Origin of the sequence: Pseudomonas sp. SED1, from assembly GCF_034044025.1 — a bacterium.
In the GTDB taxonomy this organism is placed as follows: Bacteria; Pseudomonadota; Gammaproteobacteria; order Pseudomonadales; family Pseudomonadaceae; genus Aquipseudomonas.
In genome coordinates this window covers 1-55573 of record NZ_JAXCIS010000183.1, presented here as the reverse complement: position 1 = coordinate 55573, position 55573 = coordinate 1, and the positions used below count along the sequence as shown (strand labels likewise).

57 protein-coding genes and 1 pseudogene (1 of these 58 cut by a window edge) are annotated in these 55573 nt (G+C 59.6%); 35 read left to right on the top strand and 23 right to left on the bottom strand.

Annotated elements, in window-relative coordinates; translation table 11 throughout:
* From wecB to SNL23_RS23795, 6 genes are all read left to right on the top strand, one after another.
* Window positions 1–681, top strand: the 3' portion of a protein-coding gene (wecB, locus tag SNL23_RS23820) for a non-hydrolyzing UDP-N-acetylglucosamine 2-epimerase (RefSeq protein ID WP_318303770.1). 450 nt of this gene lie to the left of the window's left edge; the window shows 681 of its 1131 coding nt (coding positions 451–1131); its start codon lies beyond the left edge, outside the window; it ends in the stop codon at window positions 679–681.
* 12 nt (window positions 682–693) lie between these two features.
* A complete protein-coding gene (locus SNL23_RS23815; RefSeq protein WP_318303767.1) occupies window positions 694–1947 on the top strand; it encodes a glycosyltransferase family 4 protein in 1254 nt (417 codons plus the stop codon).
* Entirely contained in the window at window positions 1947–2906 is a 960-nt protein-coding gene (locus SNL23_RS23810) for a UDP-glucose 4-epimerase family protein (RefSeq protein ID WP_318303766.1), read from the top strand. The genes SNL23_RS23815 and SNL23_RS23810 overlap by 1 nt, the downstream gene beginning before the upstream one ends.
* Window positions 2906–3946, top strand: a complete 1041-nt coding sequence (locus SNL23_RS23805; protein ID WP_318303765.1) for an MraY family glycosyltransferase — start codon at window positions 2906–2908, stop codon at window positions 3944–3946. The genes SNL23_RS23810 and SNL23_RS23805 overlap by 1 nt, the downstream gene beginning before the upstream one ends.
* A 74-nt stretch (window positions 3947–4020) precedes the next feature.
* A complete protein-coding gene (locus SNL23_RS23800) occupies window positions 4021–6015 on the top strand; it encodes a polysaccharide biosynthesis protein (RefSeq protein ID WP_318303788.1) in 1995 nt (664 codons plus the stop codon).
* 111 nt (window positions 6016–6126) lie between these two features.
* Window positions 6127–6459: a ComEA family DNA-binding protein gene (locus SNL23_RS23795; protein ID WP_318303764.1), complete on the top strand. Its 333-nt coding sequence runs from the start codon at window positions 6127–6129 to the stop codon at window positions 6457–6459.
* 26 nt (window positions 6460–6485) lie between these two features.
* On the opposite strand, the gene SNL23_RS23790 is transcribed toward SNL23_RS23795, so the two are convergent.
* The 3 genes from SNL23_RS23790 to eat form a co-directional block, all read right to left on the bottom strand.
* Window positions 6486–7064, bottom strand: coding sequence for a TetR/AcrR family transcriptional regulator (locus SNL23_RS23790; protein ID WP_318303763.1), 579 nt, complete (start codon window positions 7062–7064; stop codon window positions 6486–6488).
* Window positions 7065–7161: 97 nt separating this feature from the next.
* Complete coding sequence (locus SNL23_RS23785; RefSeq protein WP_318303761.1) at window positions 7162–7329, bottom strand: DUF2897 family protein; 168 nt, start codon at window positions 7327–7329, stop codon at window positions 7162–7164.
* Between the two features lie 111 nt (window positions 7330–7440).
* Complete coding sequence (eat, locus tag SNL23_RS23780; protein ID WP_076017313.1) at window positions 7441–8805, bottom strand: ethanolamine permease; 1365 nt, start codon at window positions 8803–8805, stop codon at window positions 7441–7443.
* Between the two features lie 311 nt (window positions 8806–9116).
* Between eat and kdpF the strand changes: the two genes are divergently transcribed.
* From kdpF to SNL23_RS23750, 6 genes are all read left to right on the top strand, one after another.
* Window positions 9117–9206, top strand: coding sequence for a K(+)-transporting ATPase subunit F (gene kdpF / locus SNL23_RS23775; RefSeq protein ID WP_003218754.1), 90 nt, complete (start codon window positions 9117–9119; stop codon window positions 9204–9206).
* 9 nt (window positions 9207–9215) lie between these two features.
* Complete coding sequence (gene kdpA, locus SNL23_RS23770) at window positions 9216–10913, top strand: potassium-transporting ATPase subunit KdpA (RefSeq protein ID WP_076017314.1); 1698 nt, start codon at window positions 9216–9218, stop codon at window positions 10911–10913.
* A gap of 24 nt (window positions 10914–10937) precedes the next feature.
* Window positions 10938–12995, top strand: coding sequence for a potassium-transporting ATPase subunit KdpB (gene kdpB / locus SNL23_RS23765; RefSeq protein WP_173860411.1), 2058 nt, complete (start codon window positions 10938–10940; stop codon window positions 12993–12995).
* A 67-nt stretch (window positions 12996–13062) separates the two neighbouring features.
* Window positions 13063–13608 (top strand): potassium-transporting ATPase subunit KdpC, encoded by a 546-nt coding sequence (kdpC, locus tag SNL23_RS23760; RefSeq protein WP_076017316.1) that lies wholly within the window; start codon window positions 13063–13065, stop codon window positions 13606–13608.
* 143 nt (window positions 13609–13751) lie between these two features.
* Window positions 13752–16403: a sensor histidine kinase KdpD gene (locus SNL23_RS23755; protein WP_318303760.1), complete on the top strand. Its 2652-nt coding sequence runs from the start codon at window positions 13752–13754 to the stop codon at window positions 16401–16403.
* A gap of 145 nt (window positions 16404–16548) precedes the next feature.
* Complete coding sequence (locus tag SNL23_RS23750; RefSeq protein ID WP_003218747.1) at window positions 16549–17244, top strand: response regulator; 696 nt, start codon at window positions 16549–16551, stop codon at window positions 17242–17244.
* Window positions 17245–17373: 129 nt separating this feature from the next.
* Here SNL23_RS23750 and SNL23_RS23745 read toward each other — a convergent pair whose 3' ends face one another.
* A complete protein-coding gene (locus SNL23_RS23745) occupies window positions 17374–18411 on the bottom strand; it encodes a patatin-like phospholipase family protein (protein ID WP_076017318.1) in 1038 nt (345 codons plus the stop codon).
* Between the two features lie 217 nt (window positions 18412–18628).
* On the opposite strand from SNL23_RS23745, the gene SNL23_RS23740 reads away from it, so the two are divergent.
* The 3 genes from SNL23_RS23740 (at window position 18629) to SNL23_RS23730 (ending at window position 20653) form a co-directional block, all read left to right on the top strand.
* Window positions 18629–18907: a hypothetical protein gene (locus SNL23_RS23740; protein WP_003218744.1), complete on the top strand. Its 279-nt coding sequence runs from the start codon at window positions 18629–18631 to the stop codon at window positions 18905–18907.
* Window positions 18908–18989: 82 nt separating this feature from the next.
* Window positions 18990–19754: a CHAD domain-containing protein gene (locus tag SNL23_RS23735; RefSeq protein ID WP_076017319.1), complete on the top strand. Its 765-nt coding sequence runs from the start codon at window positions 18990–18992 to the stop codon at window positions 19752–19754.
* A 101-nt stretch (window positions 19755–19855) separates the two neighbouring features.
* The gene (locus tag SNL23_RS23730; protein ID WP_076017320.1) at window positions 19856–20653 is read left to right on the top strand and encodes an acyl-CoA thioesterase; all 798 of its coding nucleotides are present in this window, start codon (window positions 19856–19858) and stop codon (window positions 20651–20653) included.
* 19 nt (window positions 20654–20672) lie between these two features.
* On the opposite strand, the pseudogene SNL23_RS23725 reads toward SNL23_RS23730, so the two are convergent.
* The 3 genes and pseudogenes from SNL23_RS23725 to SNL23_RS23715 all read right to left on the bottom strand — a co-directional run.
* Window positions 20673–20930, bottom strand: a pseudogene (locus tag SNL23_RS23725) (terminase); the annotation flags it as partial.
* A 107-nt stretch (window positions 20931–21037) separates the two neighbouring features.
* Window positions 21038–22519, bottom strand: coding sequence for a methyl-accepting chemotaxis protein (locus tag SNL23_RS23720; protein WP_076017322.1), 1482 nt, complete (start codon window positions 22517–22519; stop codon window positions 21038–21040).
* A 96-nt stretch (window positions 22520–22615) separates the two neighbouring features.
* Window positions 22616–23422 carry a TatD family hydrolase gene (locus tag SNL23_RS23715; protein WP_076017323.1) on the bottom strand — a complete coding sequence of 269 codons (807 nt, stop codon included), beginning with the start codon at window positions 23420–23422 and terminating at the stop codon, window positions 22616–22618.
* Between the two features lie 238 nt (window positions 23423–23660).
* Here SNL23_RS23715 and SNL23_RS23710 point away from each other — a divergent pair, with 238 nt between their 5' ends.
* The 3 genes from SNL23_RS23710 (at window position 23661) to SNL23_RS23700 (ending at window position 26184) form a co-directional block, all read left to right on the top strand.
* Window positions 23661–25082, top strand: coding sequence for a transglycosylase SLT domain-containing protein (locus SNL23_RS23710; RefSeq protein WP_076017324.1), 1422 nt, complete (start codon window positions 23661–23663; stop codon window positions 25080–25082).
* A gap of 103 nt (window positions 25083–25185) precedes the next feature.
* A complete protein-coding gene (locus SNL23_RS23705; protein WP_076017325.1) occupies window positions 25186–25620 on the top strand; it encodes a DoxX family protein in 435 nt (144 codons plus the stop codon).
* 255 nt (window positions 25621–25875) lie between these two features.
* A complete protein-coding gene (locus tag SNL23_RS23700) occupies window positions 25876–26184 on the top strand; it encodes a hypothetical protein (protein ID WP_076017326.1) in 309 nt (102 codons plus the stop codon).
* 4 nt (window positions 26185–26188) lie between these two features.
* Here SNL23_RS23700 and SNL23_RS23695 read toward each other — a convergent pair whose 3' ends face one another.
* From SNL23_RS23695 to SNL23_RS23685, 3 genes are read right to left on the bottom strand one after another with little or no spacing between them, the layout of a single operon-like run.
* Window positions 26189–27994: a Gldg family protein gene (locus SNL23_RS23695; RefSeq protein WP_318303758.1), complete on the bottom strand. Its 1806-nt coding sequence runs from the start codon at window positions 27992–27994 to the stop codon at window positions 26189–26191.
* A gap of 15 nt (window positions 27995–28009) precedes the next feature.
* The gene (locus tag SNL23_RS23690) at window positions 28010–28735 is read right to left on the bottom strand and encodes an ABC transporter permease (RefSeq protein WP_318303756.1); all 726 of its coding nucleotides are present in this window, start codon (window positions 28733–28735) and stop codon (window positions 28010–28012) included.
* Window positions 28732–29655 carry an ABC transporter ATP-binding protein gene (locus tag SNL23_RS23685; protein WP_076017329.1) on the bottom strand — a complete coding sequence of 308 codons (924 nt, stop codon included), beginning with the start codon at window positions 29653–29655 and terminating at the stop codon, window positions 28732–28734. Before SNL23_RS23685 ends, SNL23_RS23690 begins: the two co-directional genes overlap by 4 nt.
* Window positions 29656–29976: 321 nt before the next feature.
* On the opposite strand from SNL23_RS23685, the gene SNL23_RS23680 reads away from it, so the two are divergent.
* Both SNL23_RS23680 and greB read left to right on the top strand, forming a co-directional pair.
* Window positions 29977–31176, top strand: a complete 1200-nt coding sequence (locus SNL23_RS23680; RefSeq protein WP_318303754.1) for a hypothetical protein — start codon at window positions 29977–29979, stop codon at window positions 31174–31176.
* Window positions 31177–31324: 148 nt separating this feature from the next.
* The gene (gene greB, locus SNL23_RS23675; RefSeq protein WP_008437752.1) at window positions 31325–31798 is read left to right on the top strand and encodes a transcription elongation factor GreB; all 474 of its coding nucleotides are present in this window, start codon (window positions 31325–31327) and stop codon (window positions 31796–31798) included.
* A gap of 46 nt (window positions 31799–31844) precedes the next feature.
* On the opposite strand, the gene SNL23_RS23670 is transcribed toward greB, so the two are convergent.
* Window positions 31845–34355 carry an ABC transporter permease gene (locus tag SNL23_RS23670; protein ID WP_076017331.1) on the bottom strand — a complete coding sequence of 837 codons (2511 nt, stop codon included), beginning with the start codon at window positions 34353–34355 and terminating at the stop codon, window positions 31845–31847.
* A complete protein-coding gene (locus SNL23_RS23665) occupies window positions 34355–35038 on the bottom strand; it encodes an ABC transporter ATP-binding protein (protein ID WP_010176179.1) in 684 nt (227 codons plus the stop codon). The genes SNL23_RS23670 and SNL23_RS23665 overlap by 1 nt, the downstream gene beginning before the upstream one ends.
* Window positions 35039–35048: 10 nt before the next feature.
* On the opposite strand from SNL23_RS23665, the gene SNL23_RS23660 reads away from it, so the two are divergent.
* The 3 genes from SNL23_RS23660 (at window position 35049) to SNL23_RS23650 (ending at window position 37047) form a co-directional block, all read left to right on the top strand.
* Window positions 35049–35654, top strand: coding sequence for an arylesterase (locus SNL23_RS23660; RefSeq protein WP_318303751.1), 606 nt, complete (start codon window positions 35049–35051; stop codon window positions 35652–35654).
* Between the two features lie 58 nt (window positions 35655–35712).
* Window positions 35713–36006, top strand: coding sequence for a hypothetical protein (locus SNL23_RS23655; RefSeq protein ID WP_003218723.1), 294 nt, complete (start codon window positions 35713–35715; stop codon window positions 36004–36006).
* 72 nt (window positions 36007–36078) lie between these two features.
* The gene (locus SNL23_RS23650; protein ID WP_076017333.1) at window positions 36079–37047 is read left to right on the top strand and encodes a L,D-transpeptidase family protein; all 969 of its coding nucleotides are present in this window, start codon (window positions 36079–36081) and stop codon (window positions 37045–37047) included.
* A 132-nt stretch (window positions 37048–37179) separates the two neighbouring features.
* On the opposite strand, the gene oprI is transcribed toward SNL23_RS23650, so the two are convergent.
* Window positions 37180–37431 (bottom strand): outer membrane lipoprotei OprI, encoded by a 252-nt coding sequence (gene oprI, locus SNL23_RS23645; protein WP_003172710.1) that lies wholly within the window; start codon window positions 37429–37431, stop codon window positions 37180–37182.
* Between the two features lie 626 nt (window positions 37432–38057).
* On the opposite strand from oprI, the gene SNL23_RS23640 reads away from it, so the two are divergent.
* Complete coding sequence (locus SNL23_RS23640) at window positions 38058–38339, top strand: GNAT family N-acetyltransferase (protein WP_003189869.1); 282 nt, start codon at window positions 38058–38060, stop codon at window positions 38337–38339.
* Window positions 38340–38453: 114 nt separating this feature from the next.
* On the opposite strand, the gene SNL23_RS23635 is transcribed toward SNL23_RS23640, so the two are convergent.
* Complete coding sequence (locus SNL23_RS23635) at window positions 38454–39530, bottom strand: 3-deoxy-7-phosphoheptulonate synthase (protein ID WP_017477367.1); 1077 nt, start codon at window positions 39528–39530, stop codon at window positions 38454–38456.
* A 133-nt stretch (window positions 39531–39663) separates the two neighbouring features.
* Complete coding sequence (locus SNL23_RS23630; RefSeq protein ID WP_318303750.1) at window positions 39664–40098, bottom strand: PilZ domain-containing protein; 435 nt, start codon at window positions 40096–40098, stop codon at window positions 39664–39666.
* On the opposite strand from SNL23_RS23630, the gene SNL23_RS23625 reads away from it, so the two are divergent.
* From SNL23_RS23625 to cysB, 5 genes are all read left to right on the top strand, one after another.
* Window positions 40097–40489 carry a thioredoxin gene (locus SNL23_RS23625; protein ID WP_167662558.1) on the top strand — a complete coding sequence of 131 codons (393 nt, stop codon included), beginning with the start codon at window positions 40097–40099 and terminating at the stop codon, window positions 40487–40489. The two genes, SNL23_RS23630 and SNL23_RS23625, sit on opposite strands and share 2 nt — an antisense overlap.
* Window positions 40486–41451, top strand: a complete 966-nt coding sequence (locus SNL23_RS23620) for a putative 2-dehydropantoate 2-reductase (RefSeq protein WP_318303749.1) — start codon at window positions 40486–40488, stop codon at window positions 41449–41451. The genes SNL23_RS23625 and SNL23_RS23620 overlap by 4 nt, the downstream gene beginning before the upstream one ends.
* Window positions 41452–41465: 14 nt before the next feature.
* Complete coding sequence (locus tag SNL23_RS23615; RefSeq protein WP_063032090.1) at window positions 41466–42383, top strand: 5'-nucleotidase; 918 nt, start codon at window positions 41466–41468, stop codon at window positions 42381–42383.
* Window positions 42384–42446: 63 nt separating this feature from the next.
* On the top strand, window positions 42447–42947 hold the full coding sequence (locus SNL23_RS23610) for a universal stress protein (RefSeq protein ID WP_017477371.1): 501 nt from the start codon (window positions 42447–42449) through the stop codon (window positions 42945–42947).
* 104 nt (window positions 42948–43051) lie between these two features.
* The gene (cysB, locus tag SNL23_RS23605; protein ID WP_010176165.1) at window positions 43052–44026 is read left to right on the top strand and encodes an HTH-type transcriptional regulator CysB; all 975 of its coding nucleotides are present in this window, start codon (window positions 43052–43054) and stop codon (window positions 44024–44026) included.
* Between the two features lie 5 nt (window positions 44027–44031).
* Here the strand turns inward: cysB and SNL23_RS23600 are convergent, their stop codons facing one another.
* Window positions 44032–44514: a GreA/GreB family elongation factor gene (locus tag SNL23_RS23600; RefSeq protein ID WP_318303747.1), complete on the bottom strand. Its 483-nt coding sequence runs from the start codon at window positions 44512–44514 to the stop codon at window positions 44032–44034.
* A 15-nt stretch (window positions 44515–44529) separates the two neighbouring features.
* On the bottom strand, window positions 44530–44898 hold the full coding sequence (locus SNL23_RS23595; protein ID WP_076017338.1) for a hypothetical protein: 369 nt from the start codon (window positions 44896–44898) through the stop codon (window positions 44530–44532).
* A gap of 131 nt (window positions 44899–45029) precedes the next feature.
* Here SNL23_RS23595 and earP point away from each other — a divergent pair, with 131 nt between their 5' ends.
* Both earP and SNL23_RS23585 read left to right on the top strand, forming a co-directional pair.
* On the top strand, window positions 45030–46163 hold the full coding sequence (gene earP, locus SNL23_RS23590) for an elongation factor P maturation arginine rhamnosyltransferase EarP (protein WP_318303746.1): 1134 nt from the start codon (window positions 45030–45032) through the stop codon (window positions 46161–46163).
* Between the two features lie 49 nt (window positions 46164–46212).
* Complete coding sequence (locus tag SNL23_RS23585; protein WP_076017340.1) at window positions 46213–46785, top strand: elongation factor P; 573 nt, start codon at window positions 46213–46215, stop codon at window positions 46783–46785.
* Between the two features lie 65 nt (window positions 46786–46850).
* On the opposite strand, the gene SNL23_RS23580 is transcribed toward SNL23_RS23585, so the two are convergent.
* The 4 genes from SNL23_RS23580 to SNL23_RS23565 all read right to left on the bottom strand — a co-directional run bounded on the left by SNL23_RS23580 (window position 46851) and on the right by SNL23_RS23565 (window position 50047).
* Complete coding sequence (locus SNL23_RS23580) at window positions 46851–47867, bottom strand: alpha/beta hydrolase (protein ID WP_318303745.1); 1017 nt, start codon at window positions 47865–47867, stop codon at window positions 46851–46853.
* A 26-nt stretch (window positions 47868–47893) separates the two neighbouring features.
* Window positions 47894–48313 carry an organic hydroperoxide resistance protein gene (locus tag SNL23_RS23575; protein ID WP_318303744.1) on the bottom strand — a complete coding sequence of 140 codons (420 nt, stop codon included), beginning with the start codon at window positions 48311–48313 and terminating at the stop codon, window positions 47894–47896.
* A 253-nt stretch (window positions 48314–48566) separates the two neighbouring features.
* Window positions 48567–49019, bottom strand: a complete 453-nt coding sequence (locus SNL23_RS23570) for a MarR family winged helix-turn-helix transcriptional regulator (protein ID WP_318303742.1) — start codon at window positions 49017–49019, stop codon at window positions 48567–48569.
* Window positions 49020–49096: 77 nt separating this feature from the next.
* The gene (locus SNL23_RS23565; RefSeq protein ID WP_076017344.1) at window positions 49097–50047 is read right to left on the bottom strand and encodes a LysR family transcriptional regulator; all 951 of its coding nucleotides are present in this window, start codon (window positions 50045–50047) and stop codon (window positions 49097–49099) included.
* 108 nt (window positions 50048–50155) lie between these two features.
* On the opposite strand from SNL23_RS23565, the gene SNL23_RS23560 reads away from it, so the two are divergent.
* Window positions 50156–50905: a sulfite exporter TauE/SafE family protein gene (locus tag SNL23_RS23560; protein WP_167662552.1), complete on the top strand. Its 750-nt coding sequence runs from the start codon at window positions 50156–50158 to the stop codon at window positions 50903–50905.
* Here the strand turns inward: SNL23_RS23560 and SNL23_RS23555 are convergent.
* Entirely contained in the window at window positions 50895–51776 is an 882-nt protein-coding gene (locus SNL23_RS23555; RefSeq protein ID WP_318303739.1) for a LysR family transcriptional regulator, read from the bottom strand. The two genes, SNL23_RS23560 and SNL23_RS23555, sit on opposite strands and share 11 nt — an antisense overlap.
* A gap of 70 nt (window positions 51777–51846) precedes the next feature.
* Here SNL23_RS23555 and SNL23_RS23550 point away from each other — a divergent pair, with 70 nt between their 5' ends.
* Together SNL23_RS23550 and SNL23_RS23545 are read left to right on the top strand one after the other, a co-directional pair.
* Entirely contained in the window at window positions 51847–52053 is a 207-nt protein-coding gene (locus tag SNL23_RS23550; protein WP_318303738.1) for a DUF1127 domain-containing protein, read from the top strand.
* Between the two features lie 45 nt (window positions 52054–52098).
* Entirely contained in the window at window positions 52099–53328 is a 1230-nt protein-coding gene (locus SNL23_RS23545; RefSeq protein WP_318303736.1) for a winged helix-turn-helix domain-containing protein, read from the top strand.
* Here SNL23_RS23545 and SNL23_RS23540 read toward each other — a convergent pair.
* Complete coding sequence (locus tag SNL23_RS23540; protein WP_003218681.1) at window positions 53308–54654, bottom strand: class II 3-deoxy-7-phosphoheptulonate synthase; 1347 nt, start codon at window positions 54652–54654, stop codon at window positions 53308–53310. The two genes, SNL23_RS23545 and SNL23_RS23540, sit on opposite strands and share 21 nt — an antisense overlap.
* Before the next feature lie 118 nt (window positions 54655–54772).
* On the opposite strand from SNL23_RS23540, the gene SNL23_RS23535 reads away from it, so the two are divergent.
* The gene (locus SNL23_RS23535; RefSeq protein ID WP_167662549.1) at window positions 54773–55528 is read left to right on the top strand and encodes a spermidine synthase; all 756 of its coding nucleotides are present in this window, start codon (window positions 54773–54775) and stop codon (window positions 55526–55528) included.
* The last annotated feature ends 45 nt before the right edge of the window (window positions 55529–55573 follow it).

Sequence of the window (55573 nt, the reverse complement as noted above, 5' to 3'; positions counted from 1 at the left end):
GCGCGCGATTACCTGTTAAGGGAAGGGTTGTCGCCAGACATGGTGATCAAGACTGGGAGCCCGATGTTCGAGGTACTCACTCACTATCGTTCGGGCATCGATGCCTCGGATGTCTTAGAGCGTCTGGGTCTGCAGTACGGCAAATTTTTTGTCTTCAGTGCGCACCGCGAAGAAAATATCGACTCAGATAAAAACTTCCTCAAACTGGTAGACGTGCTGAATACTGTTGCTGCTCACTTCGGGCTTCCCGTCATCGTATCGACTCATCCCAGGACACAGAAGCGGGTGGACACGATGGGCGTTTCTTTCCACAAAAATGTACAACTGCTCAAGCCACTGGGTTTCAAGGATTACAACAAGTTGCAACTTTCCGCCAAGGCGGTGTTGTCGGACAGCGGGACGATCAATGAAGAGTCTTCCATCCTAAACTTCCCAGCCTTGAATATTCGCGAAGCGCATGAGCGCCCGGAGGGTATGGAAGAAGCAGCGGTCATGATGGTCGGGCTGGAGGTTGAACGTGTCCTTCAGGGTCTAAATATTCTGGAAAGTCAGGGGGCGGGAGACAATCGAACCCTGCGCCTCGTTGAGGATTACAGCATGCCGAACGTGGCGGAGAAAGTTACTAGGATTATCCATAGCTATACGGATTACGTGAATCGGATTGTCTGGAAACGCTACTGACGAGTTATTTCAATGCCTGATAAAAAGCTGAACATTCTGGTAGTGACACAGTATTTTTGGCCAGAAAACATGCGCATCAATGATCTCGTTCGGGACTTGTCCGAGAAAGGGCATGCTGTCACTGTCTTGACCGGGCTTCCTAACTATCCGGAAGGCAGTGTCTTCGAGCGTTACCGTGCGCAGCCAGATAGTTTTATGGAGTATTCAGGTGCGAAAATTGTTCGTGTCCCGTTGATCACCCGTGGCAAACGGAGCATCAGCTTGATATTGAACTATCTATCTTTTTTTGCCGCAGCTTCAACCATGGGAGTATGGAAGTTGCGGGGTAAAAAGTTTGATGCGGTTTTTGTTTACGCAGTATCGCCCATCATGGCGGCAATACCGGCCTTGGTGATTGGGCGATTGAAAAAAGCGCCTGTGTTCATCTGGGTTCTGGATTTATGGCCTGAAACTCTTCGGGCCGTTGGTGTGTTGCGTCACCCTGGGCTGCTGGCGATTGTAGGGAAGATGGTCTCCTGGATTTATAACCGAGCGGACTATCTTCTGCTGCAATCCCACGGTTTTCTTGAAAACGTGAAGGGTTATTGCACCAAGGCAATTGCTCCCGAGCGTTTGGTTTATTTCCCTAGTTGGGCCGAGGATGATTTTTCCGGAGCAGAGCCTTCGCCTTCGCTTCTACTCGCGCGTGACGACGCGGTGTTTACTGTTTTGTTTGCGGGCAACCTAGGCGAGGCTCAGGACCTTCCCACGGTTATCGAGGCGGCGCAAGAATTATCCGATAAAGTCTCTGTACGTTGGGTGATTGTGGGTGATGGCCGCATGAGCGACTGGCTTGCAGGTCAGGTGAGAGCTCGACAATTGGACAACGTCCTGTTACTGGGGCGCCACCCCTTGGAAGAAATGCCAGCATTATTCGCGTGTGCCGATGCACTACTAGTTTCTCTGAAGACGAACGACGTATTCGAGAAAACCATTCCCGGAAAGGTCCAGGCCTATTTGGCTTCTGGTAAGCCGATACTGGGCATGATCAATGGTGAGGCCGCACGTGTTATTGACGAGTCCGGTGCGGGCTTGTCGTGTCCATCGGGCGATGCCACTGCACTCGCGCGCATAACGCTTGAATTAGTGGGCACGAGCGCAGATCAACGCACGCGTATGGGCGATTTCGGCCGTAAGTACTATCTGGATAATTATTCAAAGCCAGCATTGTTGGCTCGTCTGGAACAGTTATTTCGCGATGCAACGTTACGTAAAGGACGCCTGTAATGCCGCAATCTGTTTTTTTAACCGGCGCAACCGGTTTTGTTGGCAGCGCCGTGATGCGCCGTTTGGTCGCTGACGGGATCAACGTAAAAGCGGCTGTTCGCAGCGGATCTGATCAAGTTGAGAGCAGCGTGCATGTCGTTCGTTTTGAATCTTTTGAAGCGGCTGACTGGCGCGAACATCTCGTTGGGGTCGACTCAGTGGTGCATTGTGCTGCTCGCGTACACGTGATGAACGATACTGAAACCGATCCGTTGGCGGCGTTTCGCAAAGTGAATGTCGAGGGTACGCTGCACCTAGCGCGGCAAGCCGCGGAAGCTGGCGTTCGACGTTTTGTTTTCATCAGTTCCATCAAAGTAAATGGTGAGGGCACCCAGCCAGGTAAGCCATATACTGCAGATGACCCTGCTGACCCACGCGACCCTTATGGTGTTTCCAAGATGGAAGCAGAGCAGCGTTTGAGGGAGCTGGCCAACCATATGCCAATCGAGGTCGTTATTATTCGGCCGGTATTGGTTTACGGTCCAGGCGTGAAAGCCAACTTCCTGAACATGATGCGCTGGCTGGACAAAGGTATCCCTCTACCCTTTGGCTCTATACACAACACACGCAGCCTGGTTGCGCTGGACAATCTGGTTGACCTGATCCTCATCTCGCGTGTTCATCCTCAAGCAGCTAACCAGACATTTTTGGTCAGCGACGGTGAAGATCTATCGACTACTCAACTTTTACGCCGTATGGCCAAGGCGCTGGGTAAATCGGCGCGGCTTTTGCCAATTCCCAGTTGGATACTTAGCTGCGCCGCCAATGTGCTTGGTAAGCGTTCTTTGTCGCAACGGTTATGTGGTTCGTTGTCTGTGGATATAGATAAAACCCGCTCTTTATTGCAATGGACTCCACCAGTATCCGTGGATAGCGCACTGGAGCGGGCTGCAAAACATTATATGGAATGTGAAAAATAATGACTTATTGGTGGTTGATCGTCGTCGTGGCTCTGCTGTCCTTTGCATTGACTGCGGGATTACGACGTTATGCATTGGCACGCAGCATTATTGATATTCCAAACGCTCGTAGCTCTCACTCGGTGCCTACTCCTCGGGGGGGGGGCGTTGCCATTGTGCTCGCGTTCTTGTTCGCGCTGCCTTTTTTGGGTTGGATGCACGTTGTTGCCTTTGATGTATTGATTGCAGTGGGCGGTGCTGGTGCGTTGATCGCGATCATAGGCTTCATGGACGATCACGGTCACATCGCTGCACGGTGGCGTTTACTAGGGCACTTTGTTGCGTCTGCCTGGGCACTGTTTTGGTTGGGGGGGCTGCCACCTGTAGTGATTTTCGGCATGACCATAAATTCTGGTTTGGCGGGCGGTGTCTTTGCCGCTTTTTATCTGGTATGGATGCTCAATCTGTACAACTTCATGGACGGCATTGATGGCATTGCCAGCGTGGAGGCCATCTGTGTAAGCCTTGGTGCATGCCTGATTTATTGGCTATGTGGCTACGAGGACTTAGTCTGGCTACCTCTCATATTGGCAACGGCAGCCGTAGGGTTTCTTTGCTGGAACTTCCCTCCTGCTCGTATCTTTATGGGCGATGCGGGTAGCGGTTTTCTGGGAATGGTACTCGGCGCGATCTCTATCCAAGCTGCTTGGGCATCCACGCAGTTGCTGTGGGTTTGGTTGATCCTGCTCGGCGTCTTCATTGTGGATGCGACGTTCACCCTCATTCGCAGGCTCATACGGGGTGATAAAGTATACGAAGCGCATCGCAGCCATGCTTATCAGTTTGCATCCCGGCAGTTCGGCAAGCATTTGCCCGTGACTCTGGGGGTAGCGATGCTCAACCTGTTTTGGTTGCTTCCTTTGGCGTTATGCGTGATGTTGCTGGGATTGGACGGGGCAACGGGACTAACTGTTGCCTACGTACCGCTGGTCATCCTGGCGTTCAAGTATCATGCGGGCGCATTGGAAAAAGTAGACACAGCGAGTCCCGGTAACAACTGATGAAGAGTCATGCAGCACGCGTCGAGAGATGTAGTGGAAAATTTTAGGAGCAGTCTGAGGTGGGCAAAGGGGTTATGGAGAAATTACGGGCGTTCTTGGTGGGATTGCCGCGCCGCAAAAAACGACTTATTCAGGTTGCGACAGATGTATTTTTAGTCTGGGCCGCGCTTTGGCTTGCATTTGTCGTACGCCTTGGTATTGATGAGATGGTCAATCCTTTTCTAGATCATTTGTGGTTGTTTTTAGCCGCTCCTATTGTCGCTATTCCTCTCTTTGTTCGTTTTGGCATGTACCGTGCGGTCATGCGATATTTTGGTAACGACGCACTCATAGCAATTATCAAGGCGGTCAGCCTTTCGTCCTTAATTCTTGGCGTCGTAGTCTACTGGTACAGCAACCACCAGAATGTCGTACCACGCTCGATTATCTTCAACTATTGGTGGCTTAGCCTGATCATGGTTGGCGGTCTGCGTCTTGCCATGCGCCAGTATTTTTTGGGCGACTGGTTTGCTGCGGCGCAACACGTGCCGTTTACCAGCCGAGAAGACGGGCTGCCGCGCGTTGCAATCTATGGCGCCGGTGCTGCCGGCAATCAGTTGGTCGCAGCCCTGCGTATGGGCAGAGTAATGCGCCCGGTGGCGTTCATTGACGACGACGAAAGTATTACTGGTCGAGTAATCTCAGGATTGCAGGTTTACAAAGCCAAGCACATTCAGCGCATGATCGACGCTACTGGCGCTCAAGAAATTTTGTTGGCCATTCCATCGTCCAGCCGAGGTCGTCGGCGTGAAATTCTCGGTTTCCTTGAGGGCTTCCCCCTGCACGTACGCAGTGTTCCCGGCTTTATGGATCTGGCTAGTGGGCGGGTCAAGGTGGACGATATTCAGGAAGTCGACATCGCCGATTTGTTGGGGCGCGATGCAGTTCCTGCCCAAGGTGAACTCCTGGAGCACTGTATCAAGGGGCAAAGTGTTCTGGTGACGGGGGCGGGCGGCTCCATTGGTTCTGAACTTTGCCGCCAAATTCTATCCCTACGCCCCACCACAATCTTGTTGTTTGAGCACAGCGAGTTCAATCTCTACAGTATTCTCTCGGAGCTTGAGCAGCGTGTGATGCGCGAATCTCTGCCTGTGAAGCTGTTGCCAATTTTGGGGTCGGTGCGTAATCAATCCAAGTTACTGGATGTGATGAAGACGTGGCGCGTAGATACCGTCTACCACGCCGCTGCTTACAAACACGTGCCTATGGTTGAGCACAATATCGCCGAGGGTGTACTGAATAATGTGATTGGTACGTTGAATACTGCACAGGCCGCTCTTCAGGCTGGTGTATCCAACTTCGTACTGATTTCTACAGACAAGGCTGTACGCCCTACCAATGTCATGGGTAGTACCAAGCGGCTGGCTGAGTTGACCCTGCAGGCTCTTAGTCGGGAGCTGGCTCCGGTATTGTTTGGCGATAAACCCAATATATCTCGAGTCAATAAAACCCGTTTCACCATGGTCCGTTTCGGAAATGTATTGGGGTCATCCGGTTCGGTGATCCCGCTGTTTCACAAGCAAATCAAATCCGGTGGCCCGTTAACGGTGACCCATCCGAAAATCACTCGTTACTTCATGACGATCCCCGAAGCAGCCCAGTTGGTCATCCAGGCCGGCTCCATGGGGCTGGGCGGCGATGTGTTCGTGCTGGACATGGGCGAACCGGTAAAAATCGTCGAGTTGGCAGAGAAAATGATTCACCTGTCTGGCTTGAGCGTTCGCTCCGACAAAAATCCCCACGGCGACATTGCCATTGAGTTCTCCGGCCTACGTCCGGGCGAAAAGCTTTACGAAGAGTTGCTGATCGGTGACAACGTGGTGGCTACCCAACACCCGATGATCATGAGCGCCAATGAAGATCATTTGGCCTGGGATGTACTCAAGGTCAAACTGACCGAACTGCTTGCTGCTGTGGACCAGGACGACTACACCCGAGTTCGTCAGCTTCTACGTGACACCGTCAGCGGCTACTCCCCAGACGGCGAAATCGTCGACTGGATCTACCAGCAACGCCGTCTGGAACCCTGAACTCACACCCTGTAACTCACCCATTTTTGACTCTCCCCAAACATCGCCTAAGTTTGAAAAGCAGCTTCGGAAAAGCTGCTTTTCCCTTATCGATGTCATGGAGCGTCACCAATGCATAAAGCCTATTTCTCATCCCTCATCTTCGCCTTCCTCACCAGCATCTCGCTAGCCACCACAGCCGCACCCTCCACCAAACCAGAAACCCCAACCCCCATCACCACCCAAATGGCCAACGTCGACCAAACCACCAAGGTCAGCCTCAACTCCGCCGACGCCGAAACCCTGCGCCGCGATCTCTTCGGCATCGGCGCAGCCAAAGCCAAGGCCATCATCGCTTACCGTGAAACCAACGGCCCCTTCACGGCGATAGATGAGTTACTGGAAGTAAAGGGAATCGGCAAAGCGCTTCTGGAAAAGAACCGCGACAGGCTTGAGGTGAAATAAGAACCTGAAACAGGCGAGGAGGCCGGTCATCGACCGGCTTTCTTTTGCTCAACAACCTCCGCCTTCAAGCACCCCCGCACCCCATCAAGAATTCGCGTCGCCAACTCGGCGCTCTCCACACTTCTCGACAACACCAACGCCCCCACCAGCGTCGACATCAGCACCAGGCTCTGCTGCCCGGCATTCGGACTTCCAAGAGCCGCCTCAACCTGCTTGAGCCGCGCATTGAGCACCTCATCCGTCGTGCGGCTGTGCTGCCCACGCAACCCCATCTCCGATGACATCGTCGTCAGCGGGCAGCCTTGATCCGGCGAGGTCTGGTGCCATTCCGACAGATAACTGTCGATAAACGCCTCCAGCGGCCGCTCCTGGCTAAACAGCTTTTCGCAATGCGCATCCAGCTCTGCCGCCGCGGCCTGCAACGCCTTCTCCACCAACTCATCCTTGGACTTGAAGTGCGCATAAAACCCGCCATGGGTCAGGTTCAGCGCTTTCATCAGTGGCTGCAAACCGGTCGCACCAATGCCGTCACGGCGAAAGCGTACCGAGGCCTCCTTGATGATGCGCTGGTGGGTTTGGGCTTTGTGGTCTTGTGAATAGCGCATGGGAAGGCCTCCGAAACGTCAGGCCATATTAACCAAGCTTGGCGGGGCATACGCGGGTGTTTACAAAATTGTGCGGCTCAACGAGGAGCCGCTAGCCTCAACGATCCTGCGCGTCCTTGGAGTCCGCCTGGGCATTTCGTTCTGCCACGCGCTTGCGTTGTTCTTCGGTCAATTCAACCTTGTTGGCGCTGTCTCGCAGCATCAGCAAACCACCGACGATCGAACCGATCGCGACCACTAATATCAACCAGGCATACCACGGCATAGGGCTCTCCTTGAGGCAGCAAACCGTGGGGACATTTCCCCACGGTAATGACTGCTTTGAGTAACGGGCTTTCTTAGTAGTTCATTGTAGGCCCGTTCTGCCCCGGTAACCTTATAGCCCGGTCAACATCGCATCCGCGGGCGCATCGGCGCGGTCTTGCGCGGTCAGTTGGAAGTACACGAACCCCACCACCATGAAACCCAGGAAGATCAGCCCGATCAGCGCGTTGAACCACGCCATCGCCACCAGGCACACCACGGCCAGTACCAGTGCAATCCCCGGCACAATCGGATAGCCCGGTGCGCGGAACGTGCGTTCCAGCAGCGGTTCGGTCTTACGCAGTTTGAACAGGCTGAGCATGCTCATGATGTACATGACGATGGCGCCGAATACGGCCATGGTGATCATTGCGGCGGTCAGGGTCATGCCGCCCAGGTTGATCAGTCCATCGCTGTAGATGGCGGCGATGCCGACGATGCCGCCAGCGATGATTGCCCGGTGCGGCGTCTGAAAGCGCGACAGTTTGGCCAGGAAAGAGGGCAGGTAGCCCGCGCGCGCCAGGGCGAAGAATTGGCGGGAGTAACCGAGGATGATCCCGTGGAAGCTGGCCACCAGGCCGAACAGGCCGATCCACACGAGCATGTGCAGCCAGCCCGAGCTGTCGCCGACTACGGTTTTCATCGCCTGGGGCAGGGGGTCGTTGATGTTTGACAGGGTGCGCCAGTCGCCGACGCCGCCGGCAAAGAACATTACGCCCATCGCCAGCACTACCAGGGTCAGGATGCCGCTGATGTAGGCTTTTGGAATGGTGCGCTTGGGATCTTTCGCTTCTTCGGCGGCCATGGCGGCGCCTTCGATGGCGAGGAAGAACCAGATGGCAAATGGAATCGCCGCGAACATTCCGGCAATCGCCGGCGCGCCGAAAGTGTCGGAGCCGGCCCAGCCGTTCAGGGCGAAGTTGCTGAAGCTGAACGCGGGGGCGACTACGCCCATGAACACCAGCAACTCGGCGACGGCAAGCACGCATACCACCAGTTCAAAGGTCGCCGCCAGCTTCACGCCGAGGATGTTCAGGCCCATGAATACAATGTAAGCGCCGACGGCCGCGTGTTTCGGATCAAGGGCCGGGAACTGCACATTCAAGTAGGCGCCGATGGCCAGGGCGATAGCGGGCGGGGCGAACACGAATTCAATCAGCGTCGCCAACCCGGCAATTAATCCGCCTTTCTCACCAAACGCCCGGCGGCTGTAGGCAAACGGGCCGCCAGCGTGGGGAATTGCGGTGGTCAGTTCGGTGAAGCTGAATATAAAGCAGGTGTACATGGCGGCGACCATCAATGAGGTCACCAGGAAGCCCAGTGTTCCTGCCACGCCCCAGCCATAGCTCCAGCCGAAATATTCCCCGGAAATCACCAGCCCGACGGCGATGCCCCACAAATGCAGGGTGCCCAAGGTGGGTTTGAGTTGTGTGTTCATCGTGTAGCACTCCCTGAACGGTTTGGAATGTTTCAGGGCATTGCAGCGGACATGCCATTCATCAATGCCATGTCGTAAAGACGCCGAACTGTCGCCGAGGGGACGGTTTGGCGTTTGAATGCGCCCTGGGCCTGCACCAGATAAGGGCGCTGCCTACAGGAAACGCTCACAAATCCGCCTGTAAACCCCGCATAAACCCACTCTTTACGCCGTCTTTACGCCCCACCCATACCGTCGCTCTCGTTCCTTTACGCCACTCCTGCGGACAATCCTCCTACACGCGGCAGTCGCCGCACGACGGAGAAACTTCCATGAGCGTTCTGGACGGGGTGTCACTGCTGTTGGCTGTGGCGCTGTTCATTTATCTGCTGGTTGCGCTGTTACGCGCGGATCGGAACTAGGAGCAGGCTATGCACAGTTATGACTATTGGCTGATCATCGCCTTCTTTGCCTTGGTGCTGATTCCGGCACCGGCCCTGGGGCGGTTCTACTACAAGGTAATGGAAGGGCAGCGAACCTGGCTCACGCCGGTGTTCGGCCCGGTCGAGCGCGTTTGCTATCGCCTCTCGGGTGTCGATGCAGACCAGGAACAGAGCTGGCAGAAATACGCGCTGGCCTTGCTTGCCTTCAACTTTGCGGGTTTCTTGCTGCTGTTCGCGTTTTTGCTGTTCCAGCAGTATCTGCCGCTGAACCCGCAGAAATTGCCGGGGCTGGAATGGACCCTGGCGTTTAACACCGCGATCAGTTTCATGACCAACACCAACTGGCAGAACTACAGTGGTGAAGCGTCCCTGAGCTACCTCAGCCAGATGGCTGGCCTCACCGTGCAGAACTTCGTCAGTGCGGCCACCGGTCTCGCGGTACTCGTCGCGTTGTGCCGTGGGATCGGTCGCAAATCCACCAAGACTTTAGGTAACTTCTGGGTCGACATGACCCGCGCTACGCTCTACGGCCTGCTGCCGATGTGCCTGGTGTTTGCATTGTTCCTGGTCTGGCAGGGCGTACCACAAACCTTCGCGCACTATGTGAGCGCGGTAACCATGCAGGGTGTTGACCAGGTGATCCCACTGGGCCCGGCCGCCAGCCAGATTGCGATCAAGCAATTGGGCACCAACGGCGGTGGCTTCTTCGGTGTCAACTCGGCGCATCCATTTGAAGACCCGACTGCCTGGGCCAACCTGTTTGAGCTGGGCGCGATCATCCTGATTCCGGTCGCGCTGGTGTTCACCTTTGGCCACTACGTGAAAGACCTGCGTCAGAGCCGGGCGATCCTCGGTTGCATGCTGGCCTTGTTCATCATCGGCGGCGCTACCGCGATGTGGGCCGAGTACCAGCCCAACCCGGCGCTGAACAACCCGGCGGTTGAACAGGCCGCGCCGCAGGAAGGTAAAGAAGCGCGCTTCGGCACCACCGGTACCGTGTTGTGGTCGGTGGCTACGACCGCCGCGTCCAACGGTTCGGTCAACGGCATGCAAGACAGCCTCAACCCTCTGAGTGGGATGGTCTCGCTGGTCAACATGATGGTCGGCGAAGTGATCTTCGGCGGCGTCGGTGCCGGCATGTACGGCATGTTGCTTAACGTGTTGATCGCGGTATTCCTCGCCGGCTTGATGATTGGCCGTACACCGGAATACCTCGGCAAGAAACTCCAGGCCAAGGAAGTGCAGTTGCTGGTCGTGACCTTGCTGGTGATGCCGGTCGGCACCCTGGTGCTGGGCGCCATCGCCGCCAGCCTGCCTGGCCCGGCTGGCGCCATCAGTAACCCTGGCCCCCACGGTTTCAGTCAGTTGCTGTACGCCTACACCTCGGCCAGTGCGAACAACGGTTCGGCGTTCGGCGGTTTCAGCGCCAACACCACATTCCACAACCTGATGATGAGCCTGTCGATGTTGCTTGGCCGCTTCGGCTACATCCTCCCGGTACTGGCCCTGGCCGGCAGCCTGGCGATGAAGAAGACCGCACCGATTGGCCAGAACAGCTTCCCGACCCACGGCCCGCTGTTTGTGACCCTGTTGACCGTGACCATTTTGCTGGTGGGCGGCCTGACCTTCCTGCCGACGCTGGCACTGGGCCCAATTGCTGAACATTTGAGCATGGCTGCTTTTTAAATGAAGAGCCTAGGGGATATGAAAATGAACTTGCCTGCAAAAAACGCGGCTCCCGTCAAAACCCAGGAGCCGGCCAAAACCGCAATGTCGGCCCTGTGGCGCCCGGCGCTGGTCCAGGCCTTCGTCAAGCTGGACCCGCGCCAGCTGCAGCGTTCGCCGGTGATGCTGGTGGTCGAACTGACCGCGATCCTCACCACCGTCCTGTGCTTTGTGCCGGATGTTGCCGTACCGACCTACGTCGCCGTGCAAATCGCCGTGTGGCTGTGGTTCACCGTGCTGTTCGCCAACTTCGCCGAAGCCTTGGCTGAAGGTCGCGGCAAGGCCCGCGCCGACAGCCTCAAGGCTGGTAGCGAGGGCCTCAGCGCCCGCCGCAAGGAAACCGACGGCAGCTTCAAAGTCGTACCGGCCACCAGCCTGCGCAAAGGTGATGTGGTACGTGTGGCCGCTGGGGAAATGATCCCGGGTGACGGCGAAGTCATCGAAGGGATTGCCGCGGTCAACGAAGCGGCGATCACCGGCGAATCGGCTCCGGTTATCCGCGAATCCGGCGGCGACCGTTCGGCCGTCACCGGCAACACCCGCCTGGTTTCGGACTGGTTGATGATCCGCATCACCGCCAACCCGGGCGAGTCGACCCTGGACCGCATGATTGCCCTGGTGGAAGGCGCCAAACGCCAGAAAACCCCCAACGAAGTCGCGCTGGATATCCTGCTGATCGGCCTGACGCTGATCTTCCTGCTGGTGGTGGTGACCCTGCAGCCGTTCGCCCACTTCGCCAATGGCAACCTGCCGCTGGTGTTCCTGGTGGCGCTGTTGGTCACGCTGATTCCGACCACCATCGGCGGCCTGTTGTCGGCCATCGGTATTGCCGGTATGGACCGCCTGGTGCGCCTCAACGTGATTGCCAAGTCCGGCCGCGCAGTGGAAGCGGCGGGGGACGTGCACGTGCTGTTGCTGGACAAAACCGGCACCATCACCTTCGGTAACCGTCGCTGCACCAACGTCATCGCCGCGCCCGGTGTCAGCGGCAAGGAGCTGGCCGAAGGCGCACTGCTGGCGTCCCTGGCGGACGACACGGCCGAAGGTAAATCCATCGTCGAGTACCTGCGTGGCCAGCACCCGCAAGCCGAGCCATCGACGGATGAGTTGACCTCCGTACCGTTCAGCGCGGAAACCCGCCTGTCCGGCGTCGACTACCAGGGCCGTGTATTCCGTAAAGGCGCTGTAGATTCGCTGCTGGCCTTTATCGGCCTGCAACGCCGCGACCTGCAACCGGCGCTGTCCCGGGAAATCGACAAGATCGCACAGAGCGGCGGCACGCCTTTGCTGGTGTGTGCCGACGGCAAATTGCTCGGCGCGATTCACCTCAAGGACGTGGTCAAGCCTGGCATTCGTGAACGTTTCGCCGAGTTGCGCAAGCTGGGGATTCGCACCGTGATGGTGACCGGTGACAACCCGCTGACCGCTGCTGCGATTGCCGCTGAAGCTGGCGTGGATGACGTGCTCGCCGAAGCGACGCCAGAGAAAAAGCTGGCACGCATTCGTCACGAACAGAACGACGGTCGCCTGGTTGCGATGTGCGGCGACGGTGCCAACGATGCCCCCGCGCTGGCCCAGGCGGACGTCGGCATGGCGATGAATGACGGCACCCAGGCTGCCCGTGAAGCGGCCAACATGGTCGACCTCGACAGCGACCCGACCAAGCTGCTGGACGTGGTGCAGATCGGCAAGGAATTGCTGGTAACCCGCGGTGCGCTGACGACGTTCTCTATCGCCAACGACGTGGCCAAGTACTTCGCGATCCTGCCGGCGCTGTTTGCCTCGATCTACCCGCAACTGGGCGTGCTCAACGTGATGCACCTGCAAAGCCCGCAAAGCGCGATCCTCTCGGCCATCGTGTTCAACGCGCTGATCATTGTGGTGCTGATCCCGCTGGCACTGCGCGGTGTGCGCGTACAGGCGGCGAGTGCGGCGGCATTGCTGCGTCGCAACCTGCTGATCTACGGCCTGGGGGGGATTCTGGTGCCGTTCGTGGGCATCAAGGCGATCGACATGCTGTTGACCGCGCTGCACCTGGTTTGACCCGATGCCTGCAGGCGCCGGCAAACCGGTGCCTGCAGGTTGCAATAACCGAATTGAGGAACTTGAAATGTCCAACATAATCCGCCCGGCCCTGAGCCTGCTGGTGTTGATGACCCTGATCACCGGCGTGGCCTATCCCCTGGTTGTCACTGGCGTGGCGCAAGTCGCGTTCCCTGACCAAGCCAACGGCAGCCTGGTACACGATGCCAGCGGCAAGGTTCGCGGTTCGAGCCTGATCGCCCAGGATTTCACTGGTGACGGCTGGTTCCACCCACGACCATCTGCCGGCGCGTTTGCGACGGTTTCCAGCAGCGCCAGCAACCTCGGCCCAAGCAACCCGGCCTTGGCTACCCGCGTATTCGACGACGCCAACAAGCTGCTGGTACCCGGTCAGGGGCCGGTGCCGATAGCAATGCTGACTACCTCCGGCAGCGGTCTTGATCCACACTTGCCACCACAAGCGATTGCCTATCAACTGGCCCGGGTGGCTGCCGCACGTAATCTGCCGGTGGCGACCCTGGAGCGCTTGATGGACGAGCACATCGAAAGCCCGTTGGTGGGCCCGCCGGTGGTGAACGTGCTGGCGTTGAACATGGCCCTGGAAAAACTGTAAACCGTGGCGCCGCTTTCGCGAGCAAGCCCGCTCCCACATTCGACTGAGTTTCATGTTTGGAATGCGGTCAAATGTGGGAGCGGGCTTGCTCGCGAAGGCGGACTCAAGAAACCCACATCAACACCTGAAGGAAGCCCGCCCGCATGAGCGACTCCGGCCGCGCCGATGCCCTGTTAGCCGATCTACCCCGGGACGGCCGTGGCCGGCTCAAAGTCTTCCTCGGCGCCGCGCCCGGCGTGGGCAAGACCTACGCCATGCTCCAGGCCGCTCACACCCAGCTGCGCCTGGGCGTGCGGCTGATCGCCGGCGTCGTGGAAACCCACGGCCGCGCCGAGACCGAAGCCTTGCTCAGCGGCCTGCCACAACAGCCGCTGCTGCGCTCCGAATACCGCGGCGTGATGCTGGAGGAAATGGACCTCGACGGCCTGCTCGCCGCCAAGCCCAAACTGGTGCTGGTGGACGAACTGGCCCACAGCAACGCCCCCGGCAGCCGCCACGAAAAACGCTGGCAAGACATCCAGGAATTGCTCTCTGCCGGGATCAACGTATTCACCACAGTCAACGTTCAGCATCTGGAAAGCCTCAATGACCAGGTGCGCGGCATCACCGGCGTGCAAGTGCGCGAGACCTTGCCTGACTGGGTCTTGCAGGAAGCCGATGAGCTGCTGCTGATCGACCTTCCATCCCGCGAATTGCTGGAGCGTCTGCGTGACGGCAAGGTCTACGTGCCGGAACAGGCCCGCGCCGCCATCGATGCGTTCTTCACCCAGACCAACCTCATGGCCCTGCGCGAGCTGGCGATGCAAACCGCGGCGGCCCACGTCGACGATGATTTGGCCCAGGGTTATCGCCAACTGGGCCAAGCCGCGCCCGCCGTGCGTGGCCGGTTGCTGGTGGGTGTGGACGGCGATGCCCAGGCCGAACGCCTGGTGCGTCATGCCAGCCGTGTGGCCCAGCGTCGGCATTTGCCGTGGAGCCTTGTGCATGTGGATAACGGCCGGGTGCGGGATGAACAATCGCGCCTGCGCCTGCAAAACGCCCAGCAACTGGCCGAGCGTCTTGGCGGCGAAGTGGTGCTGCTGCGGGCGGGGGAGGTGGCGAAGACGCTGATCCAGCACGCAGCCGAGCGTCGTGCCAGCTTGATCCTGGTGGGGCAATCCCGGCCGCGTTGGCATCGCACCGTGTTTGGGGGTGGCTTGGCCTCACGCTTGCTGCGCAATGCCCGGGGCCTGGAAATCAATGTCCTCGACAGCGACGAAGTGCCGGCCCCGCCGCGCCTGCCGGATGTGCGTGGGCTGGTGTGGTTTGACTATGCCCTGGCGGTGGTGGCGACCGTGATCGCGGCCGCAGTCGCATGGGGTGTCGCCAGTGCCTTGCCGTTGCCGAATATCTCTCTGGTGTTCCTCGCCGCCGTATTGCTGGTAGCGGTACGTAGCAGCTTGGGCCCGGCGTTGGCGTGTGCGGCGCTGTCATTCCTGAGCTACGACTTTCTGTTTATCCCACCGAATTTCTCCTTCGCCATCCAGCGTGAAGAGGACGTGCTGACGCTGTTGTTCTTCCTGCTGATGGCCGCGCTCACCGGCAACTTGGCCGCGCGCCAGCGTCGGCAGTTGCAAGCGTTGCGCGACACCCAGGAAGAAACCAGCGAGCTGCTCGACCTGTCCCGCAAGCTCACCGCTGCCACCGATCGCCAGGCGGTGATCAGTGCAGCCGCGCATCACCTGGAAGGCTGGAGCGACCTGCAACTGTGCCTGCTCAACCGCGACGGCCAGGGCGACTGGAAGGTCGAGACCGGCGGGCCGATCACCTTCACCGAAGCCGAGCGCGCCGCCGCCGATTGGGCCTGGCAGCACGATCAACCAGCCGGCATGGGCACCGGTACCTTGCCGTTCGGGCGCTGGTGGTGGTGGCCGTTGTCGAGCGAAGAGGGCCCGTTGGGCCTGCTCGGTGTCAGCCCGAAAGCCGGGCTTGAACTGAGCGGCCAGCGCCGTCGTCTGCTCACCGCCTTGAGCCAGCCATTGGCTCAAGCCCTGGCCCGTGCGCAGCTTGGCCAGGAACTCGAAGCGGCACGCCTGCACGGCGAAACCGAGCAATTGCGCAGCGCCTTGCTGGCCTCCGTGTCTCACGATTTGCGCACACCGCTGACCTCCATGCGTGGCAGCATCGACAGCCTGCTGGCCCTCGGCGAAGCGATTCCCCTGGAAGATCGCCGGGAGCTGCTGGAAGGCACCCGCGATGAGGCCGAGCGCCTGGATCGCTACATCCAGAACCTGCTGGACATGACTCGCCTGGGCCACGGCGCGCTGAAGCTGGCAAGGGACTGGGTCTCACCCGGCGATATCGTCGGCAGTTCCCTTGGCCGTTTGCGCGCGGTGCTGGCGCCGCTGCAAGTGACCACCGACGTGCCGCCCGAACTGCCGTTGTTGTACGTGCATGCGGCCTTGATCGAGCAGGCGCTGGTCAACGTACTGGAAAACGCCGCACGCTTCTCACCGCCACAAGGCCGCCTGCAACTCAGTGCTGGTGTGCAGGATAATCAATTGTTCTTTGCGGTCGCCGATGAAGGCCCGGGCATTCCCGAGGAGGAGCGGGCGAAGATTTTCGACATGTTCTACACCGCCGCCAGAGGTGATCGTGGCGGGCAGGGCACCGGGCTCGGCCTGGCGATCTGCCAGGGCATGGTCGGTGCGCACGGCGGGCATATCAGCGTGGCCGAGGGCATCGAAGGTCGCGGTACCTGCATCACTTTATTCCTGCCATTGCAGACCCAGCCTGGCCTGGAAAGCGAACTGTAGGATTGAGGGGGGGCGCCTAGCGCTTGCTCGCGAAGATCGTTAACGATGATGATGGTGTTCTGAGTTAACGCGCAGCCCTTGCGTTTTTCGCGAGCAAGCTCGCTCCTACAATGAAATGTTTCTTCACGGATTTTGATTGGACACCATGAGCCAGACTGCGACGATTTTGGTCATTGACGACGAACCGCAGATCCGCAAGTTCTTGCGTATCAGCCTGGCCTCCCAGGGCTACAAAGTGATCGAGGCCGGCACCGGCAACGAAGGCCTGGCCCAGGCCGCCTTGAGTAAACCGGACCTGCTGGTGCTCGACCTCGGCCTGCCGGACATGGACGGCCAGCAAGTGCTGCGCGAGTTTCGTGAATGGTCCACGGTGCCGGTGCTGGTGCTGTCGGTACGGGCCAGCGAAGTGCAAAAGGTCGAGGCGCTGGACAACGGCGCCAACGACTACGTGACCAAGCCGTTTGGCATCCAGGAGTTTCTTGCGCGGGTACGGGCGTTGCTGCGTCAGGCGCCGGCGGGGGAGGCACAGGAAGCGGCATTGCGGTTTGGCCCGCTGACGGTAGACCTGGCTTATCGGCGGGTGCTGCTGGACGGTGTCGAAGTGGCGCTGACCCGCAAGGAATACGCGGTGCTGGCGCAACTGGCGCGGCATCCCGGGCGGGTGATCACCCAGCAGCAACTGCTCAAGGATATCTGGGGCCCGACCCATACCGAAGACAGCCATTACCTGCGGATTGTGGTGGGGCATCTGCGCCAGAAACTGGCGGATGATCCGACTCAGCCACGGTTTATCGTGACTGAGGCCGGTGTGGGCTATCGGTTGTTGAACACCGAGGCCTGAAGCGTTAGCTCAACCTGTGGCGAGGGAGCTTGCTCCCGTTGGGCTGCGCAGCAGCCCCAAAATCCCGGGAGCGCTTCGCACTCCAGCGGGAGCAAGCTCCCTCGCCACAAAAGCCCTGCTTATAAAACCTCAGTGTTGCTCACTCTCATATCGATCCAGCGTATCGCTGGCGATCTCCCTGCCCAGCGCGATCAACTCCGGCGCTTTGTAAAACTCGAAAAAACGGCACACCCGCTTCGGCACGTTGATCAGAATATCCGGCGGGTACCCTGCGATCTTGTACTGCGCCAATGACGTCTGCATCACCTCGAAGCTCTGGTTGATCAGGTCCAGCAGCGACGCCGGCCCCACGTTATCGATGATGAACGAGCCGGTCGCCGACTTTGGCGCCCCGGCCTTTTCCGGTGCCGCCGCCGGTTGTTGCGCCTCGGGTTCGGCAGAGTCCAGCCACGGGTTGATATCGGCGGCCTGGGCCAGCAGCGCTTCCTGTTCCAGCATCAATAATTGCTCGGCCTGCTTGCGTCGAAACGGCAAGTGCGAACCCAGTGAACGCACCAGGTTATCGAAGCGGCTCCTGAACGCCGGCGGACGCTGAATCACCGGGAGCGTGTAGTGCTTCTGGTTGGTGGAGTTGAGGTTGACCGCGATGATCAGGTCGCAATGGCTCGACACCACTGGCACGATCGGCAGCGGGTTGAGCAGGCCGCCGTCCACCAGCATGCGGTTGCCCTGCATCACCGGTGTGAACAGGCTGGGAATCGCCGCCGAGGCGCGCATGGCCTGGTGCAGGCAGCCTTCCTGGAACCAGATTTCCTGCTGGTTGGTCAGGTCGGTGGCCACGGCGGTGTAGGGAATGCGCAGGTCTTCGATATTGATCTCGCCGACGATCTTGCGGATCTGCCCAAAGACCTTTTCGCCACGAATCGCCCCCAGGCGAAAGCTCACATCGACCAGGCGCAGTACGTCGAGGTAGTCGAGGCTTTCGATCCAGTTTCGATACGCTTCCAGCTTGCCCGCGGCATAGATCCCACCCACCACCGCACCCATGGAGCAGCCGGCAATGCAGGCGATGTCGTAGCCGCGTTTTTCGATTTCCTCGATCACGCCGATATGGGCGTAGCCCCGGGCGCCACCGGACCCCAGCACCAATGCAACACGTTTGTTCATGACCTGATCCTTCGTAAAACAGGTACCCACAATGCACCCATCGAGGGGCGCGCTTCAATCATCACTGTCACAACCGATTATTTTCGCGAGCGGGCGATCATGCTCGGGTATGCTCTGGCAATCGGAGCTGCGGATTCAGGCAGTCGGATAAGGCACTTTTCTGTGTAGGCAACGTCTACAGCTGTGACTGTTTTTTCTTTTCTTGAGGTGTCATTTGATGAAAGCCTGGATGTGTGTGCCTGTGATCGTGTTGGCCCTGGCCGGTTGTGCCGGGAAAACCGCTTATCGCGACAGCTGCGGCACGCAACTGGATGCGGCGTGGCACGAGCTGGACCTGGCCAAGGCCGAAGGTTTTGCCGGCACCGTGAGTTACTCCAAGGCTCTGTCGTTGTTGACTGGCGCCAAGACCCAGCAGCAGTTCGAAGCCTTTGAAGGCTGCTCGACCAAGGCCGAGAAGGCCCGCTTCTACATTCGTGAGTCCCGTGCAGGGCGCTAACCCCGCATAGCAACTGTCGAGTGCAACGAGGCTGCATCAGCGGCCTCAAGCTCACAGAAGTCTAATCATTGAGGAGGAAAGGATGTCAGCCTTGGTCGATCAGCTAGTCGCTCAGGTCATTGGCCTGGAAGTAGGGTTACTGAACTGCCAGGCGCGCCTCGCCGCCGTCACGGACGACGAGGCCCTGCATGATCTGCGCACCACCGTGCGGCGCTTGCGCAGCCTGTTGCGACCATTGCGCGGGTTGCCCGGTGTCGAGCAACTCGAGGCGGCCGCCAGTGCCGTCGGCCAACTGACCACGCCGTTTCGCGACCGTGAGGTGTTGGCGGCCTACCTCCACCAGCACGGCCATCACGAGGCGGCTGAGCGGCGTATGCGGCAGCAGCCGGCCACCTACCGCTCGGTTGCACAAGGGCCGGAGCTGGCGCAACTGCTGCTGATCCTCGATGCATTCCCCCGTTTTATCCGCGCCTCCCAACGGCAGAAGTTGCTTAAGGGCCTGAGCACGCGCATTGAAAAACGCCTGGCCAAGCAATGGAAAAACCTCGGCGAGGCGCTGCGCGATCCCAATCATGACCGTCATCGCCTGCGCCTGTTGATCAAGCGCGTGCGTTATGCCGCCGAGGCTTATCCCCAGCTGAACAAGCTGCCGCCTAAAGCCGTGTCCCGTCTCAAGGCGGCCCAAGGCGCCCTTGGCGATTGGCACGACTGCTGGCAATGGCTGGCGCAAGCCGGGCATGAGCCTGACTTGCAGCCGTGCGTGACCGGCTGGCACCGCACCATGGCGGAGGCTGAAGGGCAAGCGGACCGGGTGCTGGACAAGTTGAGCGCCGACTGCTTCGCGTGATTGCGCGGCCTTTCTGTCCGGACTTTTGGCTGGAATAGGTGCTGTGTGGCGCAGGCCGGGTGGTTAAGATCCCTCAATCCTTTCTTCAAGTTGAGATCGCCATGCGCTTTAGTGATTTGCTCGACGCTGCCCGCAGCCACCCGCTGGACGTCTCGGTCCCGGCCGAATGGGCCCAGGGCCGCGCCACCTTTGGCGGGCTTGTCGTGGCGTTGGAGTACGAAGCCCTGCGTGCGCAGGTCCCGGCGGATCGCCCGTTGCGTTCGCTGGCGATTACCTTTGTCGGCCCGGTGGCGCCGGATGTGTCTGCCCGCTACGAAGTGGAAGTGCTGCGCGAAGGCAAGGCCGTCAGCCAATTGCTGGGCCGTGTGGTGCAGAACGGCGAAACGATGACCCTGGTGCAGGCCAGCTTCGGCGCGTCGCGGCCATCGCAGATCGACGTCGCCGCTGAACCTGCGCCCACTTTCAAACACTGGGACGAATGCCAGGAGCTGCCCTACGTAAAAGGCGTAACGCCGGAATTCATGCGGCACCTGGCGATGCGCTGGAGCGTGGGCGGCCTGCCGTTCACCGGCAATAAATCCCGTGAGATGGGCGGTTGGGTGCGCTTGCGTGGCGACGTGAAAGAAGAACCGCTGACCGAGGCGCATATCCTCGCGCTGGTGGATGCGTGGCCACCTGCGGTGTTGCCGCACCTGACACAACCCGCACCGGGCAGCACCCTGACCTGGACCATCGAATTCGTCCAGCCGTTGCAAGCCCTCAGCACCCTGGACTGGTGCCAGTACCGGGTCCACATCGAGCATGCCCGCGACGGCTACGGCCATGCGGCTGCGCAGCTGTGGAGCCCTGACGGCCAGTTGATTGCTATCAGTCGCCAGTCGGTGGTGGTGTTCGCCTGAGTCCTCAGACCAACAGGTGTTGATCGTTGGAGGCATCGCCGGTGCGTGCCTCCAGGCTGCGACCGTGATGCTGCAATGCCAGCGCGGCCAGAATGCCGACAACCCCGATAGCGACGCTCGCCAGGTTCTCGCTGAACACCCCGGAGACCATCAACAGAAAGCCGATCACCAACAGTGGCAGCGCAAGCAGCTGCAGCACTTGATTGGTTGCATGCTGATGATTCTGCGGTTGGGTGCGCCATTGCCAGGCGGGGAGATTCGGATGACGTTTGCCCATGATCGTGATTCCTCTGTTCGTTGAAACATCTTGAACAGAGTGTAGGACGGGCAGGGCGGGGCGGCGAATCAAGGATGGCTATGGGGGCCATAGCCATTCATTCGGGTTTACAGCTTCAATTGTCCGATGGCCTTGCTCAGTTCACCGGCCAGGGTCGCCAGCTGATTGCTGGTGGTGGCCGAGTCCACGGTTTGTTGCACGGTATTCTCGGTGACGTCACGGATGCTCACCACCGCCCGATTCATCTCCTCGGCCACGTGGCTTTGCTGTTCGGCCGCCACGGCAATCTGCGTATTGCTCTCGCGCATCTGCGCCACGGCTCCGGTGATTTCAGCGAGGGCGATCCCGGCCTCTTGCGCCTGTTGCACACAGTCGTCGGCCTTGAACGAGCTTTCCTGCATAAAGTCCACCGCGTCCCGGGTGCCGGCTTGCAGGGCGGACACCATGCGGGTGATTTCATCAGTGGAGCTCTGCACCCGCTTGGCCAGGTTGCGCACTTCGTCGGCGACCACGGCAAACCCCCGACCCATTTCGCCAGCACGCGCCGCTTCGATGGCGGCGTTGAGGGCCAGCAGGTTGGTCTGTTCGGCGATGCTGTGAATCACCCCGACCACACTGTTGATTTTCTGGCTGTCCTCGGCCAGTTTCTGGATCATTTCGGCGGTCTGCTGCACGCCGGTAGACAGCCCGGCAATCGAGCGCTGCACCCGGCTGACCACTTCCTGGCCGCTGCCGGCGAGGGTGTCGGCAGTCTGGGACAGGTCGCGGGTGGCGCCGGCATGCTGGGCGATATGGTAAACGGTGGCGGTCATCTCGTTGATCGCGGTGGCGGCCTGGTCGGTTTCGCTTTGCTGGCCGAGCATGCCGTGTTGCACCTCGTTCATACTGCTGGCCAGGCGTGCGGCACCGTCGTCCAGTTGCTTGGCGGTGCGCGCGACGGTGTTGACCACGCGCTGATAACCCGCTTGCATCGCGTTAAAGGCAGTAGCCATCTGCCCGACCTCGTCTTTACAAGCCAAGGGCACGCGGGCCGAGAGGTCGCCGGTTTTTTCGACGTGCAGCATCACGTCTTTCAAGGTGTTGAGTTGGCTGAGCAGAAAGCGGATCAACAGCTGTGAGGCACCGAGCATGGCCAGCATCAGAATCATCACCGCCACGGCGTAATTCGCGAACCGTTCTTCGAACACTTGGCTCAAGCTGGGTCCGTAGGCCAGCACGGCGACCTGCTGGCCGTCTGCACGAGCGATCACTTCGGCGCCCATCAGCGGGTTTTCGCCAAACAACGGCATGTGATTGAAGTCCACCCAGCCACTGGCGGTGGCCAGGGCTGACAGATCCTCGTCGCCCAGTTGTGGGACTTTGCCCTTGGCATAGGTCAGCCAGTGCTCGCCCTTAGGCAGCGGTTGGCCGGCCGGCCAGGCACTGAGCAAGTGCGCCTGGGCTTGCGCCGAAGCCTGGGAGGCCTGGCTGCGGGCCTGTTGTTCGAGCTGCACGGCGTACAACACCAGCAGCAACGTGGTGATGAAGGCGACCGCGTTTACGGCCCAGAATTTGTATTTAAGCGAGATGTTGCTAAGCCAGGCACCCATGGAAGGTTTTCTCTGATAGCGGAAACAGCATTGGCAAGGTGCCATTATTGTGCCGCTATCGAGGCGCCGGGTTTTGATGTGGGTCAATGAGCCGCGTCAATCCGGCACAGGCAATCCAAAAAAGGCCCGGGCGCAGGCGGTGCTGTGTTGCGCCAGGTCTTCCACGGTTTCTTCGCGGTGCAAGGCGACTTCCCGCAGGACTTCCGGCAAATAGGCGGGTTCGTTGCGCCCGTTTTTCGGCTTGGGTCGCAAGGTGCGTGGCAGCAAATAGGGCGCATCGCTTTCCAGCATCAGGCGTCCACGGGGAATTTCCCTGACCAGCGGATGCAGGTGCGTCCCACGGCGCTCGTCGCAGATCCAGCCGGTAATGCCGATGTGCAGGTCCAGGTCGAGGTAGCTGAATAAAGCACGCTGCTCGCCGGTGAAGCAGTGCACCACGGCAGCCGACAGGTGATCGCGGTAGTCCCGCAGGATTTCCAGCAGGCGCTGGTTGGCGTCACGCTCATGAAGAAAAACCGGGAGTTTCAGTTCCACGGCCAGGGCCAGGTGTTCTTCGAGGACTTTTTCCTGCTGGGGGCGCGGCGAGAAATCCCGGTTGAAATCCAGCCCGCATTCACCCACCGCCCGCACACGACTTTCCTTGAGCAGACCGCGCAGGCGCCTGGCGCTTTCGGCATTCCAGTCACTGGCGGAGTGGGGGTGGATACCGGCAGTGGCGAACAGGCGTTGACCGCTTTCGTCCAGTTGTTCGCACAGTTCCAGGGCCTGTTCACTGCCATCGACACTGGTGCCGGTGAGCACCAATTGGCTCACCCCGGCGGCGTAGGCACGGTCGAGAACGGCCTGGTGCTTTTCGTCGAAACTTGGGTTGGTCAGGTTGACGCCGATATCAATGAGTTGCATGGTGCTACCTCCGCCTGCGGTCGGAAAGCATATCAGAGCTGTAGATTTATAAGAAAAGCCAAGAACTACAACGAGTTAAAGCTGTCTTTGAAAGTCGCAAGTAACACCGTGTTTGGTTTGTCGCCATCTGCCGTGCCACCCTTGCGCCCAAAGCCTGCGCTCATGGCGCTCTGTTTCTGTCCCCCAACGCCTCGTTTTTCGCGAAGCAATGGGCAGTATTCTTTCTTCCGGAGAGCGGATGATCCGACCCTCGGCGTTGCTTGTGTTGTGCCTGACGTTACTGCTGCCCATCGCGGCGGTTGCGCGTCTGGACGGCCCGCTGGAGGTGATCAAGCCCGGCAAGGTCCGGGATCTTGCGCAGATCCGCAGCAGCCGCACCTTGCGGGTGTTGGTCAACCAGAGTCGCAACAGTTCCGGTGAAGTCCAGGGCCAGGCCATCGGTGTTGAATACCACCGCCTGCGCGCTTTCGAGCAATACCTCAACGGTCACGCCCGTGACGGTGAAGAGATCAACCTCAAAATTATTCCCAAAGCCAAGGATCAACTGATTGGCGCATTGGCCCGTGGCGAGGGCGACCTGGTAGCCCCCGGCGAATTGCTAGACGTGAAGGCCGCCCACAAGATTGCCGCCAGCGACCCGATAGCCAGCGATGTGTCGTTGTGGCTGGTAGGGCTCAAGGGCGAGCGGCGGTTTACCAAGCTTGAGCAATTGTCCGGGCGCACGCTGGCCTTGACCACGGGCAGTGCCGCGTCGGACGCGATCAATCAGGTCAACCAGAAGCTGGCGCTGCACAAGTTGCCGCCGGTGAAGGTGGAATGGGTCGACCCCAGCCTGGCAGTGGAAGATGTGCTGGAGATGGTCCAGGCCGGGATTTTCCACCTGACGATTGTCGAGCGACCGATTGCCGAGCGCTGGGCGAAGATCCTGCCCAAGCTGCGGTTTGACCGGCAAGTAGCCATAAGCGAGCCGGGTGAAGAATATTGGTTTGTGCGCCAGGATGCTTCGATGCTGCGGGCCAGCATTGACCGTTTCCTCAAGACCTACCACACCCCGTCCGACCAGGACGTGGCATTCCAGCGTATCTACCGCCGCCTGTATCAAGTGCGTTATCCGCTGGCCCGTGCCGATCGACAGCGCCTGGAAAAACTGCGCCCAGTGCTGCAAAAGCATGCCCGTGAGCAGGGCATGGATTGGCTGAACCTGGCCGCGCTGGCGTTCAAGGAGTCTGCCCTCGACCCCGGCGCCAGAAGCAGTGGCGGCCCCACGGGGCTGATGCAGATCACGCCATCGGCGGCCCAGCGGGTTGGGGTCAATAACATCGAGAGCCTGGACAGCAATGTGCAGGCGGGCGCGCGGTACCTGGCGATGATCCGGCGCAAGTTTTTCTCAAGCCCCAAGCTCAACGAACGCGAGCGCATGGCGTTTGTGCTGGCGGCCTACAACATGGGGCCGGAGCGGGTCCAGGGAATGCGTGCCGAAGCGCGGCGGCGCGGGCTTAACCCAAACCAATGGTTTTTCCAGGTCGAGCGCATTGCCATGGAGCAGGTGGGGATGGGTGGCGTCAGCTATGTTAATAGCGTGAACAAGTATTACCTGGCGTTTGATCGGGAACGGGAGTCGTTGGAGCCTGCAGCGCCGCGAGTCGCCTCTCGTAAATAATCTATTAATTAGATTGTTATTAGCCGTTTTATCGGCTTTTATCATTGCTTAAACTGATTAATATAGCGGCCAACCAACCCCTACATCGAAAAGGATTATCAGCATGAGCCCATTGATCACCCGCATCCTCTCCACCCGCGCCGGCTACGGCCTGACGGTTCTGCGGATTTTTGTCGGGATCATTTTCGCCGCCCACGGTTCGCAGAAGCTCTTTGGCTGGTTTGGCGGTGGCGGTCTGGCGGGCACTGCCCAGTGGATGGAAAGCATCGGCCTGGCGCCGGGTACCTTGATGGCGCTGTTGTCGGGTGGTACCGAGTTCTTCGCCGGGCTGGCGCTGATCATCGGCTTGCTGGCGCGGCCTGCGGCGTTGGGCTTGTCGATCATCTCCCTGGTGGCGATTTTCTCGGTACACATCCACAACGGGTTGTTCATGGCCAACAACGGTTACGAGTTCGCCCTGGCGTTGCTGGGCGGTACGCTGGCGGTCTTGTCGGAAGGTGCAGGCAAATTGTCTGCCGACCGCGCCATCACTCACTGATACCGCGTAAACCCCTTTAAAGGCCCGCCCCGTGCGGGCCTTTTCATTGCTCGGGATTCTTGACACCGCCCTACAGGCTTCTCTAGGATGTTGCCCATGCGCCGATTTAAACAGCTAATTGCGGGGCGCCACGGGTGACTGATCACAGTCCCGACAGAAGCCAGAGCCATGGGCCAGCTTCGAAATTCCGCTAAAGCGCTGGTTCGGTGTTGCCTCTCACCTGCCCGCAGACTTTTGAGGCAGAGACACGACACGATGAATGCACTACGCCCCGTTATACGCCTGGCCCCGATCACCGCGGACCTTACCCAGCGCAATCCGAAAATCCTCTTGGGCGGCAAGCACCAGCCGACGCTACTGCGTTATCTGGATGGTTGGCCACGCCGCACGGGGCGACCTTCAGCCTTTTTGATCCAGTTCGTCGAAGACGGCGACTCCCTTGCGCGCTTTGCGTCCAACAGCTTTGACTTGGCCGTTATTCAAGCCCCCAGTGCCAGCGACGCGGGCGAAGTCATACGCCAGTTGACCCGGATTGCCCGACAAGGGCTGATAGCCCGGCGTTGAATTCTCAGTGAAATGCCGCTGGAGGCGGGTGCTGGCGACGGCGGCGCAGCAGGAAGATACCCCACGCAATCAAGCACAGTATCAGCGGTACAGGCAGGATATTGAGCAGCTTCACGTTGCGCTCCAACGCGTGAACCTGGGCATATGACTGAACCTTCAGCGCGTGAATTTCCATCGGTATTCGCAAACGCTCCTTGTTGAGCGCTTGCAGCAATACGTCGGAGGTTACCGCCTGAGCGCCTGGAGAAAGCGTTCGGGGGGTCAGCAATTGCCATTCCTTTTCCGTTTGCTCCAGGCGTTGCGCCCGTTCCGCGGACTTTTCCTGGAAGGCCCGTGCCGCGTCTTCGCGCATCGCCCGTAACACCTGCAGTGATCGACCGCCACCTGCGCGGGGACGAATGTTCATCAGGGTGTCAGGCGCCGCCAGGTTATCCAGGGTATTCAAGACAAACATGGCGTTATCTGACGAGGGATCACTCGGCGCATCGTAGTCATGAAGCATTCCGGCCACACGATCGCTGAGCAGATCAGTGTCCGCGACCACGACCACATGAATGTGCGCAGACTTTTGCAAGCCGGGTTCACCCCCGCTGATCCCGTCAGGAAAGACGGAGTAGGCGGGCCCCTCGACGCGTGCGGCGATCACCTGGTGCTGACCACGAGCGGCGGCTTCATTGATCAGAGAATCGAACTGCGCCGGCAGGGCAAAACGCTCAGCATTAAACAGGGCCGCTTGCCCGGAGCTTTGCAGCAGCGGGGTGAAGGTCATGCGGCTTTTCTTGGTGGGCGCCAGCGCACCGCTGCTCAAGACATTGACGCTGTGGAGTTTCCAGGTGCTTAAGTCATCCTGTGTCATCGTCTGGCGGGACAAGGACAACGCAGCGGGATGGCGCACCGCCGGCTGACCTGTGGTCATGATCACTTGAGTGGCGTAGTCATGATCGGCGATTACCTTATCCGCGGTCATCTGGATGCCCCAGGCGGTCAGCAATGCTTCCAGCCTGGGGTTTTCCGGGGCGGTGGCGCTGGGCTCCAGCCCGGCAAGCGGGTCGATAAACATCATCAGCTTGCCGGCGCCCAATACAAACTGATCGATCGCGTACAGGGTTTGCTCAGGCAGTTTGCCGGGGTGCACCACCATCAAGGTTCTGATGTGTTCGGGGATTTTCTCGATGCCTGGCTCCAGGCTCACGAGATTGAATTGGCGGCGCATCGCCTGCAATGACTGCCAAGGAGGCGTATTCACGCCGCTGCGCTCATCCCGTTCGCCGTCCATTGGCAGCAGGGTTATCAGGCCTATCACCGGCTGCTCCGGGTGGAGCACTTTATGAAGCAAATGGCTGATCTCATAGTCCAGCAGCGACTCCCGGGCCAGGCTGAACGCCTCGATACTATGTGGCCCATGACCCGCGCTGGTACCGACCAAACCGAAGAATCCTTGTTGGGCGTCAAGCCCCAGTAACCGCGCCTTGTACTCATCTTCCGAAAAAGGCTTGGGGTCAATGAGGTGCAGGTTGATTTTGCCCTTTGCCGCTTTTTCATACTCCTTGAGCAACAACTCCACCCGTTTACCGTAGCTTTTCACGGCATTGGATTTTTGCGGAGGGTGGCTTGAGTTGAAAAAATACAGATCAACCGGTTGCTCCAGTGAAGCGAGCAGTGTCCGTACAGGGTCGGACAATGTATGAATTTTATGTTCTGAGAAATCAAACCGCACAGTTGGAAGTTTAAGCGCCCATACCAGATTAAAAGCGAGAAAGAGTAATAGCAGGATGCTAATTGTGATGCTGGCACTTAATGGCGATCTCATCGTAGCGTGTCCTTCTCAAGCGTTTCTGACATTCAGGGCAATGGTCGTCATGGCAAGAAAGGCGACGATTATGCTGATGAAGTACAAACTGTCTTGAAGAGCCAGTACCCCTTGGTCAATAGCGTCAAAGCGCGTTGACGGGCTCAGGGAGATGATACGGTCAACGAGCCAGATCGGTGCTTGATGTTCTATGGTGTCAAGTAGAGAAGAAAGTCCGCTGGCGACCAGCAGCAGACAAAGTGTTACTGTAAATATGATCAGGCGATGGTGCGTCAGTGCGCAGATAAAACCGCCCACCGACAGATAACTTCCAGCCAATAGCCAACTTCCAACGTATTGGGACGCAATGACGGTGTTATCCGGATTTCCAAAATAGTTGACGGTGATGACGATTGGAAAGGTCAATAGCAAGGCAATACCAGAAACAAACCAGGCCGCCAAAAACTTTCCGACAACCATTTCGAAACCAGTGACGGGTAGGGTTTTCATGAAGTCCATGGAGCCGGCCGTGTGCTCGTCTGCCCAAAGTTGAGTGGAAAGCACAGGGGTCAACAGCAAGTAAAGCCATGGGTGTAACTGGAAGAATCCGTGCAGGTCGACGCTGCTTTGTTCCAAAAGTTGGCTTGTATGAAAGCCAAATGCAGCGGCGGCTGTCAGGAAAACTGCAGTGCTCAGGTAGGTGACGGGGGCCGAAAAATAACTGGCAAGTTGACGCTTGATGATCACCGGTAGAAGTTTCAAATCGATGCCTCCTGGCGCATGTGGTGGATAACGTCATCCAGGCGTCCGGGCTCCAGTTTCAGGGCATTGATTTTCCAGCGGCGGTGAGTGATCAGTGCGTTGATATGGGGGTAAATGGTTTGCCCCGGCATAGCGAGTACGGTCACTGTGCCGGGCATCTCGTGGTCTTCCTCGATGCCGGCGACGCCGGGCAATACCGCCAGGGCCAGTAGGTCCAGCGGCGTGTCAGCGGCAAGGGTGACTGCCTGGTAATGACGGGAACTGCGCTGCAGTTCGGGCAGGGGCATGTCTGCCACTAATCGGCCGTTGGCGATCACCAATGCCCGGTTGCAAATGCTGGCCAGCTCTTCGGGCATTCGGGACGCGACAATAATCGTCATTTCGTCGTTCAGCGACTTGATGAGCATTCTGACCTTGTGTTTTTGCTCGGCATTCAGACCTTCCGTTGGCTCATCGAGCAACAGCAGTCTGGGGTCATGCAGGATTGCCTGGGCGATGGCTACTTTGCGTTTCAACCCTGCCGGGAGGGTATCGACCGGGCATTTGAGTATCCGCCCCAGTTCAAGCCGTGCGACTGCGCGGTCAATCATCTTGCGTTTTTCCGCGCCGCGGAATCCGCGTATGCCGGCAATAAAACCGAGAAAGCCCGTTACACTCATTGCGCCATGACTCAGACATTCTGGCTGGTAGCCCGTGACTTTCTTTGCGTGGAGTGTATTGAGGGTAATATCGTGACCGAATACTTTTATATGGCCTGAAGAGGGGAGAATCGAGCTTGCTAGCATTTTGATGAGAGTTGTTTTTCCCGCACCATCATTTCCAAACAGTCCCAGGCATTCCTGAGGTTGGGCACTAAATGAAAAGTCCTGGATGATAGCTTTCCCGCCCATCTTTTTTGTCAGGCTCGTTATCTCGATCATTATGCTTTTCTACTGGATGGATATGGCAAGGCTCGGTTAAGTCGAAGCCTCGATTAACCTGCATGAGCGGCAGGTTGTGATTGGTCGAAAAGTCAAAATTTGAAATATTTTTGTTGTGCGCGTGTCCGGTGTCTTACATTTTAAAAATGGTACGTTCAATAGGCGGTCTTGGAAACATTAAGGGGGCTGAATAAGATAAGTCCTACGTGTCAAGCTATGTCTCGCTGAAACAATTGTTAGGCATTTGATGCTTTAATTACTGTCGTTGTTTATTTGGCGTGTATTTGAAGTTCTGCCAATTTGAAATGGAGCCTGAACGTCATGCTGCTTCTACGTACCCTTGTTCTAGAACAATCCGGGCATGATGCGCCGGTCAACGGTGCACTGCTGTGTGGTTTTGCGGTGGCTCAGATCGCTTCGAACTTCCTTGCTTATAGTCTGGATGAAGAGACAGAGCCCGGTAGTTCACGGGTATACATCGCGGCGTTGCGCAAAAAATCCGAACGGTACTTTCTGGGGGCGATAGATTCCAAGGAAGACCTGCAAACCGCGACCCGTGTCTTCAAGCAAATCCTGACGCTTGCCGCTGCGCCCGGGACCAAATCCGCAAGTGCCGGCGAGGCCCACATTCCTTATCATTTCGTTGATCTGAAAGGCTGCAAGTTGCCCCCCGCCAGGCCTGAAGATCATCACTCGTTGACGATCAAGAAATCTCTTGTGATGAAGGTCATTACCCTGGGAACGTCGGCGCCCGGTTTGCCCGCCATCGAAAGCAATTCATTGATTGTCCCGTCGATTCGTTTCTCCTCAAGGATGATTTCTCCTCAGAGGGCCGCGGACCCTGCGGAGCCTGCACCGCCAGTGTACGAACCGGTGCCACAGGCACCCGCGGATACGTTCGAGATAACCGAGCCACTGATTGCGCCACCGATCGAGCCGGTAGTCGCCGCGCCACCGCCAACGCCACCGCAGGCACCGGCAACGCCGCAGCCTGAACCCGCCCGGCATGAAGCGCCCTCATTGTTCGAGGTGGACACTACGCTGGCCAATCTTTCCCGACTGGCGCAAGAGTTGACACAACAAAAGCTCGGCGTGCTCAAGCAGGAGGAAGCACTTGAGCAGTTACGTCTCGAGCTGCGCCAGGAAAAGGTCGAGGTTGAGCAGGAGAGTCAACGGAGTGCCGAGAGAGTTGCCGAAAAAGAGGCCTCCCTGGAACTGTTGACCCGCACGCTGACGACCCGGGAGGAGCATCTGGCGGATTGCTCGGCGTTAAACCAGGCAGAGCAGCGTCGAATGGACGAGCGTGCGCGCGGCCTGGAGAGCGAGGAAGCCCAGGTGCACAACCGTGAACGGGCGGTTAGTCAAAAAGAGCAACAACTGACGGCGACTCTGTCTCAGTTGCCTGTCCTGCGGGAAAACCTGAGTGCCGCGTTTCAAACCCTGGACGAGTCTCTTGCACGGCTGAGTGAGTTAGCACACAGCCAGCCTGTAAGTCGCCTACTCCAGTCGGATGCAGATTGACGCTGGATACTGGAATCCATCGGCGGGTCTGGCTACTTTCCTGTGTTCATTTATCATCGACCTCCACCGCTGACATTGAGCGTCAAATGCGTTGTGCCTGATGCGGCAGCGGGTCTGAACATTGGAACTTCCAGGGGATGTAGAGCTTTTGAGCACCAAGCTGATTACCAAAGAAGGTCATGAGGCCCTGAAAAAGGAGCTTGATTACCTGTGGCGAGAAAAGCGTCCTGATACCACCCGTAAAGTCACGTGGGCCGCCTCCCTGGGAGACCGGAGCGAGAACGCCGACTACCAGTACAACAAGAAGCTGCTGCGGGAAATTGATCGCCGGGTGCGCTATTTGCGCAAGCGCCTGGAAGACATGCGCGTGGTGGAGTACATGCCGGAGCAGGAAGGCAAGGTGTTTTTCGGTGCCTGGGTGGAGATTGAAAACGAACAGGGCGAGACCAAGCGCTTTCGCATCGTGGGTTACGATGAGATCTATGAACGCATGGACTACATCTCCATCGACTCACCCATGGCCCGCGCGTTGTTGCGCAAAGAGGTGGATGACGAGGCACTCGTGCAGACCCCGAGCGGCGAAGTGTGCTGGTGGATCACTGCCATCGAATATGTGAAGTAACAACGGATGGCCCGCCCTCTTGGCAGAGGGCGGGCCATTTGCGTTTTCAGCCCTCGCGCAGCACCGTCAACGGGCTGGCATTCAGCGCGCGGCGAGTGCCAAACACGCCGGCACCGCCGATCAGCACTGCACCGATCACCGGCAGCAGCAACAGCCACGGATGTGGGTGCCAAGCCAGGTCGAACGCGTAGCGATACAGCACCAGTGTCACCAGTTCCGTACCCAGCGCCGCCAACAGGCCGCTGACCGCGCCCAACAGCCCGAACTCGATACGCCGCGCCTTGACCAGCAACTTGCGCTCCGCCCCCAGCGCCCGCAGCAGGGCACCTTGGCGAATCCGCTCGTCAAGGGTTGCCTGGAGCCCGGAGAACAACACCGCCATCCCCGCAGCCAGGACAAACAACAGCACGTACTCCACCGCCAGGGTGACCTGGGCGAGGATGCTGCGCAGCTGTTCAAGCAGCGCCTCCACTTGCAGGATGGTCACTGCCGGGAAGGCCCGGGACAGGTCGACGATCTGCTGGTCATGGCCGGGCGCCAGGTAGAAGCTGGTCAGGTAGGTGGTAGGCAGGTCTTTCAAGGTGCCTGGCTGGAAGATCATGAAGAAGTTCGGCTGGAAGTTATCCCAGTTGATTTCCCGCAGGCTGGTGACCCGCGCTTCACGGTTTTCCCCGCCGACGGTGAATACCAGATGATCGTTGAGCTTGAGTTTCAGGCTGTCAGCGACCTTGGCCTCCACCGAGACGCCGGGAATCTCGTCGGTGGGTTGCGCCGTCCACCAGGAACCCGCCGTCAGCTTGTTGCCTGGCGGCAGGTCGGCGGCCCAGGTCAGGCTCAAGTCGCGCTGTACAGCACGATCGCCGCTGGAGTCCTTGCTCACAATTTCCTGCACCGGGGCGCCATTGATGCTGATCAATCGGCCCGGCACTACCGGATACAGCGGTGCAGACTGCGCCTGCAATTCCAGCAGGCGTGCGCCGAAGGTGTCTTTGTCGGCGGGCAGGATGTTCAGCGCGAAATAATTGGGGGCGTCCTTGGGCAACTGGTTTTGCCAGGTGTCCAGCAGTTCGCCACGCAGCAGCGCGATCAAGCCCATGGACAACAGGATCAGCCCGAATGCCAGGGACTGGCCCGCTGCCGCCAAGGGATGACGCAGCAACTGGCCCAACCCCAGGCGCCAGGGCAGGGAGGCCCGGGCCAGCAGGCGTCGAAGGCTCTGCAACAGCAGCAGGAGCAGGCCGCCGAGAATCAGCGCGGCAATCACGCCGCCGCCCAGCAGGGCGAAGGTCAGCACCAGGTCGAGGCTCAAGCGCCACATGATCAGGCCCAGGGCGAACAGCGCGGCACCGTAGACCATCCATGTGCTGGAAGGGATCGGCAGCAGGTCGCGTCGCAGTACCCGCAGCGGAGGCACGCGCCCCAGCGCGGCCAATGGCGGCAGGGCGAAACCGGCGAGGGCGACCAGCCCGGTGCCAATCCCGGCAATCGCTGGCAACAGCCCACCGGGTGGAACGTCCGCCGGCAGCAGGTCATGCAACAGCGCAAACAGCCCCAATTGCGCGAGCCAGCCGAGCAGGGCGCCGGTCAGGCTGGCCAGCAGGCCCAGCACGGTCAATTGCAGGCTGAACAGCAACATGGTCTCGCGCCGGGACAGCCCGAGACAGCGCAATAAGGCACTGGCATCAAAGCGTCTACTGGCGAAGCGGTTCGCCGACAGCGCCACCGCCACGCCCGAGAGCAATACCGCCACCAGGCTGGCCATGTTCAAGTAACGCTCGGCTTTGCCCAGTGCGCCACCGATCTGCTGGTTGCCGTCCCGGGCATCCTGCAGCCGCTGGTTGGCAGCCAGGCCGGGCTTGACCAGGTCGCGATAGGTTTGCAGTACGGTGCCGCCTTGGGGCGCGCGCCAGAGGTCGCGATAACTGACGCGGCTGCCGGGCTGCACCACGCCGGTGGCCTCGAGATCGGCCAGGTTGATCATCACCCTGGGCGTCAGGCTATAGAAGTTGCCGGCGCGGTCCGGCTCGTAGGTCAGCACGCGGGCCAGGCGCAGGGTCTTCATGCCGACGTCGATGCTGTCGCCGATTTTCAGGTTCAGTGCCGTCAGCAGCCGTGCCTCCACCCAGGCTTCACCGGGCTTGGGACCACCCCCGGCGGTTTCTTCGGCGAAGGGTTCTGCGGCGCTCTTCAGCTCGCCGCGCAACGGATACTCGTCGTTGACCGCCTTGATGCTGGACAGCTGGATGCCATTGTCGGTGGCAATCACGCTGGAGAACTCCACCACCCTGGCGTGCTGCAAGCCCAGCTCGGTACCACTCTGGATTTGCTCGGTACGGGCGGGCGAGCTGCCTTCCAGCACCAGGTCGGCCGCGAGGAATTCCGTGGCACGCAACATCATGGCGCTGTTCAGGCGTGCGCCGAAGTAGCCAATGGCGGTGCTGGCGGCGACGGCCACCAGCAGGGCGAAGAACAGCACGCGCAGTTCGCCGGCGCGGGCATCGCGCAGCAACTGGCGAAGGGCAAGGCTGAACAGGCGCAAAAAGGGCAAGCGTGCCATCAAGGCTCCAGGGGCGCGACCATCAGGCCGGCTTCAAGACGGATCAGGCGGCGGCAGCGGTGGGCCAGGCGCTCGTCATGGGTCACCAGCACCAGGGTCGTGCCGCTCTCTTTGTTGAGTTCGAACAACAAGTCGCTGATGCGTTCGCCGGTGTGGCTGTCGAGATTGCCGGTAGGTTCGTCGGCAAACAGCACGTCCGGTTCGGCGGCAAACGCCCGGGCAATCGCTACCCGTTGCTGCTCGCCACCCGAGAGTTGGCGCGGTGAGTGAGTGAGGCGCTGGCCCAGGCCGACGCGCTCCAGCAGGTGCCTGGCACGTTCGCGGGCGTCCTTGCGGCCGTCCAGTTCCAACGGCAGCATCACGTTTTCCAGTGCATTGAGGCTGTCGAGCAACTGGAAGGACTGGAACACAAAGCCGACGTGCTCGGCGCGGATGCGCGCACGCTGGTCTTCGTCGAGGGTACTCAGGGCTTGGCCAGCGAGGGTGACTTCGCCACTGCTCGGCAGGTCGAGGCCGGCCAGCAGGCCGAGGAGGGTGGATTTGCCGGAACCGGAGGCGCCGACGATAGCCAGGCTATCGCCCTTGTTCAGTTCCAGGCTCAGTTCGTGCAGGATAGTCAGTTCACCTTCCGCGCTGGGAACCACTTTGCTAAGGTTTCGCGCGGTGAGAATGCTTGCGCCCATGGAGAATCCAATGCGAATGTGGTTTTTGAGTGCTGGCCTGGCCTTGATGTGCATGGCCCAGAACGCAGCGGCGGGTACAGTCCTGATCGTTGGCGATAGTATCAGTGCCGGTTTCGGACTGGATACCAGCAAAGGGTGGGTAGCGTTGTTGGGACAACGGCTCAAGAGCGAAGGTTTCGACGATAAAGTGGTCAACGCCTCCATCAGCGGCGACACCAGTGCCGGAGGCCTGGCGCGGCTGCCGGCGGCGCTTGCAGAGCATAATCCAGACCTGGTGATCATTGAGCTGGGCGGCAATGACGGCCTGCGTGGGCAGCCCCCCGCGCAATTGAAACAAAATCTTGCATCGATGATCGACCAGTCCAAGGCCAGCGGTGCCAAGGTGCTGCTGTTAGGCATGCAGTTGCCGCCTAATTACGGGCCGAAATACACCACCGCGTTTGCCAATGTCTACGCGGCCCTGGCCAAGGAAAAAAGCGTCCCGCTGGTGCCGTTTTTCCTTGAAGGCGTCGGTGGTCATCCGGAGCTGATGCAGGCTGACCAATTGCACCCGGCGGTTGGCGCGCAGGGCAAGTTGCTGGAAAATGTCTGGCCAACGCTAAAACCACTGCTATGACGCTTTTCTAGCAGCGGTCTTTCGGCTAAGGTGGCGCGCCCCCGATTTGGAGCCCCCGATGTCGCGTCCTGCCTGGTCCCTGTTTGCCTACCAACTGATCGAGCCTGACGAACAGCTGGATCTGTTCGCCTGCCAGGAAGTCCGGGTGCATCTGGTGACGCGTCAATTGGAGTTGGGCGGGTCGATCGACCGCACCCTCTGCGGTACGTTACTGCCTGCCCAGCCGCGCTGGTCGTCGGTGGATCGCTCGATCTTCCAGGACCAGCGTTTGTGCCCCCTGTGCCGGGCAATCCTCGAGTCGCAAAAGCGCGGTACACCGCCGATCTGGCCAGAGCTGCGCTTCGAACTTTGAATATGGGTGCCCGCCGGGCAGCCGTGTACAATCCATTTTTTACTACCCGTCGATCTGCGAAGGAATTCCCGGATGTTGTCGCGCCTTTCCGCCGTCACCTGCTGCCTGTCTCTTGCTGCGATCTGCGCGGCCGGTTCCGCTGCAGCGTTGCAGTTGCCTTTGCCGCCACCGGGTGAAGATATCGTTGGCCAGGTCCAGGTGATCAAGGCCAAGTACGAAGATACCTTCGCTGACCTTGGCACCACCTACGACCTGGGCTATTCGGAGATGGTCGCGGCCAACCCGGGCGTCGATGCCTGGTTGCCGGGGGCGGGTACCGAGATCGTGTTGCCGACGCGCTTCATCCTGCCGCCCGGCCCGCGTGAAGGCATCGTGATCAACCTGGCGGAATACCGGCTCTATTACTATCCCAAGGGTCAGAACGTGGTGTACACGTTCCCGTTGGGGATTGGCCGTGAAGGCTGGGGTTCACCGGTGGCTCACACCACGATCACGGGCAAGATCCCGAACCCGACCTGGACCCCGCCAGCCTCGATCAAGGCCGAACACGCCGCCAATGGCGACCCGTTGCCGAACGTGGTGCCGGCTGGCCCGGACAACCCGTTGGGGCCGTTCAAGTTCACCCTGGGCACGCCCGGCTACCTGATCCACGGTTCCAACATGAAATTCGGCATCGGTACCCGTACCAGCCACGGTTGCTTCCGCATGTTCAACAACAACGTGCTGGAAATGGCCGACATGGTGCCGGTGGGGACGTCGGTGCGGATTATCAACGATGCCTACAAGTTCGGCGCAGCCGGTGGCAAGGTTTACCTGGAGGCGCATACGCCGTTGAACGACGATGGCACTCCATCGGTCGTCGACAAGCACACTGCGGTGATCAACGCTTTGCTCAAGCGTGAAGACTTGTCCAACAACCTGCGGGTCAACTGGGACCAGGTGCGTGACGTCGTTGCCGCCGAAGACGGTTTGCCGACGGAAATCGGTGTACCGGGCGGGGCGCCTATGGTGTCGAGTACGCCGGTCGATCTGCAGCAATAAGCCTGCACGATCCATAACCCGTTATCGCCTCGCGCGGTGACGGGTTTTTTATTGTCTGGAATCCAGCGGAATTGCGGGCAAAAAAAAGCCGATCCAAGAATGGACCGGCTTGATAACAACCCCGAAGGATTATTACTTGCGGCTTGCTTTTTCAAGCATGCGCAGAGCGCGCTCGTTAGCTTCGTCAGCAGTCTGTTGTGCTTTTTGAGCAGCAGCCAGAGCTTCATCAGCTTTACGATAGGCTTCGTCTGCACGAGCCTGGGAGCGAGCTGCTGCGTCTTCAGTTGCAGTCAGACGAGCTTCGGTTTCTTTGGAGACGCTGCTGCAACCGGTAGCCAGAACTGCGGCCAGAGCCAGAGCAGAGAATTTCAGAACGTTGTTCATCGTGTTCCCCTTCAAGGACTTTCTATTAAATGACTATTCTCTCAGAGTGAGCTAATAGCCGGCGTACATACTACCCATTACTTGTAGTAAGTAAACTGACGTAGCGCAAGAAGCAAAAAAAATTCTCGCGGCCAATCTATTTTGGCTAATCTTTTGAGAGTCTGTATAAAAAATATCCAGATTCTTGCACTCGGCCGAGGATTGGATCCAGCCTGAAAGGGCCGGCTGGCATGTGTTAAGCCATGTAAACATAAGTCATTTTATATATCGTCCCTGACACTATTGTTCAGATTGTCTTTTCGGTCTTCGGTATCTTTTGTGCATGTTGAGGTGACTTTAAGAGCGCGTGTTCGTCTCAAGCTTCAACTGCCGGCAATGTTCAGGCCATCGACCTAAGGATGCTCGATTGGCCCTTTCTATGTCCGCCAGCGCAACGGAAGACGAGCGCGTCTTGAGCAATTGTGCGATTGGCGCCTACTATTTCCCTGTGTTGGTTGTGAGCGCTAGTGCGAGGCACTGGCGGCTTTTCTCGTTGTCGAAACCGGCACTGGGTGGCGTAGATGTTCCTTCGCCGGAAAAACATCGGTAAGGTAGGGGTCAGAAACCAAGACCCGCGAGGAGTAGTGATGAGCGAGGCGTTGTCCATCCACCATGACCAGGCTGGTCATCAGTTCGAGACCAATGTGGACGGTCATCGTGCCTATCTGACCTATATGGACCTTGGGAAGCAGACCCTGGATATCTATCGCACCTTCGTGCCCAACGCATTGCGAGGCCGTGGCATTGCTGCCGCGCTCACCGAGGAAGCGTTGAAGTTCGCCGAAGAGGCAGGTTACACGGTGATCCCGTCCTGCTCCTATGTGGAGCGCTATATGGAGCGCCACCAGCGCCATGCCGCAAAGCTTTGAGCATTGAGTAGAGCGGGACGCAGAGCATCCCAGGATGCGTTCCCACGCAAAGCGTGGGAACGATCAAAAAAAACGCCGGGTTTAGCCCGGCGTTTTTGTGTCCGCAGTGTTTGCTCAGCCGCGTTGGCGCTTGGGCAAGACGTCCTTGAGTTTGGCATGCATGCTGCGCAAGGTGGTCTCGGTGGCGGCCCAGTCGATGCAGGCATCGGTGATCGACACGCCGTATTGCAGGTCGGCCAGATCCTTTGGAATCGCCTGGCAGCCCCAGTTCAGGTGGCTTTCGACCATCAGGCCGATGATCGACTGGTTGCCTTCCAGAATCTGGTTGGCCACGTTCTCCATCACCAGCGGTTGCAGAGCCGGGTCCTTGTTGGAGTTGGCATGGCTGCAATCGACCATGATGTTCGGCTTGATCTTTGCCTTGTTCAGCGCCTGTTCGCACAGGGCCACGCTGACCGAATCATAGTTGGGCTTGCCGTTGCCGCCGCGCAGTACCACGTGACCGTAGGCATTGCCCTTGGTGGTGACGATGGACACGCCACCTTCCTGGTTGATACCCAGGAAACGGTGCGGGCTGGACACCGACTGCAGGGCGTTGATCGCCACCGTCAGGCCGCCGTCGGTGCCGTTCTTGAAACCGACCGCCGAGGACAGGCCGGAAGCCATTTCCCGGTGAGTCTGGGATTCGGTGGTACGTGCGCCAATCGCCGACCAGCTGATCAGGTCTTGCAGGTACTGCGGGGAAATCGGGTCCAGGGCTTCGGTTGCCGTCGGCAGGCCCATTTCGGCGAGGTCCAGCAGCAATTGACGACCGATGTGCAGGCCATCCTGGATCTTGAAGGAGTCGTCCAGGTACGGGTCGTTGATCAAGCCTTTCCAGCCGACGGTGGTACGCGGCTTCTCGAAATAGACGCGCATCACCAGGTACAAGGTGTCGGACACTTCTGCCGCCAGCACCTTCAGGCGCTCGGCGTATTCGTGGGCAGCCTTGAGGTCATGGATCGAGCACGGCCCGATGACCACGAACAGGCGGTGGTCGGTGCCGTCGAGAATCTCACGGATGACTTCGCGGCCCTTGGTGACGGTCTGCAGGGCAGCGTCGCTCAGGGGGATTTCGCGCTTGAGCTGATCGGGCGTGATCAGGGTCTCGTTGGATTCGACGTTAAGGTCGTTGATCGGTAAATCAGCCATCGTGTTACTCGTCAGGGTCACGGGTGCCGGCCGCCAGCGATCCCCGTGCGGCGGAGCACAGCATGATTTAAGTGCAGCGGGGAGCCGAACCTTAGCGCGTTACAAGGTTGCGAGACAATGGGCAAAGGTCGCTTTAATCCAGCACTGGCTGCACAAAAGCCTCCTGGGAGAACTCGCCGGCATGGCGCGTGACCCATTCCCGGGCCAGCGCTTCGCTCTGCCGGGGTGTTGGCCTGGCGCCTTCGTGGAGTCGGCAGTAACGTTGGATCTGGCACACTTGCTCGCCCATCCGTGCCCCGAACAAGGCCTGCTCATCAGTAAAGGTGATGCCGACGCGGTAGCCGTTTTCAGCCTTGCGGCACCACGCTACATAGCCCGGATAGCGGGCCGTGAGGCCCAATGAAGGGATGCGCATCTCGATGGCGGTGCCCTGGCGCCAGGCGCGCGGGTAATTGCATGCGACGCCGCCCAGGCCGATAGTGTGCAGCCGTTGGCGGGAAATGCCGGAAATGGGACGTTGGGTTAATTCGACAGCGACATCATCAGGGTGAGGAAAGAAACGACCCATGCACACGGACTCCGAGCACCGTCCAGTTGACGGCGGTGGCAGCAGTATAGTGAAAGAACTGCACCTTACCGATCTGGATATCGACCAGCAATTATTGGGGCTTCCCGGCACCTCGCTGGTGGTGTTCACCGGCGACGGATGCTCGCGCTGCCGCTTCCTGCACCAGCAACTGCCCGGTTGGGATTTGCCCGTGGACCGGGTCTGTTGGGTGGATGCAGGCCACAATGGCGGCGCGGTGGAACGCTACGAAATCTTTCATCTGCCGGCGTTGTTTGTGGTGTGTGACGGGAAATTCCATGGAATATTAGCGTCACTGACGCGTCTGACCGCCGGCGACCTGACTCAGGGTGTGCAGCAGGCGCTCAAACGAATACCAGAGGAATTGCCATGACCGAAGTTGCAAAAACACAGTCGCCACGGATCGGGATTATCGGCACCGGGGCCATCGGTGGCTTCTATGGTGTGATGCTCGCGCGTGCCGGTTTCGATGTGCATTTCCTGCTGCGCAGCGAGTACGCGGCAGTCAGTGAGCGCGGCCTGCAACTTAACAGCACCCTCCACGGGACCTTGCACCTGCACCCGGTGCAGGCCTATGCCCGCGCCGCGGACATGCCGCCATGCGACTGGCTGCTGGTGGGCACCAAGTCGACGGGGAATGTCGAACTGGCCCCAACCATCGCCCAGATCGCCGCTCCGGACGCCAAGGTCGTGCTGTTGCAAAACGGTCTTGATGTCGAAGATAGCCTGCGGGAACACCTGCCGCCGTCGCTGCACCTGCTGGGTGGCCTGTGCTACATCGGCGTGCACCGCTCCGGCCCCGGAGTTGTCGAGCATCAGGCGCTGGGCCGGGTCAACCTGGGTTACCACAGTGGTCCGGCAGCTAACGACGAGGCCAGCCGGCAGGCGATTGTCGAAGAAGGCGCCGCGCTGTTTCACCAGGCCGGCATCGACTCCCAGGCCATGGCCAATGTGCATCAGGCACGCTGGCATAAACTGGTGTGGAACGTGCCCTACAACGGTCTCTCCGTATTGTTCGGCACCGGCACCACGGCGATGATGGCGGATGAGTCGAGTCGCGAACTGATTCAGGCGCTGATGGCCGAAGTGGTACAGGCCGCCCACGCCTGCGGGCATGAAATCCCCGCCAGTTACGCCGGGCAGATGTTCACCATGACCGAAAGCATGGATGACTACCTGCCCAGCATGTATCACGATTACGCGAACAAGCGCCCGCTGGAACTGGCGGCGATTTACGCACGGCCCTTGGCTGCGGCAAAAGCGGCCGGTTGTGAATTGCCACGCATGCAGGCGCTCTACCAGGCCTTGAGTTTTATGGATCGGCATAACCGCTGATTGGGGGGAACACCATGGCAAAGGGATTGGGCGACAAACTGGTGCTGGCGATTTCCTCGCGGGCGCTGTTCGACCTGAGCGAAAGCCACAAGGTCTACCTGGCCCAAGGGGTCGAGACCTATCGCAAGTACCAGATCGACCACGAGGATGAAATCCTCGAGCCCGGCGACGCCTTCCCGCTGGTGAAGAAACTCCTGAGCCTCAACGCCAGCCTCGGCCGTGCCCGGGTCGAGGTGGTGCTGGTGTCGCGCAACAGTGCCGACACCGGCCTGCGGGTGTTCAATTCGATCCAGCATTACGGCCTGGATATCTCCCGCGCTGCGTTTGTCGGCGGGCGCAGTCCTTATCCTTATCTGGCGGCGTTTGGTTGCCACCTGTTTCTGTCCACCCATGCCGAGGATGTGCGCAGCGCCCTGGATGCCGGGTTTGCCGCAGCGACGATTCTGTCGGGCGGTGCACGTCGGGCCTCGAGTGCTGAATTGCGGATCGCCTTCGATGGTGACGCGGTGCTGTTTTCCGACGAGTCCGAGCGCGTCTATCAGTCGGGAGGTCTTGAAGCCTTCCAGGCCAGCGAGCGGGAGTCGGCACGCGAGCCGTTGCGCGGCGGACCGTTCAAGGGCTTCCTGGCGGCGCTCAACTTGTTGCAACGTGAGTTCCCGGACGAGTCCTGCCCGATCCGCACCGCGCTGGTCACCGCCCGTTCGGCACCTTCCCACGAGCGGGTGATTCGCACGCTGCGCGAATGGGACATCCGTCTCGACGAGTCGCTGTTCCTCGGTGGCCTGGAGAAGTCGGCGTTCCTTGAGGCCTTTGCCGCCGATGTGTTTTTCGATGACCAGGAAGGGCATTGCGAGAAGGCCCGGGAGTTCGTGGCCACCGGGCACGTACCCCATGGCATCAGTAACGAGTTGAAAATTCAGACCGAGGGCTGAGCACTGCCAAAGGCGCTGCTAAGCTGAATCAATCCCCGCCATCCTGGCTGCCCAGGAGGTTCTATGATTCGTTCGATGCTGTACGCCACTGATCTGGGTCTGTATGCGCCTTATGTGATGCAACATGCCCTGGCGCTGGCGCGAACGTTCAAGGCTGATCTGTACGTGATTCACGTGGTCGAGCCCATCGGGCTGTTCGCCGAATCCGTGTTGCAGAGCTACCTTGATGAGAAGGCCTTGAGTGAATGGCAAAGCCAGGGGCTGACAACGGTGATGGCAACCATCGAGCAACGGGTGCTCGACAGTTTTCGCGAGGAGCTGGGGGAAGGGGAGCAGGACCTCAAGTTGATCCGTTCGGTGCGAGTGATCCAGGGCGATCCCTGTGAAGTGATTCTCGACCAGTCGCAGAAACTCTCCGTGGATTTGTTGATCGTAGGTAGTCACAGCCAGGCGGTCGGGGTGGCAACGCCTCTGGGGAGAACCGCCGCACGGGTGCTGCAGTTGTCGCAGGTGCCGGTGTACCTGGTGCCGCTGTTGCAGCGTCGTCGCAGTGATGACGTGTGATTGGTAGAAAACGATAAAAAGTTCTAGATTTATACGTCTAACCTTTAATATAGTTATATACCGTCGCTGATACCCGTGGCGTCTATCCGCTTTGAGGGACACATATGAAGCTTCAACAACTGCGCTACATCTGGGAAGTGGCGCACCACGACCTCAACGTTTCCGCTACTGCTCAAAGCCTTTACACCTCGCAACCCGGTATCAGCAAGCAGATCCGCCTGCTCGAAGATGAGTTGGGCGTTGAGGTGTTCGCGCGCAGCGGCAAGCACCTGACCCGCGTCACCCCGGCCGGTGAGCGCATCATCACCACTGCCGGCGAGATTCTGCGCAAGGTCGAAAGCATCAAGCAGATCGCTCAGGAATTCTCCAACGAGAAGAAGGGCACCCTGTCGATCGCCACCACCCACACCCAGGCGCGTTATGCGCTGCCGCCGGTGATCAGCAGCTTTATCAAGCAGTACCCGGACGTGGCGTTGCACATGCACCAGGGTTCGCCGATGCAGATCGCCGAGATGGCCGCCGACGGCACCGTCGATTTCGCGATTGCCACCGAAGCCCTGGAGTTGTTCGGCGACCTGGTGATGATGCCGTGCTATCGCTGGAACCGCTGTGTGGTAGTGCCTCAAGGTCACCCACTGGCCAAGCTGCCGAAGCTGACTCTGGAAGCCCTGGCTGAGTACCCGATCGTGACTTACGTATTCGGTTTTACCGGCCGTTCGAAACTTGACGAAGCCTTCAGCCATCGTGGCCTGACGCCGAAAGTGGTGTTCACCGCTGCCGACGCCGACGTCATCAAGACTTATGTACGCCTGGGCCTGGGCGTCGGTATCGTCGCCAAGATGGCGGTCGATACCAAGCTCGACAGTGACCTGGTGGTGCTTGATGCCAGCGAACTGTTCGAGTCCAGTGTGACCAAGATCGGTTTCCGTCGCGGCACCTTCCTGCGCGGTTTCATGTGCGACTTCATCGAGAAATTCGCGCCGCACCTGACGCGCGAAGTGATGGCCAAGGCCATCCAGTGCCATAACAAGCAGGAGCTGGAAGAGCTGTTCGACGGCGTTGAACTACCGGTTCACTGATCGGCTTACTTGACCTCGGTAACAGCAAACTGTTGCCGAGCGCCTCCCACCAGAATCTCCACCTCATCCCCTTCGAACTTGCCCAGCAGGCTTTTGCCCAGAGGCGAGCGTGGGGTGATGACGGTCACCGGTTGCCCCACCACATCGACCTTCAACCCTGCGCCGTCCGGTGCCAGGAATAGCCACTGCTGGCGATCGTTTTCATCCACCAGCCCCAGCAATGCGCCCACCTCGATACCGCGCTGGTCATCGTAGGCACGCAGTTGCATGTTCTGGCAGAGCGTCAGCGCCTGCCTGATTTCTTCGACGCGCCGGGCCTGGCCTGCGGCCAGGTAGGACGCTTCCAGCCCCAGGGTGTCGTATTTGTTCTCGGCGATGTTTTCTTCGTGGGTCGCGGTTTCATACGCGGTTTGCGCGGCGCGCTGGGCGATATCGAGATCGACCGCGAGTTTGTCCAGGACCAGTTGGTGAACGGCGTGCTTATTCATGGGCGGCTTTCGTGATCAATCGCAAAATTGCAGGACGTTGGCCCGGCTCTTGTCGTTGGGAGCGTTCTGGTCCTGTTGCAGCCAGAACTGGCATTTGGGGTTGGACAGGTTGCGCGGGTTGTTGCGGGCCTGCTCCAGGGTTTGCTGTTGCTCCTGCTTGCGGAGGTTCTCCTGGTACTGCTCGAACATCCGGTTCGGCGGCTCTGGTGCAACCACCTCCGGCTTGCCCAGCTGCTGCACCACTCGGGCCACTGGGGCTACGGTTTGCTCAGGCAGGTAGCGGGACGCCAGCCACAGGCTCAGCACGATGGCAATAAACCCCAGCCACAGGCCGAAGGCCACGGCGATGCTGAGCTTGAACAGCGAGAACGAACGATCAGACATGGTGGCCTCCTGGCAGGCACGTGCGGCATGGCGCCGATTGTCCCACAGCCACGTGCAGAATAATCGCGATCAACCCTTCGCAATCGAGGCATTTATACGGACAATCGAGCCTTTGAGCGTTGGAGCCCGGAATGAAAGCCCGCTGGGATATTTTTTGCAGCGTCGTCGATAACTACGGCGACATCGGCGTGACCTGGCGCCTGGCCCGGCAATTGGTGGCGGAACAAGGTTGCGCGGTGCGTTTGTGGGTCGATGACCTGCGGGCGTTCGAACGCATGTGCCCCGAGATTGACGTGCAGGTGCACCAGCAGTGGCAAGAGGGCGTTGACGTGCGCTACTGGCCAGCCGACTGGCCGGCGACCGACGCGGCAGACGTGGTGATCGCTGCGTTCGCCTGCCAACTGCCGCCGGACTATATGGAAGCGATGGCCGCGCGCGAACGCACGCCGCTGTGGATGAACCTGGATTACCTGAGCGCCGAGGACTGGGTGGTCGGCTGTCACGGCCTGCCGTCGGTGAAATTCAAGGGCGTGCAAAAGTACTTCTTCTTTCCGGGTTTCCGTCCCGGTACCGGAGGCTTGCTGCGCGAGGACGGGCTGCTGGAACAGCGCGATGCCTTCCAGCAAGACGCCATCGCCCGGCAACACTTTTTGCAGGCGCTCGGGGTTTTCCCGGCAGCCGGTGCGCGACTGATGTCGTTGTTCGCCTATGAAAACGCCGGGCTGGCCAGTTGGCTCGACGTGCTGGCGGCCGATGGACGCGCCACTCATCTGCTGGTGCCCGAAGGGCGAATTCTCGGTGACGTGCAGCGCTGGCTGGGTGTCGAGTCGTTGAGCGTCGGCGTTGTGTTCCAGCGCGATGCCCTGACCGTGCAAGTGCTGCCATTCGTGCGCCAGGAGCAATACGACCGCCTGTTGTGGTGCTGCGACTTCAATGCCGTACGCGGTGAAGACTCGTTTGTGCGGGCGCAATGGGCGGGCCGGCCGTTGTTGTGGCACATCTATCGCCAGGACGAAGACATTCACCTGGACAAACTCGATGCCTTCCTCGATCTGTATACCAACGGCCTGTCACCCGCCGCGAAAACCGCGTTGGTCAGCCTTTGGCAAGCCTGGAACGCTGATGGCGATATGGCACATAGCTGGAAAATGCTGCTGGAACACTGGCCGGAAGTGACCGCGAATGCCGAGAAATGGGCTCTGGAACAAGGCTCGCGGACCGATCTTGCGACGGCGCTGGTACAGTTTTATGTAAATTGGATATGATACGCGACCTTGATTTTTGTAAATCCCATCCAAATTTCGGATATTCGCAATGAAAACTGGTAAAGAACTGAAACCCGGTACAGTGATCCGTCTCGAAAACGACCCTTGGCTGGTTCAGAAAGCTGAGTTCACCAAGTCTGGTCGTAACAGCGCAATCATGAAGACCAAGCTGAAGAACCTGCTGACCGGTTACAAGACCGAGATCGTCTACAGCGCCGATGACAAACTGGACGACGTGATCCTCGACCGCAAAGAAGCGACCCTGTCCTTCATCAGCGGCGACACCTACACGTTCATGGACACCACCGACTACACCATGTACGAGCTGAACGCTGAAGATATCGAAGCCGTTCTGCCGTTCATCGAAGAAGGCATGGACGACGTCTGCGAAGCCATTTTCTTCGAAGAGCGCCTGGTTTCCGTAGAGCTGCCGACCACCATCGTGCGTAAGGTCGACTACACCGAAGGTTCCGCTCGCGGCGACACTTCGGGCAAGGTGATGAAGCCTGCCAAACTGAGCAACGGTACCGAACTGCAGGTTGCAGATTTCATCGAAATCGGCGACATGATCGAGATCGACACCCGTGAAGGTGGTTCGTACAAAGGTCGCGCCAAGAAGTAATTCTTGCGCCACCGGTACAACAAGAAGCCCGACCATGAGTCGGGCTTTTTTGTGGGCGCTGTTTTTTATTTCAAGTGTTGCTTCAGCTCCTCGGACGCTTGCAGCAGCGCCGAGCGAACTTCCGGTACCTGGCTGACGACGTTCAGCAAACCGTAGTCATGAATCATGCCGTTGTAGCGCACGGCGGTCACCGGCACACCGGCTTCATCCAGCTTGCGGGCGTAGGCTTCGCCTTCGTCACGCAGCACATCGGAGCCTGCGGTCTGAATCAACGCAGGTGGCAAACCCTTGAGCTGTGCGGTTGTGGCCCGCAGCGGCGACGCATAGATCTCGGCACGCTGCTTGGCATCGGTGGTGTAGTTGTCCCAGAACCACTTCATCATGTTTCGGGTCAGGAAGTGGCCTTCGGCAAACTGGTTGTAGGAGCCTGTGTCGAAGTTTGCATCGGTCACCGGCCACAACAGCAGTTGGAACTTGATCTTTGGGGTGCCTTTGTCTTTGGCCATCAGGCTGACGACTGCCGCCATGTTGCCGCCGACGCTGTTGCCGGCGACGGCCAGGCGATTGCCATCGACGTCGATCTCGCTGCCGTGTTCGGCCACCCACTTCGTTGCGCCGTACGCCTGGTTGATCGCCACCGGGTAGTGCGCTTCAGGGGATGGCGTGTAGTTGACGAATACCGCCGCCGCTCCCGACCCCACCACCAGGTCACGCACCAGCCGCTCGTGGGTCGGGAAATCCCCGAGTACCCAGCCACCGCCGTGGAAGAACATGAACACCGGCAATGTGCCCTTGACCCCGGCCGGACGCACGATGGTCAGGCTCAGCGGCTGGCCATCGACCTGAATGGTCTTCTGGCTGACGTCGGCCTTGGGCAGCGTCAGTTTTACTCCCGACTGGGCACCTGTCAGCACGGCGCGAGCTTCTTTGGGCGTCAGCTGCTCCATCGGTTTGCCGGTGCTGGCGTTCAGTGCATCCAGGAACGCCTGGGTGTTGTGCTCCACGTCACCGCCGGCCGCAAAGGCGTTGGTGATCGAGAAAGCGAGCAGGGTGCCGGTGAGTACTTTGTCAAATGTGTTCATGTTCTTCTCCAAAAAACCGCGTGGGGTTAGACGGTCACGTGCAGGCGTACATCGACGTTGCCACGGGTGGCGTTGGAGTACGGGCAGACCTGGTGGGCCGCGTCGACCAGGCTTTGTGCTTCGTCCTGGGCCAGGCCGGGCAGGCTGACGTGCAGGTCGATGTCCAGGCCGAAACCGCCGGGGATTTGACCGATGCCGACGTGGGCAGTGATCGAAGCGTCATCCGGGATTTTGCGTTGGGTCTGGCTGGCGACGAATTTCAGGGCGCCGATAAAGCAGGCGGAGTAGCCGGCGGCGAACAGTTGTTCCGGGTTGGTGGCCTGGCCACCCGCGCCGCCCAGCTCTTTTGGCGTGGAGAGTTTTACATCGAGGATATTGTCGCTGGAAACAGCGCGACCATCACGGCCGCCGGTGGCGGTGGCTACTGCGGTATAGAGAGTTTGCATGGTGAGTTCCTCGTCAGTATTTGCGCTAATTGTTTGCGCGCTAAGTAAGTGGCGAGATGAATGTATCGCGCTAATAGTTAGTGCGCAAGATAAATTTGGAAAATATTTTGCCTGGCCCGATGGCGGGGCACTGCACAAGCAAATGTGGGAGCGGGCTTGCTCGCGAATGCTGTGAATCAGTCAATGCACCTAGTGACTGTCACACCGCATTCGCGAGCAAGCCCGCTCCCACTTTTTTTGATACGTGGTGCCTTTAGAGGGAGACTTGCAAGTTTTTCCGCAGCGCCAGTAAATCGCCCTGCAGCTTGCGCAGTTGTTCGATGTCCAGCCCGCTGGCGCCCAGAATGCACTGCGGAATATCCATCGCCTTGTCCCGCAGGGTACGCCCGGCATCGGTCAACTCAACCACCACCACACGCTCGTCTTCACGGCTGCGGGTGCGACTGAGCAGGCCTTCGGCTTCCAGGCGCTTGAGCAGCGGGGTCAGGGAGCCGGGATCCGTCAGCAGGCGATTGCTGATTTCGCCTACGGTCAATCCATCCTCTTCCCAGAGCACCATCATGGCCAGGTACTGCGGATAGGTCAGGCCGAGGGCTTGCAGCAGGGGTTTATAGACCTTGGTCATCAACAACGAGGTGGAATGCAGGGCAAAACACAGTTGGTTGTCGAGCAGCAAGGATTCGCAGGTATCGAGGGGCTTGGTCATGGCAGTGCCTTAAAACGTGTCTGGTTTTGAATCTAGCGGGCAAATCTTTAACGCGCCAGACAATTCTGTCCGCTCGGTCAGCCGAAGGCGCTTTGCAGCGCAAGATCCCACGGCGGCACCGGGCTGAAGCGCGCCTTGAGGTATTCCAGCAATAACCGGCTGCGGGCGTTGGCGTGTTGCTCCAGGCGCAGGGCGTAGATTCCGGCGGTTTCAGGTGTCGGCAAGCCGTTCTCGCAGAACAGTGGCACCAGCTCGCCGCGCACCAGGTATTCGCTGGCGAGCCAGGTGGGCAGGTGCGCAATGCCCAACCCCGCCAGGGCGCCTGAAAGCAGGGCTTCGGCGTTGTTGGCGCTCATGCGAATGCGTTGCGGGCGGTAGGTGGCCTTGCGCCCGTCCAACTCAAAACGCCAGGCGAACATCGGTGCCAGGCCTTCCCAGTCCAGGCCGTCGTGTTCGTTCAACTGGCTGGGATGAGTCGGTGTGCCACGGCTTTTGAGGTAGGCCGGGCTGGCGCAGGCGATGCGCACGATGCTGGCCAGGGGCGTGGCGATCAGCCGGGTGTCGACGATATGCCCGGCCCGCAGCACTAGGTCGACCTTGCCCAAATGCTCGCCCTGCATGTCGACAAAGCTGTCGATCAAGTGCAAGTGCACGTCCAGGCCTGGGTAGACGTTGAGAAAGTCGGCGATGGCAGGCGCCAGGTGCCGCCGACCGAAGGCGGCCGGGGCGTCCACGCGGATCAACCCTTCAGGCGCATGGCTCAGCGACACCGCTTCGGCCCGCGCCAGTTGCAGCTCGCTGACGATCCGGCGGGCGCGCTCGGCAAACGCCAGGCCGGCGGGTGTTGGCACCACCGCATGGGTGCTGCGTTGGAACAGCCGGCTGCCCACCGAGCTTTCCAGGCTGTCGATACGCCGCGCCACTGCCGAGGGCGTGAGCGGATGACGTCGCGCAGCGGCGGAAAAACTGCCTGCTTCCAGTACATCCAGAAACAGGCTCAGTTGGTCGGTCAGCGTATTGGGGTTCATCAGCGGCTGCTTATGCGAAGTTGGCACAGCCATTGTGCGTTGCTGTGCGTTTCCGCGCTAGGACGGACTGCGTAGCATGCAAGGCTCGGGAATGGCGGGAGCGAAGTGGTGGCAGATTTAGCGTTGTATTTGGCACTGGGTGTCGCGTTGGGCACGGTCGGCGGCTTGTTCGGCATCGGCGGTGGGCTGATTGCGATTCCAGTGTTGGGGGTGTTCTTTGGCCTGGACCAACAGATCGCCCAAGGCACGGCCCTGGTGATGGTGGTGCCGAATGTGATGCTCGCGTTGTGGCGTTATCACCAGCGCAACCGGATCGAACTGCGCCATGCATTGCCGCTGGGCGTGATGGGATTCTCCTTCGCCTGGCTGGGCTCGATCTGGGCGGTGGGGATCGATGCTGACCTGATGCGTGTGGGTTTTATCGCCTTTCTGCTGGTGTTGGCGTCCTACAACCTGCTGCGAATGTTTACCCACAACGCACCACCTTCCGCGCAGATGCGCTACTCCTGGCCGTGGCTGGGGGTGCTGGGCGCGGCGTCGGGCTCCATGGGCGGCTTATTCGGGGTGGGCGGCGCGGTGGTGGCCACGCCGGTGCTGACCAGCATTTTCGGCACCAGCCAAGTGGTTGCCCAAGGGCTGTCGCTGGCCCTGGCCTTGCCGAGCACCAGCGTGACCCTGGTGACCTACGCCTGGCACCATGAAGTGGACTGGGTGATCGGTTTACCACTGGCCGTCGGCGGCCTGCTCAGCATCAGTTGGGGTGTGAAAGTCGCCCACGCCATGCCGGAGCGTATGTTGCGCGGGCTGTTCTGCGGGTTCCTGGCAGTTTGCGCGGTGATGCTGACCTTTAAAGTTTGAAGCCTTCGAGGATGTATTCGGCGAGGCATTCGGTCATCGGCGAAGTCATCCCGGGATTGCGCAACAGCCGCAGATTGACCGAGGGCAGCGGTGGGAAACCTTCTTCACTGCCCAGCACCCGCAAGTCTTCGGTTACCAGGCTCTCCATGCTGACAGTGACCGCCAGGCCCGCGCCGACCACTGCCTGGATCGCCGCGCCGTTGGAGCTGTGGTACGCCAGGCGATATTCACGGCCAACGGCATCAAGTGCAGCGCGGGTCCATTGGGTGCAGAAGCTGTCCATGCCGGAAATCGCCAAGGGCAGGGCACTGTGATCATCCAGGCAGAAACACGGGGCGGCCACCCACACCATCCGTTCATTACGCAACAGCTCGCCCATCTCATTCCCGGGTTCGCGGCTGATGACCGTCAGGGCCAGGTCCCGGCGCTGCATCAATATCGACGACGACTCGCAGTGCATTTCAATCTGGATCAGCGGGTAAGCTTTGGAGAAGCGCTTGAGAATCCCCGGCAAGTAGCGCATCACGTAATCGTCGGGTGTGCCGATGCGCACCAGCCCGACCATGTGCGGCTCGCGCAGGGTGTTGAATACTTCGCTGTGCAACTTCAGGATCCTGCGGGCATAGCCCAATAGCACCTGGCCTTCCGGCGTCAGCCGTACCTGGCGGCCATCGCGCTCGAACAACTTGCGCTGCAACACATCTTCTTCCAGGCGTTTCATCTGCATGCTCACCGCCGACTGCGTGCGGTTGACCTGCTCGCCGGCGCGGGTGAAACCACCCTGATCGGCGATGGCGACGAAGGTGCGCAGCACTTCAGTGTCGATACTCGGGTAGCTGGACAATCGATCAATCTCCGAGATGTATTGCATAAGAAACATTCGTTGGATTGATCATAGCCCCAGGCACAGACTTCAGTCATCCCCACTGGAGGGCGAGATGATGAAAGGTCAAAGAGGCTTTGTTCTGATGGCGAAGCGGCCGTTTTCCGGGCTGCTTCAACTGGGTTCCCAGTGGCTGGCCGTGCACCGTGAGCGCCAACTGTTGATGGGCATGAGCGATGATGCGCTCAAGGATATCGGGCTCAACCGTGGCGATGTCGAGCAGGAAAGCCGCCGGCACTTTTGGGAAGATCCGCTGCGAAAATGACGCGGGATGCAGTAGGGTGGTTCGCGAGCACACAAGGAGAGACACATGCCCGCAGAGTTATCCTTTTCCCTCAAGCAAGCGCGACGCCTGGCGCTGGCTACCCAAGGTTTTTCCGGGCGCCAGCCGCCGGCGTTGATCAAGGCCGCACAGGTCAATCGCCTGGTTGAGCGTTTGGGCGTGTTGCAGATTGATTCGGTGAATGCGGTGGTGCGCTCGCACTACCTGCCGCTGTTTTCCCGGCTGGGTAACTACTCTCCATTGATTCTTGAACAGGCCGCCTGGAGTTCGGGGCGGCGCCGTTCTCTGTTCGAGTATTGGGGGCATGAGGCTTCTTTGTTGCCGATGGCGCTGTACCCGCTGATGCGCTGGCGCATGGCGCGGGCGGCCCAGGGGCAGGGCATCTATCAGCAAATGGCGCGGTTTGGTCGTGAGCAGCAGGCCACTATCGCGCGGGTGCTGGGCATTGTTGAGCAGCAAGGCGCCTTGGGGGCGGGCAGTTTGTCGACCCGCGAGGAGCGCGCCGGCCCCTGGTGGGATTGGAGCGATGAAAAGCATGCGTTGGAATGGCTGTTCGCCGCCGGCCAGGTGACCGTCGCCGGGCGTCGTGGTTTTGAGCGTTTGTATGACCTGCCGGAGCGTGTGATTCCGGCCGACATTCTCCAGCAAGCCCCGTTGGACGAGGCCGAAGCGCAGCGCGGCTTGCTGTTGCACAGCGCCACGGCGTTGGGTGTGGGCACTGAAAAAGACCTGCGGGACTACTTCCGCCTCGACCCGGCCGACAGCCGCGGACGTCTGGCGGAACTGGTCGAGGACGGGCAATTGATCGCGTGCGAGGTCCAGGGTTGGAAACAGCCGGCTTATTGCCTGCCCGAGCCGAAAGTCCCGCGCAAGGTGCCCGCCAGCGCATTGTTATCGCCATTCGATTCACTGATCTGGGAGCGCAGCCGTACCGAGCGGTTGTTCGATTTCCGCTATCGTCTGGAGATCTACACGCCTCAGGACAAGCGGGTGTATGGCTATTACGTGTTGCCGTTCCTGCACAATGAGCGGATCGCCGCGCGCGTGGATTTACGCGCAGAGCGGGCGGCCGGGCGCCTGGCGGTGCATGCCGTTCACGAGGAAGAGCCGGGGCTGGACGAGGAAGGGATGCAGGCGTTGGCCCTGAATCTGCGGCAGATGGCCGACTGGCTCGGGCTTGAGCAGATTCAGCTCAATTGCCAGCGGGCCAGTGCGGCGCGGTTGCGGGTGGCGCTCTTAGCGCTTGACCTGTTTTAGCGTCTCGGCAATCAGGAAGGCCAATTCCAGCGACTGATCGGCGTTCATCCGTGGGTCGCAGTGAGTGTGGTAGCGGTCCGATAGCCCGTCTTCGGTAATCGGCCGCGCGCCACCGATGCACTCGGTGACATTCTGCCCGGTCATCTCGATATGAATCCCGCCGGCATACGTGCCCTCGGCTTCATGCACCTGAAAGAACTCCTTCACTTCGCTGAGGATCTGCGCGAAGTCTCGGGTCTTGTAGCCGCTGCTGGCCTTGATGGTGTTGCCGTGCATCGGGTCGGAACTCCACAGCACCTGCTTGCCTTCGCGCTGCACGGCGCGGATCAGGTTCGGCAGATGGTCACCGACCTTGTTCGCACCCATGCGCGCAATCAGGTTCAGGCGGCCCGGGTCGTTGTCCGGGTTGAGGATGTCGATCAAGCGGATCAGGTCATCGGGGTTCATGCTCGGGCCGACCTTGACCCCGATCGGGTTGTTCACCCCGCGCAGGAATTCGACGTGGGCACCGTCCAGTTGGCGGGTGCGATCACCGATCCACAGCATGTGGGCCGAGCAGTCGTAGTAATCATTGGTCAGGCTGTCGCGGCGCACGAAGGCTTGTTCGTAGTTGAGCAGCAGCGCCTCGTGGGCGGTGAAGAAACTGGTCTCGCGCAGTTGTGGCGAGCTGTCCATGCCACAGGCGCGCATAAAGGCCAGGGTTTCATCGATACGGTCGGCCAGTTGGCTGTACTTCTCGGCCAGGGCCGAGTTGGCGATGAAGTCCAGGTTCCACTTGTGCACCTGGTGCAGGTCGGCAAAACCGCCCTGGGCAAAGGCCCGCAGCAGGTTCAGGGTGGCGGTGGACTGGTGGTAGGACTGCAGCAGGCGGTCCGGGTCCGGCACGCGGCTTTTTTCGTCGAAACCGATGCCGTTGACGATATCGCCACGGTAGGCGGGCAGGGTGATGCCGTCGATGGTTTCATCGTTGGAAGAGCGCGGCTTGGCGAACTGGCCCGCCATACGCCCGACCTTGACCACCGGGCAACCGGCGGCGAAGGTCATCACAATCGCCATCTGCAGCAGCACCTTGAAGGTGTCGCGAATCTTTGCCGCCGAAAACTCGGCAAAACTCTCCGCGCAATCACCGCCTTGCAACAGGAAGGCGCGACCCTGGGTGACCTCGGCAAACTGACGGCGCAATTCACGGGCCTCACCGGCAAACACCAGCGGCGGATAACTCGCCAGGTTCTGCTCGACCTGCGACAGGTGCGCAGCGTCAGGGTACTGGGGTTGTTGCTGGATCGGCAGGGCGCGCCAGCTGTCGGGGCTCCAGGGTTGGCTCATCATGAACTCGAGTGATTTGCGGTCGGGCCGTCATGTTATCAGCAATTAGTACGTGACCTGCTGCTGCCGGTTCGCCCACAATCCCGCCTTTCCTGTTGGCCCCGCGTTAGGAGTTGCAATGTCTGAGGAGCGCGTCGAGCGCCTGCTGGCTGAGGTCCATGATGACTTCGGCATGATCCGTGTGCTGGAAGTGGCCGATTATCGCTTTCTCGAGTTCGGCGATGCCATCGAGCAGAGTTGCGTGTTTACCGCTGACCCGAGTTGGTTGGAATACGATTACACACGGGCGATGCTGATTGGGGCGTTGTGTCATGAGCAGCCGGAGAGTGCGTTGTTCTTGGGCTTGGGCGCCGGGACGTTGACTCAGGCTTGTCTGAAGTTTTTGCCTTTGGAAGATGTAGAGGCCATCGAGTTGCGGCCTGATGTGCCGCGTCTGGCCATTGAGTACTTGGGGCTGGATGATGATCCTCGGCTGTATATCCGCGTTGGGGATGCGTTGGAATTGCTGCCTTCGGCTGAGTCGGCGGACCTGATTTTTGTTGACCTGTATACCGATGTTGGCCCGGGCGTTGGGCATCTGGCTTGGACGTTTCTGGAGAACTGCCAGAAGAAGCTGAATCCGGGTGGGTGGTTGGTGATTAATCAGTGGGCTACCGATGACGGCAAGCCGTTGGGGGCGGCGTTGTTGCGTGGGTTGTATCACCGGCATTACTGGGAGCTGCCGGTGAAGGAGGGGAATGTGATTCTTTTGGTGCCGGCGGACCTGGATCAGGAGCTTGATCTGGCTGCGTTGTCTGCGCGGGCTGAGGGGTTGGCGTCGCGCTTGGGGTATTCGTTGCAGTCGCTGATTAAGGCGATTCGGCCGGCTACGTAGGGTTTTTATTGTGTACATATCCGTTATTTAGGTAACGGCTACTTA

Coding starts and splice junctions, on each gene's coding strand:
- SNL23_RS23550 (WP_318303738.1), top strand. CDS start 51,847: ATGAAAGGTCAAAGAGGCTTTGTTCTGATGGCGAAGCGGCCGTTTTCC.
- SNL23_RS23585 (WP_076017340.1), top strand. CDS start 46,213: ATGAAAACTGGTAAAGAACTGAAACCCGGTACAGTGATCCGTCTCGAA.
- SNL23_RS23790 (WP_318303763.1), bottom strand. CDS start 7,064: ATGCGCTATTCACAAGACCACAAAGCCCAAACCCACCAGCGCATCATC.
- eat (WP_076017313.1), bottom strand. CDS start 8,805: ATGAACACACAACTCAAACCCACCTTGGGCACCCTGCATTTGTGGGGC.
- SNL23_RS23625 (WP_167662558.1), top strand. CDS start 40,097: ATGCACACGGACTCCGAGCACCGTCCAGTTGACGGCGGTGGCAGCAGT.
- SNL23_RS23640 (WP_003189869.1), top strand. CDS start 38,058: ATGAGCGAGGCGTTGTCCATCCACCATGACCAGGCTGGTCATCAGTTC.
- SNL23_RS23565 (WP_076017344.1), bottom strand. CDS start 50,047: ATGAACCCCAATACGCTGACCGACCAACTGAGCCTGTTTCTGGATGTA.
- SNL23_RS23805 (WP_318303765.1), top strand. CDS start 2,906: ATGACTTATTGGTGGTTGATCGTCGTCGTGGCTCTGCTGTCCTTTGCA.
- SNL23_RS23620 (WP_318303749.1), top strand. CDS start 40,486: ATGACCGAAGTTGCAAAAACACAGTCGCCACGGATCGGGATTATCGGC.
- SNL23_RS23615 (WP_063032090.1), top strand. CDS start 41,466: ATGGCAAAGGGATTGGGCGACAAACTGGTGCTGGCGATTTCCTCGCGG.
- SNL23_RS23810 (WP_318303766.1), top strand. CDS start 1,947: ATGCCGCAATCTGTTTTTTTAACCGGCGCAACCGGTTTTGTTGGCAGC.
- SNL23_RS23700 (WP_076017326.1), top strand. CDS start 25,876: ATGAATGCACTACGCCCCGTTATACGCCTGGCCCCGATCACCGCGGAC.
- SNL23_RS23650 (WP_076017333.1), top strand. CDS start 36,079: ATGTTGTCGCGCCTTTCCGCCGTCACCTGCTGCCTGTCTCTTGCTGCG.
- SNL23_RS23570 (WP_318303742.1), bottom strand. CDS start 49,019: ATGACCAAGCCCCTCGATACCTGCGAATCCTTGCTGCTCGACAACCAA.
- SNL23_RS23735 (WP_076017319.1), top strand. CDS start 18,990: ATGTCAGCCTTGGTCGATCAGCTAGTCGCTCAGGTCATTGGCCTGGAA.
- SNL23_RS23745 (WP_076017318.1), bottom strand. CDS start 18,411: ATGAACAAACGTGTTGCATTGGTGCTGGGGTCCGGTGGCGCCCGGGGC.
- SNL23_RS23595 (WP_076017338.1), bottom strand. CDS start 44,898: ATGTCTGATCGTTCGTTCTCGCTGTTCAAGCTCAGCATCGCCGTGGCC.
- SNL23_RS23670 (WP_076017331.1), bottom strand. CDS start 34,355: ATGGCACGCTTGCCCTTTTTGCGCCTGTTCAGCCTTGCCCTTCGCCAG.
- kdpC (WP_076017316.1), top strand. CDS start 13,063: ATGTCCAACATAATCCGCCCGGCCCTGAGCCTGCTGGTGTTGATGACC.
- SNL23_RS23740 (WP_003218744.1), top strand. CDS start 18,629: ATGAAAGCCTGGATGTGTGTGCCTGTGATCGTGTTGGCCCTGGCCGGT.
- earP (WP_318303746.1), top strand. CDS start 45,030: ATGAAAGCCCGCTGGGATATTTTTTGCAGCGTCGTCGATAACTACGGC.
- SNL23_RS23750 (WP_003218747.1), top strand. CDS start 16,549: ATGAGCCAGACTGCGACGATTTTGGTCATTGACGACGAACCGCAGATC.
- SNL23_RS23535 (WP_167662549.1), top strand. CDS start 54,773: ATGTCTGAGGAGCGCGTCGAGCGCCTGCTGGCTGAGGTCCATGATGAC.
- SNL23_RS23730 (WP_076017320.1), top strand. CDS start 19,856: ATGCGCTTTAGTGATTTGCTCGACGCTGCCCGCAGCCACCCGCTGGAC.
- SNL23_RS23785 (WP_318303761.1), bottom strand. CDS start 7,329: ATGCCGTGGTATGCCTGGTTGATATTAGTGGTCGCGATCGGTTCGATC.
- SNL23_RS23680 (WP_318303754.1), top strand. CDS start 29,977: ATGCTGCTTCTACGTACCCTTGTTCTAGAACAATCCGGGCATGATGCG.
- kdpF (WP_003218754.1), top strand. CDS start 9,117: ATGAGCGTTCTGGACGGGGTGTCACTGCTGTTGGCTGTGGCGCTGTTC.
- SNL23_RS23575 (WP_318303744.1), bottom strand. CDS start 48,313: ATGCAAACTCTCTATACCGCAGTAGCCACCGCCACCGGCGGCCGTGAT.
- SNL23_RS23755 (WP_318303760.1), top strand. CDS start 13,752: ATGAGCGACTCCGGCCGCGCCGATGCCCTGTTAGCCGATCTACCCCGG.
- SNL23_RS23600 (WP_318303747.1), bottom strand. CDS start 44,514: ATGAATAAGCACGCCGTTCACCAACTGGTCCTGGACAAACTCGCGGTC.
- SNL23_RS23720 (WP_076017322.1), bottom strand. CDS start 22,519: ATGGGTGCCTGGCTTAGCAACATCTCGCTTAAATACAAATTCTGGGCC.
- SNL23_RS23635 (WP_017477367.1), bottom strand. CDS start 39,530: ATGGCTGATTTACCGATCAACGACCTTAACGTCGAATCCAACGAGACC.
- SNL23_RS23610 (WP_017477371.1), top strand. CDS start 42,447: ATGATTCGTTCGATGCTGTACGCCACTGATCTGGGTCTGTATGCGCCT.
- SNL23_RS23545 (WP_318303736.1), top strand. CDS start 52,099: ATGCCCGCAGAGTTATCCTTTTCCCTCAAGCAAGCGCGACGCCTGGCG.
- cysB (WP_010176165.1), top strand. CDS start 43,052: ATGAAGCTTCAACAACTGCGCTACATCTGGGAAGTGGCGCACCACGAC.
- SNL23_RS23655 (WP_003218723.1), top strand. CDS start 35,713: ATGTCGCGTCCTGCCTGGTCCCTGTTTGCCTACCAACTGATCGAGCCT.
- kdpB (WP_173860411.1), top strand. CDS start 10,938: ATGAACTTGCCTGCAAAAAACGCGGCTCCCGTCAAAACCCAGGAGCCG.
- SNL23_RS23795 (WP_318303764.1), top strand. CDS start 6,127: ATGCATAAAGCCTATTTCTCATCCCTCATCTTCGCCTTCCTCACCAGC.
- SNL23_RS23630 (WP_318303750.1), bottom strand. CDS start 40,098: ATGGGTCGTTTCTTTCCTCACCCTGATGATGTCGCTGTCGAATTAACC.
- SNL23_RS23815 (WP_318303767.1), top strand. CDS start 694: ATGCCTGATAAAAAGCTGAACATTCTGGTAGTGACACAGTATTTTTGG.
- oprI (WP_003172710.1), bottom strand. CDS start 37,431: ATGAACAACGTTCTGAAATTCTCTGCTCTGGCTCTGGCCGCAGTTCTG.
- SNL23_RS23710 (WP_076017324.1), top strand. CDS start 23,661: ATGATCCGACCCTCGGCGTTGCTTGTGTTGTGCCTGACGTTACTGCTG.
- SNL23_RS23695 (WP_318303758.1), bottom strand. CDS start 27,994: ATGAGATCGCCATTAAGTGCCAGCATCACAATTAGCATCCTGCTATTA.
- SNL23_RS23540 (WP_003218681.1), bottom strand. CDS start 54,654: ATGAGCCAACCCTGGAGCCCCGACAGCTGGCGCGCCCTGCCGATCCAG.
- SNL23_RS23660 (WP_318303751.1), top strand. CDS start 35,049: ATGCGAATGTGGTTTTTGAGTGCTGGCCTGGCCTTGATGTGCATGGCC.
- SNL23_RS23555 (WP_318303739.1), bottom strand. CDS start 51,776: ATGCAATACATCTCGGAGATTGATCGATTGTCCAGCTACCCGAGTATC.
- SNL23_RS23580 (WP_318303745.1), bottom strand. CDS start 47,867: ATGAACACATTTGACAAAGTACTCACCGGCACCCTGCTCGCTTTCTCG.
- SNL23_RS23705 (WP_076017325.1), top strand. CDS start 25,186: ATGAGCCCATTGATCACCCGCATCCTCTCCACCCGCGCCGGCTACGGC.
- SNL23_RS23665 (WP_010176179.1), bottom strand. CDS start 35,038: ATGGGCGCAAGCATTCTCACCGCGCGAAACCTTAGCAAAGTGGTTCCC.
- SNL23_RS23800 (WP_318303788.1), top strand. CDS start 4,021: ATGGAGAAATTACGGGCGTTCTTGGTGGGATTGCCGCGCCGCAAAAAA.
- SNL23_RS23715 (WP_076017323.1), bottom strand. CDS start 23,422: ATGCAACTCATTGATATCGGCGTCAACCTGACCAACCCAAGTTTCGAC.
- SNL23_RS23685 (WP_076017329.1), bottom strand. CDS start 29,655: ATGATCGAGATAACGAGCCTGACAAAAAAGATGGGCGGGAAAGCTATC.
- kdpA (WP_076017314.1), top strand. CDS start 9,216: ATGCACAGTTATGACTATTGGCTGATCATCGCCTTCTTTGCCTTGGTG.